This is a genomic window from Enhygromyxa salina, assembly GCF_000737335.2.
In the GTDB taxonomy this organism is placed as follows: Bacteria; Myxococcota_A; Polyangia; order Nannocystales; family Nannocystaceae; genus Plesiocystis; species Plesiocystis salina_C.
Genome location: NZ_JMCC02000015.1, coordinates 1 through 57,671 on the forward strand (window position 1 = coordinate 1; position 57,671 = coordinate 57,671).

Sequence of the window (57,671 nt, forward strand, 5' to 3'; positions counted from 1 at the left end):
CGCAAAGTGGCCCGTCACCGGGACGGTGGCCCGCCACCGGGCCACCCATGATCCTACAGATCCAAGCCGACGCGATCCCCCACTGCAGGCATCAGCACCGGCAGCCGGGTACAGCGGCGCGATCGCGTGGACCCAATCCTCCGCCGCCGACATCCGAGCCTCGCCGGTCGCGGCCGCCAACACCAGCGCAGCGACGCTCCATCCGTTGGGCCGAGTCTTGCGTTGCCATCCAGAGCCCGCACCCTGCCGCAGGCAACTGACTTCGGTCAGACGTTCGGGGAGGTTGGTGGGGTCTACCGCTCGAGCTCGATGGAGCCGTACGCTGCCGTGACTTTCACGGTCTCGGGATCGAAGTTCCGTTGGCTAGCCGTTGCCACGGGCATGCGGTGTAGCTCCACGGACCAGTGCAGCGGCCCCTCGGCGTCAGGTACCGAGAGGCGCAACTCGACGGCCTCGCCGTCACCGGGAGCGGGCACGCGCGAGTCGAGCACGGGACGGAGGCGAAAACCTTCGCCGGTCGACGCGGTCACGGCAGCGAACTCCCGGCCCAACCACCGCTCCACAGGATCCCCCCCGTCGGTCCAGGCGGCCACGCGCAGGCGTCGAAACACGTCTCCCGTGGGGACGCGGTGGCCAACGTCGGCTGCCTCGACGCGCATGGTGACCTCGATTCGCTCCCCCTGCCTGTGTGCCGAAGTCGACACGTCGAGGGCCTGGGCGACCAGCCATTCGTCGGCGGCCCCAGCCACCCGGTGGTTGTGATGGCGACCAGCACCGTCGCCAACCAGCGGCATGTGGCAGTCGACACAGGTCACCCCCATGCGCGCCGCGTCGCTTCGGCGCCACTCGTGGACGGTGTCCTGCAGCGCGTCCGCTGGGTCGTAGATCGTCTCATCGGGCGCATAGTGAAATTGATGGCATCGCCCGCAGCCTTCGACACCTACCTGGCGAGGTGCCGTGTCGTCCGGACGGTGGCAGGAGCTGCAACTCACGCCATCATGCGCGTCGTGTCCGAACAACGCCTCGGCATCCGCGTGGCAGTTTGAGCAAAACCGCGACGGCGCCGGTTCATACTCCGCACGAAAAATCGGGTCGTCGAACGCCAGAGCGTGGAGCGAGCTCCGCCATTCGGCGTAAATCTTCGCGTGACAGCCCGCGCATTCGTGCGCAGGCGCAGCCCGCCACCGCGAACACTCAGCCGCCGAGGATCGCGGAGTGGTTCGCGTGAGGGTGGTCGCCCACACCGCGCACAGGCTCACGGTTAGGAGCGCCGCCGTGCAGATCAGGGCTCGACCCACTCGTCCTTCACCTCCGAGTACAGCAGAGTCTTGGCGCGGAATTCGGCGTCGCAGGGGCTCAGCTCGTCCTCCGCGATGCGTCCTGGGATCGGATGCGGCCACCAGTCGTCGTCGACCTCGCAGTCGTCCGTCGCCACAAACGAGGCTTCCTCCAGCAGCAGGTCGACGCGCCCATCGTGATTGCGATCTTCGAGGGTGAAGCGACCCACGACGACGCCTCCGTCGGACATCAAAAGCTCCGTGTGCCAGCTGGAGAAGCGCAGGTCTTCGTATTGGGCCTCGAGGTTGCGGCGATACCAGCCGATCTGCCGCCCGTACTCGCTATAGAGTCCGCGGCAACGAAACTGAATGTCGGGGTTTACCGCTGTCAGATCCACGGCCAGCTCGAGCTCCTCGTCACCGTCGACGTCGACGAGTTCGAAGACGTTCACACGCTCGAGGGTGCACGGCCCCTCGAGCATGCGAAACGAGAGGATCTCGAGGTCGCCGCGGGTCTGTGGCCCCTCTCCAGCAGCGCCACCGAAGCGTGCCCGCACCAGCCCTCGCAGCGTGCAGGCACGCAGCTCGGCGGCCAGCTCCGCCGTGGCGTAGTCGCCGTGACGGAACTCGTCGGCGCAGGCATCACGCCCGTGCTTCCCACCGCCGGCCTTGGCCACGCACGCCTCCCACTCGCTGAACTCGAACAGCGCGTAGACCTCGAGGCCACCCTCGGGCGTCGCCAACGTGTCCCACTTGGAGAGCTGAACCCGAGGCCCATGGTCGCGCCGCAGCGCACTTCGCAGCCGTCGACTCATCTCTTCGTTCAGCAAGTCGGGCTCCGGCTTTGGGGCTTGGTCTGAGGGTGGCGCCTTCGTTGCGGGAGCGACTCGTGGGGCCGCAGCGTGCTGCTCCTGTTCAACCTTGGCGCTCGCTCGTACCTGCGGCTTCTCGACGACGGGGCCTGTGTCTCCGGGGCTCGCATCCTCGTCACCATGCCCGACGTCTGCAGGCGCATGACGACCGCCGCACCCAGTCGCGGTGGCGCCAAACAACGCCCAGCCCAGCAGCCGCGACTGGAGATTTCGTACCGAGCGGTTTAACAACCCTGTGGGTCTGGACCCCATATCGAGGATCATGCCACGGAACGGATCGAGCCCCATGGTGCACGCGTCGCTCCCCGCATGGGCTCACGCAAACAGCCACAAACCGCCACGAGCTGGGCAGCAGCCCCCACGAGCTCGAACATCGCAGGCGGTGGTTGACGGGTGCATCCCGTGGGCCCACGCAGCGCCGGTCACTCCGCGCTCATGACGCTCGGCAGCGAGAGCTCGTGCCCGAGCTCCGTCAGCTGTTCGACCTCGGACGAGCCGTCGGCGCGGACCCGAAACAACAGCTCCTCCGTCGAGCGCGACGACCGGGAGACAAACACGATCTGTCGCTCGCTGTCGGCGACGCGAAAGTTGGTCGGCACCGGCCACTCCGCGGGCAGGCTCGCCGCGAGATCGTGGACCGTCAGGTTGGGATCATCGAGGTCGACCGCCAGCAGTTGGCGACCGCTGCCCATGTCGGCCGCGAACACGACCCGGTCGGTCACCTGCGGGATCGTGAAGGCGACCAGGAAGTCGGGGATGTCTTCGACGAAGCGCAGCGGCGCGCTTGCGACGGGGCCCGAGAGATCGACAAACGCCAGCCAGCGAGTCTGGTCGCTGCTGTTCGCGGCTTGGTAGACCACCCGACCACCCGCGTAGTGGACGTTCTCGATCTCGGCGCCGTCGGCCAGCGGCTCGGTGACGACCTCGACCGAGCCGGGTTGGCCGTTGACCAGCTCCACGCGCGCGAGCCCCTGGATGCCAACGTTGGCGTCACCAAAGCGGTACAGCACCTGGCCGAGATCGTCGAACTCGAAGTCCTTGGTCCACGCCGGGCGCTCGGCCGAGTCGATGCGCACGGGCGCCGAGGGTGTCGCGCCGACAAAGTTGACCAGGTAGAGCTCGCCCCACGAGCCTTCGCCGGTCCAGTACAGCAGGCTCTGGTTGTCCTCGGACCACTCGGTTCGGATGGACTCGGTGCCCGCGAGGACCGTGTTGACCAGCTGCGGGGGCGCCATGAGGTCGCTCAGATCACGCACCCATAGATCCGCGAGATCATCGAGGTCGTGATCGTAGCGATACGTGAGCTTGGCGCTGTCGAGTTGGGCAGAGAGACTCGTCAGCAGATCGAGCTGGCCGATCTGCGTGAATGGGCCAAGGGCGCCATCAATTGCGGCGTAGTAGAGCTCGAAGGTCTGGTCGTCGTCTTCGTCGACGGCGTAGAACAAGCCGCTGTCGTCCTCGGCCAGGGTCGCGCTGCGGAACGTGGGCGAGGGGCCGTGGTCACCGGTGACCTGCGTTGCCTCGACGGGTTGCTTGTTGGCGTAGGTCACCCAGTAGAGCACACCTGGATCCGCGAGGTCGGTGTGGGCGCTGATCAGAGCTGCGCTCGCGTCGTCGGTCCAGGATGGCGAGGGCGCGTACTCGGGGATCCCGTCGGGGACGATCGGCACGATCTCGAAGGTGCCCTGGGCGTCGACGTTCAACAGCCGCACCACTGGCATGTCTGCCCCGCCGTCGCGCAGCCTCCTCGAGCCGAACGGCGTCCCCCCGAGCGCGCTGCTGACCCCCGAGCCTGCGGCGCCGGTCAGTTGGATCTGCGGTTCACCCGCGACGTCGGGGTCGCTGATGTCGATGGTCAGGACCTCGAGGTGGCCATCGGCGAGGTCGGTGCTGTCGATGATGACCCACAGCGGGTCGCCATCGCCGTCTCCGTCTCCGTCGCCGTCGCCGTCCCCGTCGCCATCGCCGTCCCCGTCGCCCGGATCGCCGTCCCCGTCGCCTGGGTCGCCATCACCATCACCGCTCGTCTCACTTGGCGTCCCCGTGTCCGCCGGATCGTCGGCTGGACAGCCGATCAGGACCGCGCCGCAGCACAGCGCGAGCAAAGTATGGTGCATTCCATGGCGGCCGGCCGCCGTCTCCATCCCAAGTTTGGACATATGCGCGCGAGCCTATAGCGAGGGTGATGATCAGCGCAACTCGAGGTGCCCGTAGCCCAGGCCGTAGCCCAGCACACCAGCCCGACGGGTTGGTGGATTACTTTCACGGCGTGGCTGCAGGCTCGACGGATTCGTCCTGCGGCGGACAAACCTTGGCATGAACACGCTCTCAAATGGCCTTCGCTTGCGCTTGCTGTGTGGTCTCGCGCTGACGCTCCTCGCCTGTGACCTCGACTCCAAGGACCTCAACGGTGGGACGGACACGGACACGGACACGGGCACGGACACCGTCACGGACACCGTCGGGGACACCGACACCGGCGATACGGGGGACGTGCCCGCGGGCTGCGAGGCGATCACCGACAAAGATCTCTGCGATGCAGAGGCCGACGCGTGCGTGTGGCAAACGGGCGTGCGGGCCCGACGCGACGGTGACAGCTGCGACGTCGAGGATACCGGGGTCTGCTTTGACGTGGCGATCCTCGATGGGGATGCGGGCTGCGCGGATCTCGAGGGTTGTACCGGGCTGTTCGCGTCGCCGTTTTTTCGTGTGGAGCCCAACGACGAGGTGACCTTGGTCGACTTTTGTGGCGGGACGCCGCCCGAGAGCTTCACAGCCTGCAATTCGGGTCTGGCGTCCGTCGCCCAGCCACCCGAGTGCGCGTGCGTGTGTGAGCTCGAGTGAGGCGGCCGCGACGGATCGGGTCCGCGGCGGACAAGCATGGTTTCCATGCTTGCACGCGCCGAGCTGAACCGATCGACGGGCGGGTATACTCGCCGTGTGTCCCCCCATCGGCACTTCGAGCGCCTGTATCGGACGCATCACGCGTTCTTATGGCGCTGCGCTCGGGGGATGGGGGTGAGCGAGGTCGCGGTTGACGACGTCGTGCAGGAGACCTTCATCGTGACGCTGCGGCGCCTGGATGACTACGATCCTGCGCGTGCGTCCGAGGCGACCTGGCTGTGCTCGATCCTGCGCAACGTGATCCGAAATGACGCTCGCTCGCGGCGACGACGCGAGCGTCGCCACCAAGAATTCGCCCGCGCGAGCGAACTGAGCCATGAACCTCTGGATGTTCGGACGGCGCTCGGCCGCAAGCTCTTGGCCGAGTTCTTGAGCCAACTCGACGAGCCGCGGCGCGCGGTGTTCGTGCTCGCGGAGCTCGAGGGCATGAGCGCACCCGAGATCGCGCAGGTGCTGGGCTGCAAGCTCAACACCGTCTACTCGCGGCTTCGCGTGGCGCGGATCAAATTCCACGACCGCTTCCACGTCGAGGCCGATTTTTCCGCGGCCACGCGAGAGCAACCGGCGCGGGAGGTCGTGGCACGAAACTGGCTGGCGATCACCTCCGCGACAGGCCTCGAGTTGGGCGCCGCGGCGGCTCCTGGCGCAGGGGGGCTCATGCTGGGTCTGGGCTTGAAGCTCGCTGCGGCCACCGCTGCGGTCGGGCTGGCCGCCGTGGTGCTGGTCGAGCGCGTCAGCGCCAAGGCCGACGACGGGGCGGGCCTCACAGGTGACGCGCGATCCGAGGCCACGCTCGTCGGTGAGCCCCATCATGATGACGATCCGGGCGCGCGGGTGATCGCAACGGCGCCGCCCGAGTCGGAGCTGGAGCTCTCACCGCAGCCCGAGCTCGAGCCGATCCCAGTCACAGCGCGGCAACAGGCTGGCGTCACGCGGCCCCAACCGCGCCCGGAGTTGGAGCAGGCAATCGCGTCCCTGAAGCAAGCGCAGGCGCTCGCGCTCGCGGGGGAGTCGAGCGAGGCGCTGGCCGTGCTCGCCAGCGGGCGTTGGCCCAACGCCGGGCTCGAAGGCCGCGCGCGTGTGCTGGAGGTCGAGCTGCTTTGCGACACGGGGCAGCGTGAGCGAGCCGAAGCGCGGGCCCAACAGTGGCGCGAGCTCCATCCCGAGGGCTTGGCCACGCGGCAGCTCGATCAGGGCTGTCTGTTGGTCGCGGCAGTGGACTAGCCCCGTGATCGCGCTTGTATTTGGGCTTGCCGTCCTGCTCGGCCATGGGGTCCAGCCCGAGTCCGCGAGGCTCGATCTGCTCATCGAGGCGGAGAGCTGCCCGGGGCCCTCCGTCGTGTCTCGCACAATCGCAGCCGAGCTCGCCCTCGCTGGGGTGGCGCCGAGCCGCGTACAGCTGCGTGCTCACATCCATCGCGACGCGCGGGGGCTCGCGCTCGAGCTCGAGCTCGCGCTCGATGGCTACACCGAGCAGCACCACCTCGAGGCCGCGCGCTGCGATGTGCTACTCGAGAATGTTCGCTTGATCCTTGCCCTGGCGCTGGACCCTGGGTTGGGCGCGTGGCCGCGTGACTTTGCCGAGGTCGCGCTAGCTCCGATCTTGGTGCGAGCGAGCGCCGCTTCCACGCCCGATGCCCGGCCGCCCCCACGAGCGCAAGCGCCGATTGTACAGATCCCGCGCATTCGCAAGCGCGCCATCGCCCAGGGCGCTCCACACCCGGCGCCCGACCGCGTCCGACAAACGCCCGCGCCAGAGTCCACGCCCGCCCCCGAGTCCGCACCCAAGCCCCGCGGGGCTCCAGTGCTTGGCCTCGACCTGCATGCGCGCGGCCTGGTGGCGGTCAATCTGTTTCCAACAGCGGGCGGCGGCCCGCAGCTGCACCTCGATTTCGGCACGCAGTATGTCTCGATAGGCGTGGGCGCAACGGGGTGGCTTGGTGGCAACTTCGACGCTGGCGACGCGGGCCCAGGCTCTGGACGAGTCGACGGCTGGACCCTCGACCTGCGCGGCTGCGGGGGGCCAGCGGGACGGCGTTGGACACTGCACGTGTGCGCTGACGTCGGCGCCGGGCAGCTGATCGGGCGGGGCATCGAGGTCCCCGTTCCGCTGTCCCGTACGTCGCCATGGGTCTGGGCAGGCGGGGAGCTCAGCGCTGCGTTCTGGGCTTGGCCGCGCGTGGGCTTCGAGCTCGGGACATTGGTCGCGGCCTCGATCACGCGCCCGAGCTTTCATGCCCTCGACGCCCAGTTCAGCGCCGGCGCCGTGGTGTTTGGCGTGAGCGTGGGTGTGGTGACGAAGCTGTGGAAAGCGAAGAAGTAGGCGCCGCCAGCGACACGAGGCTCACAGGCCCAACCACACCGTCACCGCGATACAAGCCGCGATACCCAGCACGCTCGCCCAACGAACCGCTCGCAGCCTATGCAGCTGCTGCACGGGATCGCCTGCCGCACCGGTGATGCGGAGCTCACCGCGAACTCGTGTCGAACTTCTTCCCGGTGCGTGGCACGAAGCGAGGCAACCGGACGCGGCTTGCGATCCACATGATCGCGGTTCCAAGCCCCAGCGCGACCCAGATCATCCCCGTTTCGCGCTGGACCCAGATCAATGGGAGACCGAGCAGGGTGAACCCGATCGCAACCCAATCTCCACCCGCAGGCTTCGACATGAATCGACGATACTATCAGAGAATATCACCACAATATCGCCGCTGCGCGCGCACACCCCACATGCGCACACACGTCCCCGAGATGGCGCGATCCCGCCCTTCAATATCAATATTCCAAACCGCGCATTTCGAGCTTCCCGGACTTTTGTGGTTCTGGTAGGGAAGCACACGATGCGCACGTCAACGATCACACCCATCATTCTGTTGTCGCTGGCGCTCGCCGGCTGCTCGCTGCTTGGACTCGGAGAAGATGAAGGCGGCAGCTCAACCGAAGAAAACATTGCCCACTACGAGCAAGTCCGCCTGGATCTCGAAGTGAACCGCGAGGCGATCCTCCCGGGTTTTGGCGTCGACGACATCAACGCGGTGAACGACTACCTGACCTGGCTCGACATCACCCAGGGCTGGGAGGCCCAGCTGCACATTCGTCATTACCCAGAGGGCACGGACATCATCGCCTCAGTCACGATTGGCGACGAGATGACCACGCCCTTCTACCGGCTCGACGACAAATTCGCGATGACCGCCCTGACCGGGATGACCGACTCGATCTATAAGATCATTGATCTCCAGACCGGAGATCTCGTCGAGGAGGTCACCCACAAAAAGCCGCAGACCGCCTCCTACGACGCGTATGGCATCCGCGGCGACCAAGCCTATTTGGTCGTCGAGGACGAGGGCAAGATGATCTACGAGTGGGACGTGGGCACTGGTTCACCCATCGCAATCGGGGCGATCGATGACACCAGCGCCAACCTTGGCGCCTGGATCGACTTCACGCTCGTCGAGTTTGGCGGTAGCCGCAAGCTGCTCGCGCTCGGGACCTACGGGACCTACACGATCGACCTCGACACCATGGTCGCAACGCAGGTCCCGCTGCCGATCACCCCGCTCGAGATCGGCATCACCGACGTCGGCATCGCCGCGATTGACGGCTTTGATCTGTGGTTCGTCGGCTGGGGCGACACCGAGGCCCGGGCGATCCACGACGAGCTCAAAGAGTCATCCTACGCGCTCAATTCAACGTTCGAAAAAGCCCACTGGGTGGGCAGCGGGACCGCCAACGTCGACGTGAGCATGGACGGCGAGTTGATCTACTACAACAGCGTCGCTGGCATCTACGCCTATGGGGTCAACAGCGGCACGATCGAGCCGGTGCTGCTCAACCGCGCGGGCTACGACCAGACCGAGGATCCCAAGGTCTACGTCCAGTACACCGGCATCACCCTCGCGCGGGATGTGATGTACGTGGTCGGCCTCGAGAGCCCCGATGGCTCGTCCGGCTCCGACGGCAAGATCTACCGCGTCCTGCAGTGAGCGTCAGGGCCCCGTGAACACCGGCGGGCGCTTGTTCAAGAACAGCTGCATAACGCGCGTTGCGCTGGGCGGCGGGATCGGGCTCAATGGTTCGGTGATCGCTTGGTCTCCCGTCCGTCTCGCATGTCTGGTGTTGGTTGTCCCCGTGTTCGCGTGCGGCGAGGTGGAGTCGCCGCCAGCCGACACCACCCAAACCGAGACGACCGGCGACGGCGACGGCGACGGTGACGGCGACGGCGACGGCGAAGCGCTGCGGCCCAACTGGCACCAAGACGTTGCCCCCTTGGTCCACGGCAGCTGCGTTGGCTGTCACTACGAAGGAGGCATCGCCCCGTTCGCGCTCGAGACCTACGAGCAGTCCGCACCCTGGGCCGCGCTCATGAGCGAGGCCGTCAACGACGGGATCATGCCGCCGTGGGGCGCGATCGAGACCGAGGAGTGCCAGCCGGATCACACCTGGCTCGGCGACGCCCGCCTGTCCGAGACCCAGCGGCAGCTGCTCGCCGACTGGGCCAGCGCTGGAACGCCCGAGGGCAACCCCAGCGACGCGGTCGCGCTCCCCGAGCCGCCCAGCCTCGAGCTCGCCGACACCACGATCGTGCTGCAAAACCCGTCGCCGTTCACGGTTGGCGGCACCGCGGACAGCTTCGTGTGCATGGTCGTCGATCCCGGAAACGAGACGGACGTGTGGGTCACCGGCGTGCAGATCGTCCCCGACAACACCGAGGTCGTGCACCACGTACTGACCTATATCGACAGCGAGGCGGCCTCGGACGCGCTCGTTGACGCGGACGGCAAGTTCAGCTGCCCAGGCGGGTTCGTGTCCCTGAGCGGGACCTCGCAGATCAGCACCTGGGTCCCCGGCGGCGTCCCAACCGAGACCCCGCCCGACGTCGGGTTCCCGATGCCCGTCGGCTCGAAGGTCATCATGGCCTACCACTACCACCCAACTGGCGCTGGCGACGAGGTTGACCAGAGCGCCGTCGCGCTGCGCTGGACCGAGGACAAGCCGGGGCTGACCGGCTACATGGGCGTGTTTGGTGCGATCTTCAACGGCAACGACGTCGACCCCGGGCCCAACGACCCCAACGGCGTCCCCGTGTTCGAGATCCCCCCGAACGTCTCGGACCACGTCGAGACGATCACCTACACAATCCCCGCCCTGCTGCCGCCCGTTGACCTGTTCACAATGGGCACGCACATGCACTACGTCGGCGTCGACATGAAGATCTGGGTCGAGCGAAACGGGCAGGAGCTGTGCTGGCTGCAGACCCCGCGCTGGGACTTCAACTGGCAGCGGCTGTATGACATCGACGCGCCGATCGGCCAGATGCCCAAGGTCCAAGGCGGCGACGTGATCAAGCTGCGCTGCACCTACGACAACACGCTGAACAACCCCGCGCTGGTTCAGGCGCTCGAGCAGCAAGGGTTGTCGGAGCCGATCACGATCGGCGTGGGTGAGTCCAGCCTCGAAGAGATGTGCGCGATGCTGTTTGGGATCGCCACTGATCTGCCGCTGGGTGACTTTTTCTAGGGGCCCGTCACGCGCATCGCTGTGGGCTGATCCCGTCGGGATCGCAACAACTCATGGTCGATTCAAACATGCGAGCAGTGGTGAATGCGATGGTGACGACTCCCGGACTGATGGCGCTGCGGGTGCTCTCGCAAGCGCGCAAGCGCCCCTGCTTTTGCGGTATGTCTCGAGCGATGAAACGTTGGGTTCCAGAAGACAGCATGCAAATGCCCTGTTTCGCCGTGCGAAAGCCAGGGGCAATCTCATCGGCTGCCATGGCGTTGCTGCTCACGGCGAGCATGAGCGCGTGCAAGGGTGACGACATTGCGGACGGCGACGGCGCGAGCGAGACCGGGACCGAGACCGAGACCGAGACCGGGGATGAAGGCGAGGTGCCCGATCCCGAGCAAGACTCGGAGCGAATCACCGGTATCGGCGTCGGTGGGGGCCCTGACGAGCTGACCTACTCGGGGCTCGACTCTCTGGAGGAGGAGGTCTGGGGCCCTGCTGCCTACGTCGTCGATCACCTCGGGCTCAATTGGCTCGCGGACGGGCCCGGCCACAAGATCCTCGTGATCGACGACGACGGCGAGATCGTCGATCGCTACGATCTCGAGGGCCTGGTCCGGGGCATCAGCGACATCGAGGTGACCAAGACCCACGTCTATGTGCTCATGGTTGGGGGCCAGACGCCGATCATCGCGCGGGCGGGCCGAAACGACGTTGACGCGACGGCCTGGGAGACCTTCGACATCCCCGCCGAGATCGACGTCGCCGACATCACCGGCCTGCGCAAGCACGGCGACGGTGGCGTGGCGCTCGAGCTGGCGTTTGGCCGCGAGCACCTGCCGCTGTTTGCCGAGGACGGGACCTCGATCGCCGCGCCGGGTGCCCCGATCTCGACGTACCAGGTCGATGGCCACAGCGTCGCGTTGGTGGCCGCGACCGGCCTGCCGGCGGCCAACCTGTCGGTTGCGTCGTTGCTCGTCGATGACGTCGAGGTCGCGACGATCGAGACCGCGGGCTTGCTCGGCGACTTCGCGCTGATCGGCGTGACGCCCGATGGCGACATGTGGCTGCGGGTCGCCGACGTCGGGATCCTCGAGGGTGCCTTTGTCACGCGCATGCTCGCCTATCGCTACGCCCTCGACGGGACGCTGATGCAGGCGGTCGAGATGCCGATGCGCAACGAGCTGGTCTGGGTCGAGCATCGAATGACGATGGATCCCGAGGGCGAGCTGCGGGTCATGAGCACGGGCGCCGACGAGGCGTCGCTGCGGCGGCCGGTCGACATCGGCGTGGCCACGCCGCTGGTGTTCCCTCCAGGCGTGACGCCCTACCTCCCCGTGTCCAACTCGGGCGCGACCCAGGCCGGCGGCGCGGGCCTCGGGAACTTCGACCCCGGGACCGGGGGTGGCCTCGAGGGCGACGAGGGCCAGTGCATGAGCCGCGAAGAGATCATGCAGCGGGCGTACGCGTACGCGAATTTCGAGGCGGTCTACAACGCCCAGCACATGCAGACCTGCCCTGGCCGGACGCCGGTCGCCTACTTTCAGCAACACCTCGGCCAGACGATCCGGGGCGTCGCCTACAAATACGCGGGGCACATCGAGGTCAGCACCTACGCCAACGCGGTCGCCAACAACTACACGGTCGGCGACCTCAACACCAAGACCGACAAGGCCGTCGACGGGTGCTCCTACGGGGTCGATTGCTCGGGCTTCGTGAGCAAGGCGTGGCTGTCCGGGCACCGCACGACCAGCTCCCTGCACACCGCCAGCTACGGGCTCGATAGCTACGACGCGCTGCTGCCTGGCGACGCCCTCAACAAGCCGGGCTCGCACGTGCGGCTGGTCGCCGAGCACCTCGGGGGCTATGGCGTGAAGGTCATCGAAGCCACGGTCGGCAGCGAGCGCATGCGTGTGATCGTCCGCGACATCTCTTGGGGCAACGCGGGCTACGCCGCCGGCTATGCGCCGGTCCGCTACAACAACGTCTGCCCCGACCTCCCGCCGCCGCCGCCAGAGACCACCACCCACTTGGTCTTCGACGTCAGCGGCTATCTCCCGGACGGCTCGGGCTACGTCCCGGTCGGGCCAGCACGGGTGCTCGACACCCGCATCGATGGCCAGGAGTTTGTTGGCCCGCTCGCGCATGACGAGACCATCTCGGTCACCCTGGCGGGCAAGGCCGGTCTCCCGGCCGCGGCCCAGCTGGGCGCGGTCGTGCTCAACGTCGCGATCGCCGATCCCCAAGGAAAGGGCTTCCTCGCCGCGTACCCCGACGCGCCCTACCCGGGCAACTCGAGCATCAACTTCGCGGCCGGTGAGGCGACCCCGGGTCTCGTGATTGTGGATCCAGGCGCCGACGGCAAGGTCGAGCTTCATCACATTTCGCCCAACGGCGGCTCGCAGGTGGTCGTCGACACATTTGGCTACTTTCCGCCGGCCGCCGACATCCACATGGTCACGCCGGCGCGGGTGTTCGACTCGCGCGACCCGGAGTTCGGGGCCACGGTGGTCGCGGCCGGGACCAAGGAGCTGCAGCTCGCGGGCGTCGGCGGGATCCCGCTCGCGGGGGTCGGCGCGGTCATAGCCAACCTCGCCGCCATCACCCCGGCCGGGCCCGGCTACGCGACGATCTACGAGTCCGGCACGCCGAAGCCGGTGACCTCCAACCTCAACTACCTCGCGGGCGCGGTCCGCTCGAACCTCGTCATCATTCCGGTATCGGCCGACGGCTTCGCCACGCTCTTTACCCTGGAGGACGCCGACTACGTCGTCGACGTGCTCGGGTGGTTTGGCGAGGGTGTCGACTTCCAGTCGATCTCGCCGGTGCGGCTTCGGGATACCCGCGAGGACGACGCCGGACCGATCGGCCACGAAGGATCGATCTTGGTGGATGTCATCGGCGCCGCGACGATCCCCGAAGGCGTCACGGCGGTGTTTGGCAACCTGACCGCGGCCCAGCCGACGTTGCGGGGCTATCTGCAGATCTACCCGGACGCGGTGCCGGGCACCGCGAACGTCAACTTCATCGGGGGGAAGGTCGCCTCCAACGCCGTGCTCACCGAGGTCTCGGCCAACGGCGCCGTCCACATTCGGGTCGTGATCCCGCCGCCCTGAGCGCGCGCTGTGAGGCCGAAAGCCCGGCGGCGGACCGACGACGAGGGGGGCATGGCTGGTAGCGATCGTCCAGCCCTATGCATGCGCCTGTGCGCGTAGCCCTCGTAGTCTGCCGCTGGGCGACTTCCACTAGTCCGTCCGCACTCACAGCGCGGGCGACACAGCGCGCGAGCGTCGATCTCGTGGGCCGGGCTCCGGCTGCTCGATACCGGTTGGTTGGGCAGGCGCGAGCTCGGTGTGCAGGTTTGGCGTCGGCGCCAGCACGGCGTCGCGGCCAAGCACGAAGCTCTGTTCTTGAACGACCAGCCGATAGGCCGCGTCCAGGGCCAGCGCGCGCGCGGGCGAGGGGATCAGCAGCGGCGTGACGTCCTGGGCGAGCGCGTCAATGATCTCGCGTTGCGGCTCGCCACGCTCGTCAAAGAAGCGAGCGAGCAGCTCTTGGTTGGCCCGAAAATCATCGCCCGCGCCGTTGTGGATCAGGTAGGTCGCGTACTCGCCCAAGCCGTCCGCGCGGGTGTGATCGCCGACGCGATACCCATGGTCCGCGGCAGCGTGGATCCAGCCGCGCCCCGGCGCCTGCGCGCCAAGCTTGCGACCAAACGAGTAGATGCCGTCATCCGTGGCCCCAACCCCCGAATGGCAGCCCACGCAGAACATGGTCTCTTCTACGGTCTGCGGTCGGAGCTGGCCGCCCGCGTCTTCGATGAATCCCTGGTAGACCCAGCCGATGCCATTGTCGACGCCGCGCTCGAGCTGGCCAATCACGTCGCGGACGCGATCGGGGAAGTCGATGCGCTGCTTCGCGTCCTCGGCGGCGGCCTCGTCGAGCTCGGAGTAGCTCAGCGCGCTGCGCTTGCGAGCGTAGCGGAGCTCTTTCATGCGGGGCGCCATCACGACCTGTTCGGTCTGCGTCACGTCTAGATAGCGGACGCTGTGCAGCAGCTCGGTGCCCACGGGAAACAGGCCGGCGGCGAGCCCGATCTCGCCCTGGTCCTGGGCAACCCCCGCCGCGCCGACCCAGCGCATGGTCTGACCTCGCAGCGGCGCCCACTGGAAGCGAATTCGCGTCGCGGTGCCCAAGCTGCCGTCGCCGTCGAGGTCGACGCCCAGCGGCCGCTCCGATGTTGGGTCGATCACCACGTCCGCCCGCGTGATCAGGGCTTCGAGAATTGCGAGGTTGAGCTCGTAGACCTCGAGGCTCTCGGTGCCCCGCGCGTTGCGACGAAACACAGGCGGCAGCCGGATCAGCGCGTCTCCAAGCGACCCGCCGTTGGTCGGAAAGAACGCGCCCGGCATCGGCCGAAACGCGTAGGCGCGCCAGCCGGTCGCCGTGCCATCGGGGCTGCGGTCAAACCCGCGCTGGTCAAACTCGAACCACGCGTCGGGGGTGTACCCGCTCCACACGCCGTCGCCGTTCGGATCCCAAGCCGAGGGCGGCGTCGCGAGGCGATCCGCGAGCAGCAACGCGTCACCCTCGCGGTAGTTGGAGTCCCGGACGTAGCGCAGCAGCTCGGCAGTGTCGGTCGCGGCGATCGCGGCGGACCGATCCACCCGCAGATTTGTCCATGGGTTGGTCAGCGCGGGATCAGGAAGATCGTAGGCCAATTGCACCGAGCCATCGGCCACAAAATTGGGCCGCCAGCCGTCGTGATGGCACGCAAAGCAAGGATTGTGGACTCCGCCGTCTGCGTCGATCGTGTCGGCGTAGCATTGCGACGGGATGTAAGCGCTGGCGTTGGCCGCCACACGGGTGGCCGGCACAACCTGGTCTTCGCCAGGCTCGACCTCGGCCGGCGAATGTTCGGAGGCGGCCGCGTTGCAGGCGGTGACCAGGAGCAAGAGCGAGATGGAAAGTCGATGCATTGCGCGAACCCGGCCAGAGCCGTCCATACGATCATGACCGGGCGACCTCGTCGGTGACGAGGCCGCCCGCGTGAAGCGTGGGGTCAGTCCATCGCCGGAAACGGACCCAGGTACCCGTCGTAGGCGGCCGCGTCGGCGGGGTCCATCAGCTTGTCCGAATCGGACTCATCGTAAGGATGCTGAATCACGCTCTTCAGATACGCGAATCCATTGATGTTCGGGTACCAGTACGGCGAGGTCGTCTCGGATCCGTAGGGCGTCGTCTGCACCCGCGTCAGCTTGCCGGTATTCAGCTCGTACGACCAGATCACGTCGTTTTGGTGAGCGCCGGTGTCCTCGCCAATGATCAAGGTGTCGTAGCCCCGAATGTAGGTCACGTTGTCGGGGTTGGCGATGCCATTGACGCTGCAGCTGTTGCCAGCGAAGGGGCTCGCGTCGGGGTAGCTGATCTCTTGGCCGGCCACCAGCGGCCGCCAGTTCCCCGCGACCCAGTCGCTGGCGTAGAGCGTTGACGGCGAGAGATCCAGCGCATACACGGCGCCGCAGCGGTTGCTCTGAACGCGGATGTCGTTCGGACCGCCAAGGTCGTACTTGGTGTTGGGGGTGTTGTTCTTGGCGTTGTCCTCCATGCCGTTCTCGACCGCGGACATCGCAATGAACAACGTGTGATTATCGGGATCCAGGGCGATCCCCTCTTCCTTGCGCAGCTCGACCGTGGCCCCGAGCATCGCGGCGTAGCGACGGGTCTCGAGCCGTGACGCCGCGACCTCCATGCCCGGCTGCAGCGCCAAGCACTCGAGGCCCGCGTCCCCGGCGTTGAGCGAGGTGAAGCCATCGGGGCACTCGCCGGTTGGCTGATCGTTGCCGTCGAGCAGAGGATCTGCGCTGGCAAAGATGTCGCTGAACACGACCCCGGCCTCGATGATCGCGCCGACCTCCGCGTTCGAGGCGTGGCCAAGCGCGATCCAGTCGATGTCCGCGGAGCCAGCCCCAACGGCGCTGGTCTGGTACCACTTCATCGCATACAGCTTGCCCGCGCTCAGATCCCCCGGGTTGTCGGCGATGAACATGTACAGTCCAACGTTGGATCCGTCGTCCGTGATGTAGACCGTGCGTTGATCGGGCATCACGTAGGCCAGCTCGATCGCGCTGCGCCCCATGCTGTAGTGCTTGGTGACCTCGTACGACGCGTCTTCGCTGACCACGACCTCGACCGGGTAGCCATGGTGGTAGGGATCAAAGCCCGCCGCTTTCACCTGGTCCAGGGTCAGATCCAGCAGGTCGTCGTTGTTGTCATCACTATAAATGTCCAGCTTCCAGTAGCGGAGCATGGGAATTGCGTAGCTGCCCAGATCCTCGACGATCTGCGCCGCCTCGAACTCGCGGCCGTCGGGGGGATACTCTTCGCCGCCAAGGTGCGTGTTCCAGGGTGTCACGCTGCCAGCGCACGGGATCCATAGACCGTCGACCTCGGAGAAGTCGATGGGCGTGGTCGAGACGGGGGTCAGCTCACCAGTCGAGCGATCTTGCTCGAGCTCCGACAGGTACATTCCGCCCGGTCGCGACTCGAAGTGGATGACCGAGAAGATCTTGTCGCCGATCGGCAGCAGCGAGCTGAAGTCGGCCGAGGACGAGACAAACTCCGAGGCGTCCTCATTGAGCACGGGGTCGCCGTCTTTGTCGACGATCAGGCCAAATGTTCCGCCGCCCTCAGGCTGATCGCCGCTGCGAAACACGGTGTGGAAACCAATCTCATGGCTGACGTGGTCGACCTGTGCGCGCGGGGACGCGAGCACCGATCGCTTGGCCTCGTCCGTCGCCGGGAATTCGACGGGATCGAAGATCAAGCTGCGGGCGTTCTGGCCGGGCTCGCCGGGATCTCCGGGCTCGCCGGGATCTCCGGGCTCGCCGGGATCTCCGGGCTCGCCGGGGTCCCCCGGATCGCCGGGATCCCCCGGATCCCCAGGCTCGCCGGGGCCACTCGACTTGCCCGTGTCGCCGGTCTCGCCGGTGTCCGCGGTGGTGGTGTCGTCGCCACAGCCCACGGATGCGGTGCTAAGCACGAGCGCGAGGCCGAGCAAGCTGGGGTGGGACAGAGTCGTGAATTCGAGCAGGTTGCGCATGTGTGGCAGGTGGCCGCTTGGGCCTGGCGAACATCACCACACGGGGTTTCAGCTTGGTGACATGTCGCTCACTGCCGGGCTACGAGTGCCGAACATTGGTGAGACGGGCACGCGACACACAGGTGAACCCGCGCGATCGGAGATTCGCCAGTGGTCAGCTTTGATCAGGTTGCCCGCTCTTGGGCGACTACCCCGGAAACCAGTCCCCCAGCGCCCCCAGCAACCGGTTCGCCCAAGCAACCTCATTGTGCGGCGCCCCCGGCTCCCAGCGATAGAACAGATCCTGCTCGTCCACCCACCCCAGCCCGCGCAGCACCTCGGCCAGCTCCACTGTTCCACAGTAGTTGTCCGACCCACCCCCCGGACACCCAGCGCCCTCGCTGCCGCCACTGTCCAGGTAGATCCGCGCCCCAACCGGCGCCCCGTTCAAATACTCGCTGACGATCGTGGGATTCGCCGGCTCGGCACCGATCGACCCCCAGCTGATCGTCCCCGACATGGACCCGATCTGGCCAAACACGTCTGGGTGCCGCAGCCCAACGTACAAGCTCACCAGCCCACCCAGCGAAGACCCCAGCACGCCAACCGAACCCGGATCACTCGCAACCGGGTAGCGATCCTCGATAAACGGCACAATCCCATCCACGACAAAGTCTGCGTATTCGTCGGCCCGACCGCCAAAAGTCATGCCATCAATCACGTCCGTCACCTGCGTGTACTCGTCAAACCGGGCCGCCGTATTGTCAATCCCCACGACGATCACCGGCGACAGCTGCCCCCCGCTGATCGCTTCATCTAGGGTCACGCTGACCTGCCAGCCGCCAAACAGCGCGTCGGGGGCGAACAGGTTCTGCCCGTCGTGCATGTACAACACTGGCAGCGCGGCCGCGTCCAACCCATCGGCGGGGATCCACACCGTCAGATCCCTGGGCTCGAGCGCGCCAACGGCTTGATCAAAGTCGGGCCATCGCTCGTGGTGGCTGCGCCCGCTGATCGCGTTGATCTGCGAGTACTCGCCAAACTGATCCCAGCCAAACCGGCGCGCGAGCGGATCCGCGAAGAAGTCGGTCTGGTCATGCACCAGCTTGTAGAGCCCGGTTGGCGGCGCCGGGAGATCAATGACCGCGTAGTAAAACCCGGGCGCGGCCTCAACGAGGGGGTGCGCGCCCGCCTGCCAGTCGTCAAAGTCACCGGCCACGCTCAGCGGCTGCGCTTGCGCGCCTTGGTGGAGCACACACAGCCGGGTGTCAGCCACGATCGGGAACCCACCCGCGCCGTAGGTCACCTCGCGCACGAACGCATCAGCGAGCTGCTGCTGCGCGTCGGGATCAGGCGTAGAAGCCAGCACCTGGGCGAGCTGCTCGAGCTCGTCGCACCCATCGAGCTCGGGCGGCAGATCAGCAGGCGGCAGATCAGCAGGCCCAGCCTCGGTCTCGTCGCTGGCGCTGGTGTCGGTGTCGGTGCCTGGCTCGTCTCCCGACTCGGTCCCCGATGCCGACCCCATACCAGACGCCGACCCAAGCGGACTTGGCTCCGCGGTCGCGCAACCCAAACCGAGGAGCAGGACAGACCCGACGGCGATCCAGGTGCGCATCAGGGACCACCATATCACCGCGGACTAGCGCGAGGCGAAGTCCTGGAGACGTGGAGAGGGACTACTCGCCGTACATCGCCGCGTAGTCGTCAACCGCGGCGGCGATCACCTTCGCGGCGTGCTCAAACCCATAGCGCCGGGCGATCCGGGCCCGCGAGTCCGCGCCCGGGACCAGCTTGTAGGTTGAAAAATAGTGGGTCAGCCGCTCGACCAAGTTTGTGGGGAGGTCGTCGAGCTCCTCGCACTCGCCCCAGACCAGATCGTTTTGCAGCACGGCGACGAGCTTGTCGTCGGCCTCGTCGTTGTCGATCATCTGCAGCCCGCCAAGCACCTTCGCGTTCAAGATGATGTCCGAGCGCATGATCGGCCGCTCGCTGAGCACACAAATATCCAGGGGGTCCTCGTCGCCCCGCGTGGCCTCGCCGTCGGTCAACGCGGCGGTCCGCTCACCACAAAAGGTGCGCGGCACAAACCCGTAGAGCGCCGGCGGCATCGCGGAGCCGCGCTGCGGTCGGTCGACCCGCAGGTAGCCGGTGGTCTTGTCGAGCTCGTACTTGACCGCGTCGAAGGGCGTGATCTCGATGTAGGCCGTGACCACGCGCGGCGCCCCGGCGCCAAGCTCGAGGCCGTGCCAGGGGTGCGGACGCCAGCGATAAAATGGAGCAGGAAAGCTCATGTGCGGCGCAGCATAGCCCCCGAAGACGTCAGGGGCGCTCGACGAACCCACCGGCCGCCAGCCATGCTTGCCGGCTGCCCCCAGGCGCCGCCCAGGCCGCCCGTAACCCCGCCAGCGACCGCCCGCGGGTCTGCGCCACTCGCTCGAGCGCGCCGATCGCCGCCAGGAACGAGCGATGGGAACAGCAGTGCAACCGCGTGAGCGGCAGGCCGCGGGTCTGGCGGACGCGCCGCGCGAGCGCGCGGTGGCTCCAGACCCGTATTGGCCGCACCGCCGTGAGCGCGCGGCTCACTTCACGATGTCGTGCTCGTACTCCATGTTTCCAAGCTCGTCGTAGAACTCCGTGTGGATCCTGGTGAGCTCGACTTCGACCAGCAGGAACCCGGGCACGGTGTCGTCCTCCCAGTAGACCGGGTTGTTGTCACGGTGGACAAAGCCGGTGTTCTTGCAGCCGGCGCCCGAGACGATGAAGTGGGTGGTCCGCTCGCCGCCGCCGCAGGTCAGCTCGTTCCACGTGCGGTTGTGGTCATGCCCGCTCAGGACCAAGTCGACGTTGTCACAAACCGACTCGTCGACGACCTCTTTGACGGTAGCCCCATTGATCTGCGACACGAACGGAACGCCTTCGTAGTTGCCCGCGTTGCCGTGCTCGCCATTGGAGTAATAGGGGTGGTGCGTGAGCGCGATCTTCCACGGCGCTTCGCTGTTCGCGAGCGCCGCATCGAGCCAGGCTTGCTGGGCGCCCGTCTCGTGGTTCCACATCAGCCGGGTGGTGTCCATCGCAAACAGCTCCATGTTGGGATAGTCCGGGACCGTGTACCACTTGTCCGGCATCGTCCACTTGTCGCTGTAGTTGGTATACTCGACCTCGTAGGCCAGCTTGTCCCACGCAAAGCTGAGCTCGCTATAGTCGTGGTTGCCCATGACCACATAAAAGGGGAAGTCGAGCTGGGCATAGGGCAGCTCGAACTTGGTGTTGAACTGTTCGTCGTCGACCGACGAGACGCCGTCGTTATAGAAGTTGTCACCCAGGTAGACCGCGAAGTCGCAGCCACCGTGGTCCGTGCACACGGTGTGGATCGCGGCGCCCACGTTGTACTGGCCCATGTTGCCCTCGCCCGCGTCGCCAAGCGCGACGAAGCGTACGAAGCCGTTGGGGTCGCCGTCGCCGTCGCCGTCTCCGTCCCCGTCGCCATCCCCGTCTCCGTCTCCGTCTCCGTCGCCATCTCCGGGATCGCCGTCTCCGTCCCCGGTGGTGTCGCCGTCGCCGTCGCCGGTGTCGCCGTCTCCATCGCCGGTGGTGGTTCCGGTTGCGTCACCGTCTTCGGTGGTCGCGTCCGTGTCCCCCGCGGTCCCGGTCCCGGTCCCGGTCCCGGTGGTTCCGCCGTCCACGGATTCAACCGGGCCATCGGCGCAGGCGAGTCCAGCGGTGCACAGAGACAGACAAGTGAGAAGCGTGGGGAGGCAGCGCATGAGGGGTTGATAACAACAAACTCGCGTGCGCGCGCGCAACATCGACGATCCAATGACGATCCCTTTCGTCACGCTGGCGGGGCCGTTCGGGGCGAATACAGCGCGCCGGACCGCCGCTCAGAGTGATAGGCTCGGGTAATGCGCCGCGGTTTTTCCTGCCTCACTGTGTCCACACTTCTATTTGCCGGGCCCACCGCCTGTGGCGATGACGCAGTCTCGACAGAGACCAACGTGGCGGAGACCACCGGCATCCCCACCGGGGACGGCGACGGCGACACCACTGGGGACGGCGATGGCGATCCAACCGGGGACGGCGACGGCGACCCAACCGGAGACGGAGACGGCGACCCGGGCGACGGCGACGGTGACCCGGGCGACGGCGATGGCGATGGCGATGGCGACGGCGACGGTGATGGCGATGGCGATGGCGACGGCGATGGCGATGGCGACACCACCGGGGACGGCGACGGCGATCCACCCGTCGGCATCCCCGAGACCTGTGCCGAGGCAGAGATCACCCCAACCACCGTTGGGTGTCTGTTCTACGGCGTCGACCTCGACACCCACGCCGCAGGCAACGGAGATCAGTACGCGATCGCCGTCTCCAACGTCCAAGACATGGACGTCGCCAGCGTGACCGTCGAGCGCAAGGTCAACGGGAACTGGCAGGTCGTCGCGGGCCCGCAAGACGTCGCGCCGCTCGACCTTCACGTGTTTCCGCTCCCCGATCTGAGCCTCAAGGCCAGCGGCGTGCTCGTGGGCGGGGCCTACCGCGTCACCTCGGATGAGCCGATCATCGCCTACCAGTTCAACCCGCTGTTGCAGGCGTCGTTCACCTCGGACGCCTCGCTGCTGTACCCCGCTCACGCGTGGGATCACTTCAACGAGACCATTCACTGGGGCGATGGGTTTGGCAACGGCTACGTCACGATCGTCGCGCTCAACGACGGCACCAACGTCCAGGTGATCCCAACTACGAACACCGCAGGCGGAAACGGCGTCCCGGCCGGCACCAACGGGGTCCCGTTCATGATCAACGGGCTCAACGAGGGCGACGTGGCCGAGGTCAAGGCCGCGGCGGAAGACGTCGACATGACCGGCACGCGGATCTTGAGCGATGAGGCGCATCCCGTCGCGGTGTTCTCGGGTCACGAGTGCGTCCAGATCCCCAACGGCGTCGTCGCGTGCGACCACCTCGAGGATCAGATCGCCGGCCTCCAGCTGTGGGGCCAGAACTTCGTGGCCAGTCGGGTGCCCAACCGCCAGAACAACCCGGTCGAGACCTCGCTGTGGATGATCTACGCCAGCGAGGACAACACCACGATCAACATTGACGCCGCCCCCGCCGTAACCGGGCTGCCAAACACGCCCGCGGTGATCAACAAGGGCGCCAAGCTGCAGTTCTACGCTGGCGGTGACATTGATGATCCAGGCGACTTCTTCATCAGCGCTGACAAGCCAATCGCGGTCGTGAACTTCATGACCGGCTGGGGCAACCTGGTGGGGCTCAACAGCGGCGACCCGGCCATGGTCCAGCTCAGCCCCGTCGAGCAGTTCCTGCCCCGCTACGTGGTCCTGATCCCCGATCTGTGGGACAACGACTATCTGGTCTTGACCCGCGAGACCGACGCCGAGGTCACCGTTGATGGCGTGGCTGTCAACGATGATCTGTGGGTGCCCGTTACCCCGAACTACGAGGTCGCGCGCGTGCTCGCCAGCGACGGCGTCCACGTCCTCGATGGTGAGCAGCCCTTCTCCGTCGTCGTCGTTGGCTACGACTTCGCGGACAGCTACGCGTACCTGGGCGGGACCGGCACCGGCGTGATCAATCCAGATCCACAGTAGCTTCGCCGTCGCTCGCAACGGGCTCCGTTGGCGCTGCTGACGCTTCGTGCCCTCTCATACGCAGACTCCGACGCTCCAGCCGGTAGGAATTCCGCATGCCGGCGCTTCAGCGGGACAACCATCATCGGACTCACACAGCGGAACGCAGCAACCCTCAACTTGCCCCCGGCCACAGTCTCCACACACGAGCCCGCTGGAGCACGTGTCATCGAGCCGATGACACGTGTCGAGCAACTGGCCGGCGCCCGACGGGACGCATTGCCCAGGGTCATCTGGCCCGGATCCCAGCGCACAGCTCGAGCCCGGGCCGCAATCTTGCGCCAAGAGATCACAGGGCGGGCCGCACAACCTCGTCAGGCCACATACAGCGCCGTCTGCACACGGATGAGCGGCGTCGCACTCCGCCACGCAAGTACCACTCACACACCGGCTCCCGGCTTCACACGAGCGAACCCCCTCAATGACCTCACACATGTCCCCGGGTTCAGCAAGAAGCGCTGTCTCCGGCTCACAGCGGTTCCAGATCGAGCACTGCTGACCAGCCGGGCAGTTCGCGGCCTCGAGTGTGCAAGGCATAGACAACTCGAGGTCTAGCACCTCCCCAAATGGTCCTCGCCCAGTGACGATGTATCGACCGGGCCCAAGCAAGACTTCACGTCCGCTCCAGAAATCATGGCTCCCAACCGGAGGCGGGCTCACGCCAACGGTGTGTTCAGGGCGCGCCAATTTGCAGTCGCAACCTCGCATCCCCAGGTGCGCTCCCGTTGGAAGTTCACCCACCAACTCGAAATAGCCGGCGTTCGATTCGTCGACGATGATGCTCCACTCCACGAGTGCCCGCTGCCCTGGCCCGTGGAAGACGATCGTCGAAAAGTCGTTCTGCACCCTGTTTGACTGACAGTCGAGCGTCTCCCGAAACCGGTACCCATCGCCCTGCTTGTCCCGCTCCGCCTCTGGCGCGACGCAACCGAGTTCCCAAGGTTCGAACGGTGCTGTGACAGGGCGCAGATGCGCGGTGAGGTCGTCTTTCAACGAAGTTCCGAAGAACGCGTTGTAGGTGTCTTGCACTTGCGCGGGAGTGTCCTTGGCGTCAGTGGCCAACATGAACTCGATGAACGGAACCACGCCATGGGTCTCTAGCAGCCAGTGCACGAGTTCCCCGCCCAGATAGTAGGCATGCCTGGGCAAGTCATAGCCACTCGCGGGCTCGAGGTATTCTTCCAGCGAGAAAAACTCGCGGGCCTCGTCATGGCATCCGGGGCGAGAGAGCGCTGTGGCAAGCCCCTCGATGAACAGCGGCTTGCCCTGGTTTACCCCCGTCGGATTGGCGCGTTGGTGCACCGCTTCGTGCACAAAAGAGCTCATCGCTGCGTAGAAGATGTACATTCGACCGCTAGAAAATTTCACGCAGGCCCCCGCCCTTCCGCAGTAGTCGGAAATTTCGTCACCAACGATGCGAACCTCGGAGATGTAGGAGCTATCTTGGATCCCGAGCGCCGCGTCAATTCGCTCGATCTCGTCGTCTATTCTCGAGAGGGTGCCCTCGCACAGCGGACCGTAGTCTGTCTGGATCACGGCGTGTTCGCTGTGGTACTCGGGCCTGGGGTCTGCGGACGACGTACAGCCAACAGTGATGGCCGCCACAATGCTGGCGAGGTGGGTTTTCATCATGAGTACGGTAGTGGGTGTACAAAGATGAGGCAAGCAGTGCGTCAATTCGTCACCAAGCAGGCAAGCCCGCTCGCCTGCCGGTCCGCCGAGCAGATCCGCCCGGCAAGCTGCGGCGACAGGGCCTCGCCGCGCCCGCCGAGCTCGCGCATCTGCTCCAACACGACCTGCTTCAGATCCGGCCCCGGCGGCGTCCCTTTGGCGGCCGGATACTTCGTGACGACCTGCACACGCTTCGCGTCGCTATTTTGCTTGGCGCGCTGCTGCACCTGCTCGCGGTTGAGCATCCAGTAGCCGTCGTTGCCCGCGGCCAAGAACGTGGGCACGACCACGCGATACAGCTGCTTGTCATTCAGCGGAACGAGCTTGCCGTCGGCGCCGATGATCGCGGGGTTGCGGGCGAGGCTGCGGCCCGCCAGGTTGTCGTGGAAGAACGCGATCCCGCTCAGCTGCAGCCAGTGACCGCCGGCCTCCCAGCTCTCGACGCTGCGCTCGATCGCCTTGCGCAGCGCGTAGCCGTTGACCTCGAGCACGGTCAGCTCGGTCGGGTACGCGAACAACTCCTCGACGATCTGCTGGGTGATGAACGCCCCCGCCGAGATCGTTTGGTTCAGACGCAGCCCGCCCGCGTTGACCAGCGCAACCGTTGGCGGCTTGGCGTCGGCGGCGAAGCTGCGCAGCATTTGATCCGCGATCCAGCTGCCAAGGTTGGTCTCGTACATGCGGATCTCGTTCTCTTCCGCGACCAGCGTGGTCCCGGCCTCGACCAGCTTGGCGGTCAGGCAGCCCTGGGGCTGTTCGTTGGTCTGACAAAACCATTGCTCGTGCTTGCTCAGCCACCCCGCGACCCGGTCGGCGAGCTGCGGATCCGCTTCAACGCTGTCGTTGAGCTCGACGGTGCTCACGCTCCAGCGCATGTCCGGGGCCTGGCCGGCGAGCTTGTGGGTGATCGAGACATCGATGACGCGAACCTTCACGGCGTCGGCGTCACCCTTGATCACGGCTGGCTGCGTGCCTTCAATGACCTTCCCGGCGCCGCCGAGCTCGGTGTTGTCCGCGTCGCGGGTCATCGCCGTGTGATCGTGACCGCCAAGCACCAGGTCCGGTCGCTGAAACCCCTCGCGGCCGTCACCCGCGAGAATGGAGGCGTCGGCGCGGGCGTCGAGGTGGGTCAGCGCCAGCACCACCTCTGCGCCCTGGGCCCGCAACATCGCGACAGTCTCGTGCGAGCGCTCGACGTAGCGGGTGTCGATGCACGCGACGTAGTCCGGCGTCTTGGTGTCCGTCATCAGCGAGTACACGCCCACTTTGACGCCGCCGAGCATCAGCAGCTCGTGCGGCAAGATGTTTCCGCGGGCGGGATCGATGATCGGCGACGCTGGCGGGCTTGGGCATGCGCCCTGCGCTGCCGAGCTGGCCGCGGCGGGAGCCGAACACTCGCCCGCGGGCTTCCAGACCACGTTGGTCGCCAACCACGAGAACTGGCTCTGCTCGACCCGATCCGTGAGCGTCGCTGCGTCGTCGCAGCTGTCCTTGTCGAATTCGTGGTTGCCAAAGGTTGCCAGCATCCGCGGATCGACCCGCTCGGCGTCGCCGTCGAGCAGGTTGAGCACGTCGACCATCTGCTCGCCAAGGTACTTGCGCGAGAGCAACGAAGGAAACAGCGCGTCGCCGGCATGAGTCACGAGCACGGCGTCGCAGTCGACCTCGAGCCGGGTCCGCAGGCTGCGGATCCGGGCGACGCCGCCGCGACCGTCGAGCAGGCCCTCGATCCGGTAGACGTCGTTGATGTGGAGGATGCGAAACCGCCAGACCCCGTCCCGTTCGCCGCACACCTGCGCGATCGCGGGCTCGCCCGGGGCGGGTTGCTCGGGTGTGAGCAACGGCCCGCTCGTCGCCGGTTCACAAGCCAGCGCGGCCAGGCTGAGCGCGGCGATCCAGACCAGACGCACGGGTGCAGGTGCCATCGCCCCACCGTAGCCCACACAGCGACGCGAGCGCTCGACGAACGTCGCCGACCCGCTCGACGGCGACGATCATCCTGCGTCGGTCAGTCGGTGTAGCAGCGACATCGCAGTTTGCGTTGTCAAACCACGGCGTTGGCCACGGGTTCGCCAAGCTCGAGCTGCTCTGCCGCGTCGCGGTACTCGCTGGGGCCTCGTTCGGAACTGTCGCACCCGCACAGCGGCGCGAGGGCGAGACCGGCGGCCCCGATAACCTGACGCCCGTCCTGGTGTTGTTTGGGTGCCACCGCGATGCAGCGTGTGCTGCGCGTGCCTTCCCTGGTTCGAGCCAGCCAAATAACACACATCGAACCGTGTTATATAGCGGCTTAGAAACGGCGTATTTGCGATGATTTCAGAGCCTTTCGGTGCCACCCACGCGCGGAGATCATATTAAGTCGTGGATTACCGTAATACTGTCGTGCTTAGCTTCGCGCTCCACGGAGCCCACCATGAAGCTTTGGATCATCACTGGCAGCGCGACCGAGAGCGGCGCACCGATCTACCTCCAGTCCAGCGGCCGCTGGACTCACAAGCTCAGCGCAGGTCACCCGATCAGCAGCGAGGATGAGCGCCAGTCGCTGCTCGAGGCCGCGCGCGGGCAGCAAAAATTGGTCTGCGATCCGTACTGGATCGAGGTCCGCCGGGCCGAGCTCGGCCACCTTGCGCCGGTCAGCCTGCGCGAGAAGATCCGCGCCGAGGGCCCAACGATCTCGCTGCGCCCCGTGCCGCAGCAGCTCGTCGCGACCGCGTCGCGAACGGCGGCCGCCAGCGCCTGACGAGGTCCATCATGTATCGCTACGACCACTACGATCAGGCCCTCGTCGATCAACGCGTCGCGCAGTTTCGCGACCAGATCTCGCGCCGCCTCAGCGGTGAGATCACCGAAGACGAGTTCAAGCCGCTGCGCCTACAAAACGGCGTGTACATGCAGCTGCACGCCTACATGTTGCGTGTGGCGATCCCCTATGGGCTATTGTCGAGCGATCAACTGCGCATGCTCGCCCAGGTCTCGCGCACCTACGACCGCGGCTACGGCCACTTCTCGACCCGGCAGAACATCCAATACAACTGGCCGCGGCTGCAGGACGTCCCGGATCTGCTGGCCGATCTCGCAACCGTGCAGATGCACGCGATCCAGACCAGCGGCAACTGCATTCGCAACACCACCTCGGATCACCTCGCTGGGGTCGCGCGTGACGAGCTCGTGGATCCGCGGGTCTACTGCGAGATCATTCGGCAGTGGTCCACGCTGCACCCCGAGTTCGCGTTCTTGCCACGCAAGTTCAAGATCGCGGTCACCGGCGCGCCAACGGCCGACCGCGCGGCCGTGCGCGTCCACGACATCGGCGTTCGGGCGATCCCCGGTCCCGGGCCCGACGACCCCCACGGGTTCCAGATCCTAGTTGGCGGCGGCCTGGGTCGGACCCCGCGGATCGCCGAGATCTGCCGCGAGTTCCTGCCCCGCGAGCACCTGCTGAGCTACCTCGAGGCGATCCTGCGGGTCTACAACCGCTATGGCCGGCGCGACAACAAGTTCAAGGCCCGCATCAAGATCTTGGTTGGCGCGCTCGGCATCGAAGCGTTCAGCCAGCAGGTCGAGGCCGAGTGGGCGCTGATCCGCGACGGCGCGATGCAGCTGACCCAGGCAGAGTTCGATCGGGTCGCCGCTGACTTCGCCGACCCGGGCTACGCGGCGCTCGAGTCCAGCGATCTGTTCGTGCAGTCGCTCGCGCTCAGCAAGGACCGCGCGCTCGGGCGGTTCGTGGCCAGCAACGTAATCCCGCACAAACAGCCCGGCTACTCGATCGTGATGATCTCGCTCAAGGCCAAGGGCAAGCCTCCGGGCGACGCCACCGCCGAGCAGATGGAGCTGGTCGCCGAGCTCGCCGACCGCTACGGGTTTGGCCGGATCGTCGTCGCGCACGAGCAGAACCTGGTGCTGCCCGACGTCGAGAGCCGCCACCTGCCGGATCTGCACGCGCGGCTCAGCGCGCTGGATCTGGCCGAGCCCAACATCGGCAAGGTCACCGACATCATCGCGTGCCCGGGCCTGGACTACTGCAACCTCGCCAACGCGCGCTCCATCCCAATCGCCACGCGGATCAGCGACAAGATCGAAGACCTCGACTACCTCCACGACCTCGGCGACATCAGCCTCAACATCTCGGGCTGCATCAACGCCTGCGGCCATCACCACGTCGGCAACATCGGGATCCTGGGCATCGACAAGCAGGGCGAAGAATTTTACCAGCTGATGCTCGGCGGCTCGCCCGGCGACGACGCCTCGATCGGCAAGATCCTGGGGCCCGCCCTGCCAAGCGCCGAGATCGTCGACGCCGTCGCCAACGTGCTGCGGACCTACATCGACAACCGCGAGTCGGCTGACGAGCGCTTCCTCGACTACGTGCGCCGGGCCGGCTTCGAGCCATTCAAGGAGCAACTCTATGGTTCCAACGACCATGTCTGAGACCCCCGAACTGCACCCGGGCGCGCGGCGAATCGTCCGCGTGGGCGCAAGCGGCAAGCCAGAGATCGCAATTGATCACTGGCAGCGGCTTGGCGACGACGACCCATTCCCAAGCCTCGACGCGCTGCCGGTGTTGGTCACGCTCGCGCGCGCCGAACGTGACCGCCAAGCGCTCGAGCAGCGAACCGGCGCTTGGGGGGTGTGGGTACCGGGCAACGCCGATCCAGAGCAAATCGCCGAGCGCCTGCGCGATCGCGTACTGGTTGCAATCGAGGTCACCAAATTCACCGACGGTCGGCACTATTCGTTGGCCCGGCTACTGCGTGATCGCTACGGCTTCACGGGCGAATTGCGAGCATTTGGCGATGTGTTGCCCGATCAGCTCTCGTACATGCAGCGCTGTGGCTACAGCTCGTTCGAGCTTGCCCCCGGCAAGTCGCTCGAGACGGGGCTGCGGTGCTTGACTGCATTTTCAGTCAGCTACCAAGGCAACACTACGGATCCGCGACCACTGTATCGACGTCGAGCTTGAGCCCTAAAAGCGCCATTTTTGCCGTCACGTTGCTGTCACTAAAGTGGTGAAGTTGCGACAGATAGCCTGAGAGACGGGTGCGCGACACGGTTTGGCGAGGAGGCGCGGTGTCGCCCGGCGCTCGTCGCTACCGTGGGGCTCGGTCCGTGCGCCTGGACTTTTGTGGACCGGCGCTATAGTCAGGTCGTGGCCTCATACGCAACGATTGGATTGACGAAGTTCGGCGTCGCTACAGTGGTCCTTTCGGCATGTTACGTCCCTAATCCCGACTACATGCTCGACGACGCTGGCGAGACTGACAGCGAAGCGACGAGCGGCTCGGACAACGAGACCAGCGACGGCGCCCCTAACGACGACGCCAACCCCAACGACGATGGCGATGGCGATGGCGGTGGCGATGGCGGTCGCGATGGCGACGGCGATGGCGATGGCGGCATCGACGACGACGAGCCCAGCTGCGGGGACGGCAACGTGGATCCCGGGGAGTTTTGCTTCACGGGCGTCGAGCTGCTCGACTGGGTCGAGATCCAGTCGCTGGCAGTCGGTGACTTCAACGGCGATGGCAAGCTGGACATCGCCGTCGCCGTCAAAGACACCGCGTTCGTGTTGCTTGGTGACGGCACCGGGAGCTTTCCCTTGCAGTCCGAGCTCCTCGTGCCAGATAGCGACTATCGGGGCGTCGCCGCCGGCGACTTGGACGGTGACCTCGTCGATGATCTCGTGTTCGCCCGCGAGTCAAACGACTCCGTGCTCATCTACAGCTCGAACTCCGAAGGCGGCGGTGGGCCGTGGCGGACCTACAGTGTCGGCGACAAGCCCCGCGCGATCGCCCTCGCGTCGCTCGCTGAGGGTCACCCGCTCGATGTCGTCGTGGCCAACCACGGCGACGACTCGATCTCAACCCTGTTTGGACAGGGCATGGGGTTGCTCGGCACAACGGTGGAATACGACGTCGGCGACGAACCCAACGACATCGCGCTGGTCGACTTCGATCACGACACAACCCTCGATCTGGTCGTCAGCAATTACGGCGACGCCTCGCTGTCGGTGCTGCGTGGCGTCGGCGACGGCACCTTCATGCCCGAGGAGACCTACCCACTGCTCGAGAAGCCGACCGCGTTCGTGACCGCCGACCTCGACCAAGATGGCTGGCTCGATGTCGCCGCGGTGCTCGAGGGACTCGACGCGGTTCAGCTTCTGTTTGGTGAAGGTGCCGGCTCACTTCACGACAGCTGGTGCGTGGCCGCCGTCGGCGACAAGCCGATCGACGCGGCCGCGAGCGACCTCAACAAGGACGGCGCCGTCGATCTCATCGTCGCCAACGCCGACAGCCGCGACGTTGGCGTGCTGTTTGGGAGCAGCATTCAGCCCGAGGCCTTCAGCGGCTACCACACGCTGCTGTGGTTGAGCGACTTCAACCAACTCACGACGGTGGAGGTCGCCGATCTCAACGCCGATGGTGTCGATGATGTGCTGGTTGCGGGCGAGGGGCTTCGCTTGCTGATCTCCAACCCCTGAGCGCGGGCGCCTCAGCGCAGGCCGTGGCGAGCGAGCTTGGCCTTGAGCGTGTTGCGGTCGATCTCCAGCGCCCGCGCGGCCTTCGAGAGGTTGCCCGACGACCAGCTCAGCGCGGCCTGCAGCGCGCGCGCCTCGACCACACCAAGCTGCTCGACCAGCGGCCGCGGTGGCTCGTCAACGCCGAGCTCGGGGCCGCTGTCCGGCGGCTCGGGCGACGTCGTTTGGGTCAGCGCCGCGCGGATCTCTGGTGACAGCATGTCGAGTCCGATCGTGTCTTGATCCGCGTAGAACACCCGCCAGCGCACGACCTCGGCCCGCAGCTCGCGGACGTTGCCCGGCCAGCGATACGCCCGCAGAGCCGCCCACGCCTGCGCTGTTGGCCACGCCCGCTCGCCCTCGCCGGTGTGGGTCTCGGCGATGAAGTGGCCGACCAAGAGCTCGAGGTCGCGGCCGCGCTCGCGCAGCGGCGGGAGCTCCAAGGTCGCGCCGCGCAGTCGGTACCAGAGATCCTCGCGGAACTCTTGGCGCGCAACCATGGCCGGCACGTCGCGGTGCGTGGCCGCGATCACCCGCACGTCGACCTGGATCTCGGACTCGCCACCGACCCGACGCAGCCGGCCCTCTTGCAGCACCCGCAGCAGCATCACTTGGACCCGCGGGCTGGTCTCGGCGATCTCGTCGAGGAACAAGGTGCCGCCGTCGGCTTGCTCGAACAGTCCGCGGTGGCGCGTGGCGGCGCCGGAGAAGGCCCCGCGCTCGTGGCCAAACAGCTCGCTGGCGAGCACCCCTTCGGAGAACGAGGCGCAGTTCTCCGCGACCAGGGGACCGCGCGCGCGATCGCTGGCGGCGTGGATCGCCCGCGCGACCAGCTCTTTGCCGGTCCCGGTCTCGCCGTGGATCAACACGGGCACGTCGGCCCGCGCGACGTGGGTGAGCCGGCGCAAGAACCCGCGCATCGGCTCGCTCTCGCCGATCAGCGATCCCGTGCGCGCGTGCGACTCGGCCCGCAGCCGGCCCAGCTCCTCGCGCATCGCTCGGATCTCGGGGAAGCCTTCGATGTCGAGTCGCACCACGCGGATCGGGTGCGGGTGCGGGTTGGGCACAAACACCGCCGGGATCACCTGCAGCATCCGCGCACGCAGCAGCCCGGCCGCGACCAGGATCACCCACAGGGTCTGCATCTGTGGGGTCCCGGCTGACAGGCAGACATCGAGGCTGCCGGCTTCGCTGCTGAACTGCGCGACGGTTGGGCCGAGCACCGTGAACAGCTGGGCGTGATCCGATGGATCATCGAGCTCGAGGATCCGCAGCTCCACCGCTGGCGCGTGGTCGAGCTCGCGAAGCTCACGGACCAACCCCGCCGCGGCCCGGCCCCCGTCTTCGAGGCACAGCACGACGACCCGGTCCCAGCCATCGCCGTGCTCGAGCAGGCGCATCAGCGGTCCGCGATCGCTCCGGGGTCGTTGGCCTTGGTGGTCCGGCGCCGGGCCGTCGCGGCCGCGGTCGGACCAGGTGAGCAGCGTCCGCATGGGTGGTGAGGACGTTACCAGATCACCGGAGTCACCCGTCGGGAGCGAGCGAAGCGAGTGACCCGCGAAGGTCAACACCCTCCGGGGGCGTCTAAACAAGCCCCCTTCGAGGGGGCCACTCATGCCCCCGCCCGCAAACAACCCGTCGGGAGCGAGCGAAGCGAGTGACCTGCGAAGTGCGATATCCTCCGGGGGTCTAAACAAGGAAGTGCGTGGATGACGTCTGAGCAACCGCAGGCGACCGCTCTCGATCCCCGCCTGGCCGCGATCCGAGACTTCAAAGGCAAGTATCCGCACCAGCTGTGGTGGTTGTTTCTGTCCGAGATGTGGGAGCGGTTTTGCTTCTACGGGATGCGCGGCGTGCTGACGGTGTTCATGCCGAGCAGCTCGCGCTGACCAAGGCCGACGCCAGCTTGCAGCACGGGGCGATCCAAGCGTTCGTCTACGCGATGACCTTTGTCGGCGGCTTCTTTGCCGACAAGATCCTGGGCTTTCGCAAGTCGATCACCTGGGGCGGGCTCTTGATGATCGTGGGTAGCTTCACCGTAGCAGCGGCCCCGAGCGAGCTGTTTTATATCGGCACCAGCATCACGATCGTGGGCACTGGCTTCTTCAAGCCGAACATCTCGGGCATCGTGGGTCTGCTCTACCATGACGGCGACAAGCGCCGCGACGCGCGGCTTTGGGCAGTTCTACTCCGGGATCAACATCGGGGCCGCGCTTGGCGGGTGGTCAAGTTTGGGCACGGCTTCTTCTTTGTTACGGGCGGCTTTTACTTGTTTCACAGCCTGATGCGCTACGCCGAATCCGACGGGATATCGTCGCTGGCGCTGTTCAGTCTGGCCTGGCTGGTCATGACGGTCGGCGAGCTTTGCCTGTCGCCGATCGGCGATGACCCGGCTCTCGCCCAAGCGCATATTTGGGATCATCATGGGCCCGTGGTTTCTGGCGAGCGCGTATGGTCAATACTTGGCCGGACTACTGGGCGCGGGGATGGCCAGCGTTGACGACAGCGCGCCAGGCGTGGACCGGCTGCGCGGGTACACGGACGGCTATGAGCAGCTGTCGCTGTATGCGGTGATCTGTGGCGTGGTGCTGATCGCCATCTCGCCGTTCGTCCGCAAGCTGATGCACGACGAAGCGTAGTCAATGGGTCATCGGTGCTTCCGTCTTGGAGCTTCGCCATAATTGCCACGGGTAGGGTCCGCTTGTTTTGCGCATGCTCACGGCCCCAAACGCCATCGCCGACCGGGATCCCTGCTCCTGTCCGCCGGGAGCCCACCGGTCCTCGCAGCCCTGAACCCACGCAGGCCCGCGTCGTCGAGCCGGCCCAAGGGGCGAACTGGCACGTTCGCCAGACTGGGAGGCAGCCCCCCACGGCGCGCGATCACGATTGCCAGCCGAGCCCCCGCGTGCAAACGTGAGCACATGAAGCGGCTGCCCTTGCTGAGCTTGTTCGTGCTTCCACTCGTCTTCGCGTGCAACGACGACGGCAAGAGCGACGACACCACGAGCGGGCCCGGCAGCACCGAGCAAGGCGACGGCGACGGTGACAAGACCGGGGATGGCGATGGCGACAACACCGGCGATAGCGACACCGGAGATGGCGACGGCGATCCGGCCTGCATTCCAGGCGAGCTCAACTGCGAGTGCAACGCAGGCCAGTGCCTTGGCGAGCTCGAGTGTGTCGACAACACATGCGTCGCCAGCTGTATCCCTGGCGAACTGGGCTGTGAGTGCAACGGTGGCCAGTGCCTTGGCGACCTCGAATGTGTCGGTGATGTATGCAGCGATCCCAATTGCATCCCCGGCGAGCTCAACTGTGAGTGCAACGGCGGACAATGCCTCGGAGACCTCGAGTGCATTGGGAATTTGTGTATGGAGGTTAGTGGGGATGGCGATGGCGATGGCGATGGCGATGGCGATCCGCCTTGTCCCAATCCCAACGAGATGATGTGCGATGGTCAGTGCATCGACGTCATGGAGAACAATGACAACTGCGGGTCTTGTGGTACTGTCTGCAACTGGCTCAATAAAGGGGCCCCCGACATCGGCTCCTGCGTCGATGGCGACTGTTTACCCACGTTCTACCCATGCTACAGCCAAGCAGATGGCTTCATCAACTGTGATGAAATGTGTGCCAGCTTTGGTGAGATTTGCGTCAACAACGGGTGCGACCACAACACCCACGTCTACACCGACAGCATGAACATCTGCAACGGTGGACTTGTTGGCGGCCAATCCAGTTTGGGCTGCGGCCAGTCCATCGGGTGGCTCCAAGGCGACTGGGTTGGATGCTGCTGCACGCAGTAGCTCCTATCCGCTACACCACCGCGCCCGCCACGACCACGACCATGACGTCGCCATGAGTCGCGAGGCCCAGGTCATAGTCGCAACTTTCACTCACAGCGACATCGCTGCCGCGCACGCATTCTACTCGAGCACCGCGGCCTGCCGCAGGCGAGATCGACGAGGAGCACGTGCTGCTACTCGACCTTCTACAGGCCCAGCATCGAACCCCTCGCCCGCTGCCTAGAGCATGGCTGACGATGTATTGCCGATGATACTCGTTCATGAAGAGCGTCTCCTACCGTCCATCACCGTCGAAGTCCCCGTCGGCGACCGCACCGAGGCTCAGGCTCCGGGCAGGGGACCGTCCGGCTCCTCGTGACGGCTCAGTCCTCGACGTCGGCGAGGAAGGTCTGCTGCATGAGCTCCTCGAGTCATCACCCAACTCATCTGAGCTGCGCCATCCACGACCTGAGTCAAGAACGATTCGATCGGCTCAGCCGGGTCCCTCCACTCGATCTCCGAACCCGCGGGCCCGTAGGACACCGCACCCAACGCCTCCTCGCCAGAGCCACGTCCCCTCGACATTGTTGTTCGAGAACACCAACGCCCCACCCTCGACTGTGGCTGCGGTACATCGGCGGTGTCGGCGTCCAATGCGTGAGCAAGGTTGACAACCTCTACCGCGGTAGACCCCGCTTTCACGTCGACCGAAGCCAAGCCGACCGGCGCGTCTCGGTGTGGACGTCGAATGCCTCACTTAGACCATGTCGAGGGCCCTCTTCCGTTTTTTTGCGCGCAGAAAACACGCTCTCATTCAACCTGAGGGTCAATTGCCTGCGCCAGTCGCCGCAATCAGGAATTCGCTGAGCAAGCGCGCGACTTGATCGGGCTGGTCTTCTTGCAGGAAGTGCCCGCAATTGGGGATCGCCGTGATCTCGGCCTGGGGCAGCAGGCCGCCGAGCTTGGCCATGGTCTTGGCGACGTCGGGCAGGATCCGATCGTTCTCGCCGTAGATCATGCGAACCGGGATATCGGCGAACGCCGGCATGGTCTGGGTGATGAAGCGAAACCCGCCGGGTCCCAACCCCTGGGCGGTCCGCAGCAGCGCCTTGCCGGCCGCCCACTCGGTGAACGGATCGGTGTAGAGGCGCGCCACCTCATCAGTGATCACCTCGCGGTTGACCACGCCCAAGCGCATCGAAGCCGCTACCCCCGCTGGGCTCGCCAGCCATCGGCGAAGACCTGGCGTGTAGCTGGCGGCCACGAACGCCACGACCGCCCACGAGGGCACGGGGAACACCAAGGTGTTGAGCAGCGCGAGCGCCTCGACCCGCTCGCGATGGCGGCAAGCCCAGTACAGCCCGACCGGCCCGCCAAGATCGTGGACGACCAGGCTCAGGCGATCGACGCCGATCTCGGCGAGGAAACCGTCGATCGCCGACTCGAAGAAGGTAAACCCATAGCGCTGATCCAGCGGCTTTTCCGAGCCGCCGAAGCCGGGCAGATCCAGGGCGATCGCGCGGTGGGTCTGGCCAACGACCGGCAGGATCTTGCGCCACAGCTCGGCGCTGGTTGGCCAGCCGTGGACAAACAACACGACCGGCCCTTCGCCGGCTTCGAGCCAGTGCAGATCGAGGTTCGCCGCACGAATCCGGTGACTGGAGAGCTTGGCCACCGACCGACATTACACGACGCGGGCAGGCCGCTCGCGAGCCGCCGAGAACGTGCGACACTCGGCGCGTGTTCGAGGATCTCGAGACCCAAGGCGCGCGCCGGGCCGTGTGGTTCACCCTCGGCGGGGCCATGCTCATGGTCTCGTGCTACTGGGGCTTTCGCTACTTCGTACACATCGCCGCCTACGCGGTCGACGTCGGCACCCCAACCAGCCGCGACGCGGTGGGCCACGCAGGTGCCCCGCTCGCGCTTGGGCTGACCGCGGGCATGGTGTTGTTCTACATGGGCACGGTGCGTCTGCTCGTCGGCCCCAAGATCGACGCGATCGACATCAGGCGCCTGACCGCGCCCGGGCTGCTCTACGCGCTGGGGTTCGCAGGCTGCGTGGGCCTGGTCGCCTGGCTGGTCGTCGGCTTCTTCAAGATCGACCTGTTCGGCTGACCAAGCTGACCAAGCCAGGCCAGGCCACCCCGGGTTGCCGTCCCGCCCACAAAAAAACAGAAGCAAAGGGGCTCAGAGGATCGTAAGCCGGGTTTTGTCCCTGAGTTCGTTGCCTCGCTCAGGTGGTGATCATTCTTCTACGCGGCACTACCCGGGACGGGGCGGGCCACCCCTTGTCTGTCACCCGAAGGCTCGAGACGTGTCCCTGTTCGGCCTTGCTCCGAGTGGGGTTTACCATGCGACCCTCGTCACCGAGGGACCGGTGCGCTCTTACCGCACCCTTTCACCCTTTCCGACGCGAACGCCGGTGGTTTGCTTTCTGTGGCACTTTCCTGCGGGTCACCCCGACTTGCATTTCGCAAGCACCCTGCCCTGTGGGGCCCGGACTTTCCTCGATCTGCGAGCTGCGTGAGCAGCTCCGACCGCGATCACCTCAGCCTCTGAACCCCTTTGCTTCCGAGGGAGTGTTTAGCACAGGTCGGGGGGCGGTTGTAGAGGGTCTGCGGGCGGCCGGCCCACCGCCGAAGCGGTGGGCGGGCCGTGCGGCGTTCGCTACTCGGAGCTGTCGTCGAGACCGATCGCTTCGTCGGTCATGAACTCCATCGTGCCGGTCGAGACGTCATAGAGCGCCCCAACAATTGCGATTCGCCGATCCTCGACCAGCTTCGCCAGGGTGTCGCTCGAGCTGATGATCCGCTTGGTCACGGCGAGCACGTTGCGCCGCGCGACCTGGTCGATCAGCTCGCTCCGACGCTCGTTCGATAGCTCCTCGAACCCGCTCAAGTCGTCGGTGTCCACGCAGCCCAGGATGTCCTCGATGATCGTGTGAAGGTGCTGGCAGCGAGGCAGGTCCTCGGACGGCGCCGGCGGCGTGACCGTTTGATTGACGGCGGCCGTCACGGCCCCACAGCGGGTGTGCCCGACGACCGCGATCAACCGTGACCCGGCCACCTCACATGCGTACTCCATGCTGCCGAGCACCTTGGGGCTGATCACGTTGCCGGCCACCCGCACGCTGAACACGTCGCCAAGTCCCATGTCGAACAAGAGCTCGGCGGGCGTGCGCGAGTCGATGCAGCTGAGCACCACCGCTAGCGGGTGCTGACCTTCGGCGGTGGCCCCGATCTGCCGGGCGAGATCCCGGTTGAGTCGCTGACCGCTGGCGAAGCGCTGGTTGCCCTGACGCAAGATCTCGAGCACCTGCGCGGGAGTGACCTGATCCTGCAGCTCCCGGGTGGAGTAGTCGACGTACAGGACCTTGTCCTCGAGCTCGTACTCCTCGTTGAAGCCGACCATGGACAGCTCCACGCCGCGGGCCGGCGCCCGCACGTCACGGTATTCGCGGATCAGCGCGAGCACGTCCGGATCGATGTAGGTGCTGGCCTGGGCGTCCAGCAGCACGTGACTGCCCCGGGGAATGTCCTCGAGCACCCGATCGAGCGCGGTCTGATTGAGGAACGAGACCTGCTCGGCGAGCTCGATGTGAAGGACCTCGTTGCCAAGGTGCTTCTCGGCGATGCGCCGGACCGGCCGACGCAGCTGGCGACTGAGGATGAACAACACGGTCACGCCCATGCCAATGCACAGACCAATGAGCAGATCCGTGAACACGATCGCGACGACCGTGGTCGCAAACGGGATGAACTGATCCCAGCCGGCGTCCCACATCTTGCGGGCGACCGCGGGGCTGGCCAGGCGGAACCCGGTGAGGAGCAGGATCGCGGCCAGACACGACAACGGGATCCGGTTGAGCACCCACGGCAGGCCAACGACCATGACCACCAGCAAGATCCCGTGCCAGATCGCCGAGAGCTTGGTCTTGCCGCCGGCCTGAATGTTGACGGAACCGCGGATGATCACCGAGGTGATTGGGAGGCCGCCGAGCAACCCCGCCACCATGTTGCCGGCGCCCTGCGCGAGCAGCTCGCGGTTTGGCGGTGAGCTGCGCTGCTCGGGGTCGAGCCGGTCGACCGCCTCGAGGTTGAGCAGGGTCTCGAGCGAAGCGACCACCGCGATCGTCACGGCGGCCACATAGATGCCTGGGTTGGACCACTGCGAAAAGTCGGGCCAGGTCAGGAGATCCAGGAAGCCCGATACGCCCTCGACGACCGGGACCTGGACCATGTGACTGACCGAGATCGCCCACGGGCCGCCGAGCTGCTCGAACACGACGCTCAGGCCGACGCCAAAGAGCACGACCGCGAGCGGCGCCGGAAAGCGCTTGAGCTTCTCGGACTTACCCCACAGCACCAAGAGCAGAAGCGAGAGCATGCCGATGACGGCGGCGCCCACGTGCAGGTGGTTCACGATCTCGAACAGCTCGGAGAAGGTGTTCTCGCGGTCGGGTTGCTCGAAGGCCATCTCGCCTTCGGGATCACTGTCGTGCCCGAACACGTGGGGGATCTGCTTGAGCACCAGGATCACCCCGATCGCGGCGAGCAGACCCTTGATCACGCTGGTTGGCACAAACGACGCGAGCGCGCCCGTGCGGGCCAGACCCAAGCCGAGCTGCATCACCCCCGCGATCAGGACGGCGAGCAAGAACGCCTCAAAGCTGCCGAGCGCGGCGATCTGCGCGAGCACGACCGCGACGAGGCCAGCGGCTGGGCCGCTGACGCTGGTATGCGAGCCGCTGAGCGAGCCAACGACAATGCCGCCAACGATGCCGCTGATCAGCCCAGAGATGAGCGGGGCACCCGAGGCCAGGGCGATGCCCAGACACAGCGGCAGCGCGACCAAGAACACCACCGCGCCGCTGAGGAGATCGCTGCCAAGCGTGGCGCGCAGCCCTTGAGGCTTATTTGAAGGAGAAGAAGAGGGAGAATTGAGGTTTTTTTCCATGCGAACAGAGCCAAATAGATCGACGAGACAACGACAGCGCGAACGCGCTGCACCCTGCCAGCGACCTCGTCAACGAGGCCGCCAGGACGGACCCAGTTCAGGACTGGGGGTCTTCTTCGTCGTCTGGTGGCAATGATCGCCGGAGCCAGCGTGAGCGAGGGATCGTCTGCACCTGCGGCGCGATCACGCGGGGCACGCGAAGCTCATCGAGGGAACGTCCGCGGGCCCCGCCGCTCGTGTGCAGGCGACGCGACGCGTCCACCTGCACGGCACCGAGTTCGATCGACTCGGTGTCGTGGCAGGGCTCCGTGACCAGGTGCGGGGCGAACTCCCCGCGCTCGCCTTCCCGCTCGCCTTCCCGCTCACCCTTGATGGACGAGGCACCAGCGGTGCTCAACATCACGGCCGAGATCACCAGCGAGAACGCCAGGCGCAGCAGCCATGCGACGGTCTGGTCGACCGTCGACCTGCCCGCGAGGAGCCGGCGCTGGCGAGAGACCTGGGGCATCGGCGGTGGACTCTAACACGCGAAATCCCGCTGGCTACGTCGAACCCGAAGACAGCAGGAGCCCGAGTTCGTGAGCGACCTCGACTCGCCGGGTTGCGAAGGGTTCGCGCCAGCGCATACTCCAATCGCGGCGAACACCGTTAGCGTCCCAGGTCGGCACGGGGATCAGATCCCGGCGGGCGAGCTCCCGGTGCAGCGCGATCTCGGCTGGCGGTTCGCGCGAAAACTCGAAGGGGTTGCGGGCTTGGTCGTCGGGCAAGCTGGGGTACTTGCTGTCATCCTCGCGAATCAGCTCGAGCAGCTCGAGCCCGCGCGCGTGCATGTACACCAAGAACCGCGGCGAGAACGGGCCGGGCACCTCCGCGTGAAGCGAGGGCTCGCGCGCAACCCACTTGGCCCAGTCAAACCCGTACACGAAGTCGTGCACGTACGAGAAGTTGATCGCCGTCGCGCGGCCGTAGAGGTGTTGGAGCGCGGCCATGCGCTGGAATTGATCCTGGACATGGCTGATCGCGGCAGCCGTCTCGAGCGCGCGCGCCTGGCTCACGATCGCCGCGGCGATCAAGTCCAGATCCCAAAACAGATTGCCGGGAAACGCTTCGACCTGGGCCAGCGCGAGCGCGCACAGGCCCTCGGCCACCGGCGCGGCGAGGGCCTGCGCCAGCTCGCCAGAGTTGACGGCACCGTCGAGCTCCGCAAGCGCGCGGCGGTGGACGCCGCGCAGCGGGGTGGCCAGCTCGCGGGCGGGATCCAACGTGCGCAGCGGGCCCACCCGGCCCTCGAGCGCTTCGGTCGTGGCGCGCAGCTGCGCGTCGATGTCGGGCGCGGACCGCTTGGCCGCGAGCGCCATCAACCGCGCCATCCCCCGCATGAGCCGATCATCGTCAGCGCGATCAGGGCGACGGAGATCAGCGCAGCGCTGCGCCATTGAGCCTGGTGGAGAAAGTGCTTGTAGCGCCGCTGTGCGACGAACGCGTTGGTCTTGGCCTCGGGGCTGACCGCTCGCAGCCGCCGCCAATTGACCAGGATCACGATGACCGCGAGCGCGCCGATCGGGGCCGGCACCGCGCCGCTGATGCGCATGCTCACCGCCCAGATCAGGCACGCCGCCAGCACCAAGCGCTCGACCAGCGCGCGGGCGGCACGGTTGCCGTACTCGCTCGCGTAGGTTCGCTTGCCGCCCCGGCGATCGCTCTGCTCGTCGGCGAGGCCGCTGGCGACCGCGCTGGCGATCGCCAGCAGGAAGAACCCCGGCACCAGCCACAGCTCGCGCACCCACACCGAGGCGCCGCTCTGCAAGAACAGGTGAAAGCAGGGCAGCGCCAGCCCCACCCCGAGGCCCTCGAGCCACTCGCCGCCGCCGCGATAGTTGAGCCGCAGGGGCGCGAAGCTGTAGGCCAAGAACAGCGTCTGCAGCCCGAGGGCGGCCCAGCCCAGGCCGGGCCGGGCCAGCAAGTGCTCGGCCACGAACGCCGCGCCCACCACCGCGAGGCCAGCGATCACGCCTGCAGTCAGCACCGCCGAAGCCGGCAAGATCTCGTCGGGGATCGTCTTGGGCGAGCAGTCATCCGGAAACATCTGCCGCTTGATCCGATCGACGCGGCGGTCGCCCCAGTCGTTGAGGAACACCACGAACAACAGCTCGCAGAGCGTGATCGCGAGTCCAAGTCCGAACGCGAGCGGGTTCAGCTGCCCCGCCGCCGCCACGCCCAACGCCTGACCGAACAGCATGGGCACGAGCAACTTTGGCCAGCTGTCGAGCTTGGCTGCGTAGGTCCAGCGGCCGATCAGGCTGCGTGAGGCTGGGTGCACGCCGGGACGGTAGCAGAGCCGCCCTGCACACGGGAAATGTGCCTAAAGTCCCCTCACAGAGGCCACTCCTGGCATCGCGCACAAATTACCCGTTGGGGGTCCAAAGGAACCCAGCTCAGTTCTTTTGGCACACGCTGATGCGCGTGTAGGTGCCCGAGGTGATGTTGTTCCAGTAGGTGCAGTCTGGGGCGCCCTGACAGCCAAGGCACGGACCCGTGTAGTAGTTGGTGTTGCCGTCGACGAAGTGCCAGGCGTTGTCGCCACCGCCGCAGCTGTTCTGGTCCACGCAGCAGCTTGGCGCGTTGCCGCAGGCGGTCGCGTAGGCGTACTCGTCGCGGTACTTGGCGATCACCTCTTCGCAGTAGCCCTGGTTGAGCCACTCATCATAGGTGACCTCGTTCCAGCCCATGCAGCTGTCGCAGAAGGTGGGCCCGGCGTCGGCGGAGCGGCACGAGAACCGCACGCAGCGACCGGCGTCGGTCAGGCAGCCAAACTCGCCCCAGCAGTCGTTGCCGCACTCGGCGATGCACATGGCGTCGCAGCCGTCGTCGCTGACGTTGTTGCCGTCGTCGCAGGTCTCGAAGCCCTCGTGCACGAAGCCGTCGCCACAAAACGCGTCCTGACAGCTACCCGGGCACACGTCCGAGTCTTCGAAGTTGCCGTCGTCGCAGCCCTCGACGCCCTCTTGCAGGTGCCCATCACCACAGATCGCGTTGGTGCAGGTGACCGAGATGCACGCGTCGGTGTCGAGCATGTTCCCGTCGTCGCACTCCTCGACGCCGGCCCGAAGGTAGCCATCGCCGCAAAACGCCAGCTGACACGCGGGACAGTCGTCGGTCGTGTCGCTGTTGCCGTCGTCGCACTGCTCGCCCTCTTGCACGACCCCGTCGCCGCAGGTGCCTGGCAGACACATCGAGTTGCAGCCGTCGGCCTCGTTGTCGTTGCCGTCATCGCACTCTTCCACGCCCGCTTGCACGAAGCCGTCGCCACAGCTGGCGACCACGCAGCCCTGCACGCACGCGTCGGTGTTGTCGGTGTTGCCGTCGTCGCAGGCTTCGAGACCCTCGTAGACGAAGCCGTCCCCACACGCGGCGATCGTGCAGTTGGGAGTGCAGTTGGCCGACTCGGCGTTGCCCGGCCCAAGGTCACACTCCTCACCGGGGTCGACGACGCCATCGCCACAGCTGCCGGGGCCGGTTTCGGTGCCCGTGCCGCTGGTCTCCGCCGTATCGCCGTCGCCGTCGCCGTCGCCGTCGCCGTCGCCGGTCGTTTCGGCGGGCAGGGTCGCGAAGGTGTTGAACCCCGCGTCGCCAGAGTCGTCGGAAGGACACCCCGTCAAGAGCAGCGGAAACCATGCGGCGACAACGAGCGAGCGAATGCGTCCCATGGCGCGGATTTTATCATGGGCGCTGTCGGGCGATCCCACGATTTGTAGCGGCTCAACCGAGCGAGCGCTCGGTCATGAGCACGTCTTTGGCGCGCGCGAACTCAACCTCGATCTGCTCGAGCAACGCGGTCGCTTCGCGCAGTTGACCGCGCGCCCGCGCAGGCCTCGAGCGCGCGACACGGCCCGGCCAATCGCCGCCCCCCGAGCGCGCCCCCACGACACCCGAACACCGAGCTATTCGCGCAGTTGCTGCACGTCGAGCACCGTCTTTGCGACCCACCCACCAAACGCCACGCGAAAAAAGATCGCAACGATGATGAAGGCGGGGAGCCGGTTGCAACCCGGGATGTGGGGCCCGTGTCGGGTTGATCCGTCGCCACGCGCCCAAGGGGCCTCACTATCATCGATCGTGTGTTGCGGTGGCCGGGCCTCGCAGCGTAGCTTCCCCGCCATGCGATCGAAGATGGCCCTGTGGCCGCTGATGCCAGCGCTCGCGCTGGCGATCTCGCTTGGCTGCGACAAGCCAACGAGCACCACGACGCCCCCCGATGGCGCCAGCGACGGCGCGGACGAGCAAGTCCCCGCCAACGCCGAAGATCCCGATCCGCAGGGCCGCGCCACGCTGTTGCGCGCCGGCAAGGTCATGAGCGCGACCGGGGTCAGCTACTCGCCCGGCGCCGTGTTGTTCGTGGGCGACGAGCTGGTCGCCGTGGGTGCCCCCGGCGACGTCGAGGCCCCCAAAGACGCAACGGTGATCGAGCTCGGGGCCGACGCCGTGATCACGCCGGGCATCATCGACACCCACTCGCACATGGGCGTGTACCCCTCGCCGGGGCTCTCGGGCCTCAGCGACGGCAACGAGATGAGCGGCCCGATCACGCCCTACGCCCGGGCCGAAGACGGGTTCTGGCCACAGGACCCGCAGCTCGCCCACGCGCTGGCGGGCGGCATCACCACCGCGCAGATCCTGCCCGGCTCCGCCAACCTGATCGGCGGGCGCAGCTTCACGATCAAGCTGCGACCGGGCGCGCGCTCGGCCGAAGACATGCGGTTTGCCGGGGCGCCGGCCGGGCTCAAGATGGCCTGCGGCGAGAACCCCAAGCGGGTCTACGGACAAAAGGGCGGCCCCGTCACCCGCATGGGCAACGTCGCCGGCTACCGCAAGGCCTTCGAAGAGGCCGTCGAGTACCAGCGCAAGTGGGACACCTACCGGCGCAAGCTCGCGCTGTGGGAGGTCGGCGAGACCGACTCGCGCCGGGCCAACGCAGCACCCCAAAATTCCAAGCGCGGCAAGCCGCAGCCACCACCCAAGCGCGACGAGAAGCAGCGCCCCGAGCCACCGTCGCGCGACTTTGGGCTCGAGACCCTCGTGGGCGTGCTCGACGGCGACATCCTCGTGCACATGCACTGCTACCGCGCCGACGAGATGTCCTTGATGCTCGAGTTCGCGGCCAGCTACGGGTTCGAGATCCGCAGCTTTCACCACGCGGTCGAGGCCTACAAGATCGCGGATCGGCTCGCCGCCAACGACACCGCGGCCTCGATCTGGGCCGACTGGTGGGGGTTCAAGGTCGAGGCCTACGACGGCGTGCGCGAGAACGCGGCGATGGTGACCCAGGCCGGGGCCCGGGCGATCATTCACTCGGACTCGGCAACGGGGATCCAGCGGCTCAACCAAGAGGCCGGCAAGGCGTTGTTCGCCGGGCGCAAGGCTGGAGTAGAGATCAGCGACGAGCAGGCGCTGAAGTGGCTGACGATCAACCCGGCGTGGGCGCTGGGCGTCGACGACCAAACCGGCTCGCTCGAGCCCGGCAAGGCCGCCGACCTCGTGGTCTGGAACGGCAGCCCGTTCAGCGTGTACAGCCAGGCCCAGCTGGTGTTCATCGACGGCGAGCTGGTCTACGAGCGCGGCCCCAACAGCCGGCCGCGATCCGACTTCGACCTGGGCCTGCGCGACGAGCTGCGAGGTGCGCCATGAAACGGATGAACCGCATGACCCACAAGATCCTCCCGGCGCTGGTGCTGCTGCTCTCGCCCCTGTTGGTCCCCGCCGCGCTCGAGGCCGCGCCGCCCAGCCGTGGCGCGCAGGCCGAGCCGCTGCCCGCCGCGGTGTTCGACAAGCTGATCTTGTCCAACGCCAAGATCGAGGTTGGCGACGGCACCGTGATCGAGGGCGGCTCGATCCTGATCGAGGACGGCAAGATCGTCCGGGTCGAAGCCACGACGATCACCAACGTCGCCAAGTCGGTCACCCTGGATCTGCAGGGCAAGCTGATCACCCCAGGGCTGATCGCCGCGGACACCACGATCGGCGTGGTCGAGATCGGCGCCGAAGACAGCACCCACGACGACGCCCGCCACGATCCCAACCCGATCAAGGCCGGCTACGACCCGGCGCCCGCCGTCAACGCCGACTCGACCCTGATCTCCATCCAGGCGATCGAGGGCGTGACGACGGCCGCGGTCGCGCCCCAAGGTGGGTTGATCTCGGGCGAGGTCGCGTGGATCGATCTGCTCCCAGGTGATCACGCCAACATCGTCGCGGCCTCGGGGGTGTCGGTCGCTGCCAACTTTGGGCGCGCCTACGCGGGCTCGCGGGCGGCCTCGCTCGCGCAGCTTCGCCAGGCGTTCGAGGACGCCAAGTGGTACCGCGACAACCAGCGCAACTACGAGCGCAACCAATCCCGCGAGCTGGTCGCCCATCCTCTGGATCTGCGCGCGCTGTGGCCGGTGCTCGACCGCAAGATCCCGCTGGTCGTGCGCGCGGACCGGGCCAGTGACTTGCTCGCGCTGATCGAGCTGGGTGAGTCGCTGTCGATCTCAATCACGATCCTTGGCGCCAGCGAAGGCTGGAAGGTCGCCAGCGAGCTGGCCGCGGCCAAGGTGATCGTGGTGATCCAGCCAACCGAGAACTTGCCTGGCAGCTTCGACACCCTGGGCGCGCGGCTCGACAACGCCAAGCTGCTCGACGACGCTGGCGTCACTGTCGCGATCGCGCACTTCGACAGCCACAACGCCCGCAACGTCACCCAAGAGGCCGGGATCGCCGTCGCCAACGGGCTGTCGCACGCCGCGGGACTGCGAGCGATCACGCTCAACGTCGCGAAGGCCTACGGCATGGACAGCGAGTACGGCACGATCGCCCCCGGGAAGGTCGCCAGCCTGGTAGTCTGGGATGGGCCTGATCCCTTCGAGCTCTCGACCTGGGCCGAGCGGGTCTGGGTGCGTGGGCACGAGCTGGACATGACATCCCGTCAGACACAGCTGCGAGATCGCTACATGGATCTCGAAGCCTTCGCGCCCTGAGTCAGCGACAGCCCGACCGTCCAAGGTCGTGCTTGATCGACAGTCGTGACCGGGTGATGCTTGACGCGCGCGCAGGTCTGTCGCGTTTCGGAGCCGCGCATGCCCCCCGAGTCACCATCGCCCTCCGGGGACACACCAGCGCGGGGCCAGCTACCCACGCTGGCATACGAGCTCGAGAGCGGCACGGGCACCCTGCCCGCGGACGTCCGCGTCCACCGGTTTCGCATGACCGAGGCGGTGTCCGAGCCCTACACGATCGTCGTCGACATCGTGACCGCCGAGGTCGACTACGCGTTCGAACATCTGCTTGGCCACGACGCGCAGATCAACCTGGTCCGCGAAGAGTTCGTCCGCTCGGTCTACGGCATCATCACCGCGATCGACTGGCTTGGGCTCTCGGGTGATCACCTGATGCTGCGGCTGACCATGCGCCCCGCGTTTGCGCTGCTGGATCAGCAGGTTCACACGCGCATGTTCCAAGACCTGAGCGTGCTCGACATCGTCGAGCAGGTGCTGAGCACCGAGCTGGGCGTCTACAATCGCAGCTATGACCCAGGTTCGGTCCAGCGCGGGAGCACGCCGCGGGAGTACTGCGCCCAGTACCGCGAGTCCAACCTCGCGTTCGTCGTGCGCCTGCTCGAGGAAGAGGGCATCTCGTACGTGTTCGCCCACGACGACGAGCTCGACGCCGAGCAGCTGCGCCTGATCGACACCGGCACCCAGCTGATCTCGGCCACCAACCTCGACACCAGCGACGTGTTTCCAATGATCGTCCACAACCCGGGCGAGGCCGACATCGAGTCGGTCCAGGCGATCGAGTGGCGGCGCCGGGTGACCAGCACGGGCGTGATGCGGCGCGACTACGACTGGCGCACGCCGACCACGCTGCTCGACAGCGAGACCGACGCGCCCGACGAGCTGCAGCGAACCCGGCGGGTCTACCTGCACGGGGGCCGCCGCTACTTCAACGACGATCTAGCCGAGCGCGCCGCGGATCAGCAAGCTGCGCTCGCGCGACCCGGTCGGCGCGGGTTCGGTCGCGGCAACGCGATCGGGTTTCGGGCCGGGCTCAAGTTCATGCCCGACGGCCACGTGCTCGAGCAGCTCGACGAAGAGCTGCTGCTGCTCCGCGTCGAGCACGAGGGCCACGATCCCTCGGCCCTGCCCTCGCTCGAGGCCCAGTCCGGCCCGCACGGTGGCTACAGCAACATGTTCGAGTGCGTGCCAGCCAGCGTGGTCCTGCGCCCCGCCGCGCTCACGCCCAAGCCCCACGTGCGTGGCCCGCAGACCGCGATCGTGACCGGCCCCAGCGGCGAAGAGATCCACGTCGACGAGTCCGGCCGCGTGTGCGTGCAATTTTATTGGGACGAGGACCCGCCCTACGACGACACCTCGTCATGCTGGATCCGCGTCGCGCAGCGCTGGGCGGGGCCGGCCTGGGGTGCGCAGTTCATCCCCCGCGTGGGCATGGAGGTCGTCGTCGAGTTCCTCGAGGGCAACCCCGACCGCCCACTGATCACCGGCTGCGTCTACAACGGCGCCAACGCTTCGCCCTACTCGCTGCCCGACAACAAGACCCAGAGCGGGATCAAGACCAACTCGTCACCGGGCGGCGACGGCAGCAACGAGCTGCGCTTCGAGGACGCCGCCGGCAGCGAAGAGGTCTACATCCACGCCCAGAAGGACTGGACGATCGCGGTCGAGAACGACAAGCGCCAGACCGTGGGCCACGACGAGTCGCTCGAGGTTGGCAATGATCGCACCAAGCACGTCAAGCACGACGAGAAGATCAACGTCGACAACGACGAGACCATCACGATCGGCCACGACCACACAGAGACGATCAACAACGACATGAGCGTGACGGTGGTCAGCAACCAGACCATCACGGTTGGCAAGGATCACACAGAGACGATCGGCAGCAATCGGACCGAGACCATCGCAACCAACGCGAGCGAGAGCGTGGGCTCCAACAAGACGATCAGCGTTGGCGCGATCATGCAGGTCAGCGTGGGCGGGGCGCTCAACGCCAGCGTCGGCGGGGCCGCGGGGATCGAAGTTGGCGGGGCGATCGCCATGGCCGTGGGTGGCGCGGCAAGTGAGACCGTTGGCGAGAACAAGAGCATCGAGGTCGGCAAAGAGCTGATCATCAAGGCCGCCGAGGCCGGTCAGATCACCACCGGCAAGGCGCTGGGGATCACCAGCGAAGACGCGCTGACGATCAGCTCGACCAAAGACATGTCGATCAGCGGCAAGGCCAAGGCCCTGCTCGAGGCCGCGGACGAGATCACGATCAAGTGCGGGAGCGCGAAGATCGTGCTCAAGAAGAGCGGTGACATTGCGATCTCGGGCGCGAAGATCGACATCAAGGGCTCGGGCCCGGTCAACGTCAAGGGCTCGAAGGTCAATAATAATTAGGGCGCCGCCGCCAACCCCGTTGGGAGAGCTGGCGGCCGCCGTTGACGGACTAGCGGCGTCGTGGCGCCCGCTGGAACCACGCCAGACCAAACAGCGCGAACATGGCCAGCATCGCCTCGGGTCGCATCCGCGAGATCGAGCAATTCCACGGCGAAGGTCCAACCAGCTGATCGTGGTTCGAAGCGTCGATCAGCTCGTCGATCTCCTCGAGGTTGTCGGTCTCGACCTGCGCCGGCCCGACCGTGGGCACCCGCTCGATCCGCTGGGCGCTGGGCATGTCGGCAAAAGGTGGGTACGCGCCGGCCTCGAGCGCGACCTTGCGACCGTCGCTGAGCTCGATCCAATCGGGGCTCTCGTCACACGAGAACACCCGCGTCGCCGTAATGTTGTTGTCAACGGTCCCGAGCGAGCTGGTCTCGTGGAACAGCGGATCCTCGATCATCTCGTGGGGCGAGATCAGCGTGAACATGCGGGTCAGGTAGGTCGCGTCGACCAGCATGTCGAGCGCGTGCTCACCCGGAACGAAGATCCGCTCGTCGAGCTCCGCGGCCAGGCCCGGCTGGGTGTCCCACGCGACCGGATCAATCAGGTCAATATTGGTGAACAGGTCCGACCAAAACGCCTCTTCGTTCATGCCGTCCGGGGCCGGCAAGTAGCGCTGCAGAACCGGGCGCACCTGCGGGTGATAGAAGTCGCAATTCTCGTTGCTGCACAGCATCAGGTCCTGATCCGTGAGCACCGAGACGACCTCTACTGGCGGCAGCCCAACAAAGGACGCGCCGTCCCAGCTGGCGCCCGCGATGCCGGTGGTCGTCACGACCGCGTCGGTGCCAGCGTACTCGGTCACGAACGCCCGCCCGCCGGCCTCGTCGATCGCCAGCGCGACCAGCTCGAGGTAGTTGGTCGCGACCGATCCAAGCCAGTCGAGCTTGGCCAGGTTGAGCTCGACGTGCGGCCAGTTCTGCGGGGCCGCGCGATCGCTCCCCAAGAAGAACGCCCGGATCGCCATGTTCTCGGTCGCGGCGATCCGCGTCAGCCGGATCGGGATGCAAGGCTCGACGCCCGGGTAGCGGATCGCCAGCGGGTGAATCTCGTCGACCCCAACCCCACCGCGCAGCTTGAAGGCCACGAACACGAAGTCATCGTCGAGGTACTCTTGCAGGATCGGCGGCGCGTCGGGGTCTTGCGCGTAGCCTGCCGCGTCTAGCCAGTCCACGATCACGTCGACGCTGTCGCCCGTCAGGACCACATATTCGAACGCTCCCGCGAACCCGCGATCGAGGATCTCGGGCCCCTCGTCGCCGCCTTCTTCACTTCCAAACGTGCCAAAGCCGCTGTCACTGGCGCCATTGATGAAGTCTTCGGAGAAGCTAACACCGCAGCCAAGCCCAACGCCACCAAACCCGCAGTCGCCATTAAACCGGCTGTTGACCGAGATCGTTGGCACCGTGCCCGCGAGCATGTTGGAGAACAGCGCCTGCGAGCCAACCAAGATCTCCGGCACCTGGGAGACCGGGACCAACCACGCGAACCGGTCTGGGTCGCCCTCGTATTGGATCTGAATGTGGGCCTCCGTGTGGGGGCCGTCGTCGCCGTTGTCGATCCAAAACAGGATGTTCTCGCCGGACTGGTCGACCGGCATCACCTGCGGGCCGGCGTCACAGAAGGTCCCACCGCAGGCATCGGCGACGAGCGGGACCAGGGCGAGCCCGGCAACACAGGCCGCGGCGAGGGTCAGAACGAGGGGCTTGGGCCAAGCAGAGTATGTAGAATTCATGAGGTGTCTCGCGAGGTTGGTGGGTCTCGCGATATTCATTCTTGCAGGTGGCGGGCCGACTCGCCAGGCAATAGATTACGCAGCGATTTCGCCCGAGAACCGCGATATCAGCCGCGCAGGTGGCCTGGCGAGGGCCGGCATGACCCAGGAGCGACGTTGGCGTCGCTGATCCGGCCACCCGTCACGACATCGCTGTCACGCGAGCCCAACCGCCTCGCCGCTGCCCATTCGCCGCAGCCACCGATAGTGCGAGCGCAGGGCCGCGCGGAGCTTCTCGGTGGCGCGGTAGCGAACGCCAAATTCCGCGGCCGTCTGCTCGACGATCTTGGCCAGCGCCGGGTAGTGCAGGTGACTGACCCGGGGGAACAGGTGGTGGACGGCCTGGAAATTGAGCCCGCCAACGTACCAGCTCAGCAGCTTGTTGCCCCGGGCAAAGTCGACCGTGGTCGCGAGCTGGTGCGCCGCGAAGTCCCGAGTCTGTGCTTGGGCCTCGCTCGTCGAGGCAAACTCGGCCTCCTCCACACAGTGCGCCAGCTGAAACACGACCGACAGGGTCACCCCACACGCGACCGACAGCGCCGCATAGAACACCAGCCCCTTGCCCAGGCCCAGCACGAGGATCGGGATCAGCAGCGCCCAGGCGAAGTGCACGATCTTGCCGCCAACGAGGATGCCCAGGTCCAGGCCCCGCGGCCTACGGATCCGGTGGGTGCCGATCCGGCCGCGCGCGAGGTTGCTGAAGTCGTCGAACAGAAACCACTTGGCGGTCAAGAACCCGTACAGCGGCCACATGTAGAGGTGTTGGAAGCGGTGGGCCCGGTGGTGCTTCTGACTGGGGGCCATGCGCGCGAACGGGGCCGCGTCCAGGTCATCGTCGACGCCCTCGATGTTTGTATAAGTGTGATGAATGACGCCGTGCTTGACTCGCCATACATACGAGCTCGCACCAAGCAGATCGAGGACCGAGGCGGCGGCCTTGTTGATCCCGCGCCGCTCGGAGTAGGCGAGGTGACCGCCGTCGTGCTGGACCGCCATCCCGAGCCCGGCGGTGGCCAAGCCGCAGCTGAGCCCAAACGCGATCACGGCGATCCATGACCCGGACCCGCCCAGGAAACCCCCCAGCGCCAGCGCGCCGGCGTAGCCCGCGAACAGCCAGGCGAAGATGACCGCCGTCTTGAGCATCATGCGTGCGCCGCCGCCCCGCGAGCGCCCCGTGGCTTGAAAGTAGGCGTCCACGCGGTGCTTGAGCGCGAGCGAGAACGCTGTGCGTGAGTCGAACCGAATCCGAGGATCTTCCACTGCGGGACAGAGGAGCACCGATGCGGCTCGCGAAGTAGGCCGCGCCGCAGGGTACGACACAACGATGACAGCCGGAGACCCCGCACAGACCGGCGCAGACAAACCGGCACGCAGTGCTCAGCGCGACCAGGACATGTCCACGCGAACATCGACCAAGCCCATCTCGCCGCGCCGACCTTGGGGGATCAGCCGACTGGTGAGCTTGGGTTGCTTGCCGCCTGCGTTGCTGATCAGCACGCCTGCGTGACCGTCCAAGCACGCGACCAGCCACGCGCCGAGCGGCTGTGGCACCTCGTGGTAGGCGGCCTTGGACAAGCCCCGCGCGGTCTCGACGATCTCCGCGCGACCAAAGTCGAAGCGCTCGAGCGCCGCGAGTTGCAGCTTCTCGGCGACCTTCTCGGGCGAAGAGGCCATCATGCGCACGCGTCCGAGCACGCCGCCCTCGCGGCGCGCGAGGTCCTGCGCGCGCGCCCGCAGCGACTGCTCCCAGCTGCGCTGCTCGAGCTTGGCGATGATCTCGGTCAGCGGCCGGATCGTCAGCGCGTCGTACCAGCCATCCGCCGTGAAGCGCTGCTCGACGAAGCTGCGGTGCGGACCCGCGGGCATCGCCTCGCACACCGCCTCCATGCCGCCCGGCAGCGTGGCTTTGACGTGCTCGCGGATCCCCAGGTAGGTCGACCCGCGCACGTGAAAGGGGCTCTCACCAGGGGCGTACACCCGCCTACCCTGCCATGAACGCGCAGGATCCCCGAAAAATCGGCGTGCAGCGCCGCGGCGTGCTCGCCGAAGGGCGAATGCGGGCCCGCGCGCTCGATCTGGAGATTGTTGCTGACAGCGACGCCAACCCAGCGCTACTCACCGATCACCAATGAAAGTCTCGACCCATCGCCAGCACCACGTCCAGATCGTCGAGTCCTTCGATCTCGCGGAATTCGAGCCGGGCTCGACGACCAAGCTGCGCGTGTCAATGGTCGGGAATGGGATCGGCGGCCTGATCAGCCTTCCGGTCGTGATCCTGCGCGGGGTCGAGCCTGGCCCGGTCATGGGCTTGACCGCGGCGATCCACGGCAACGAGCTCAACGGCATGCGCGTGATCCAAAAGGTGATCGCGCACGTCAAGCCCTCGCGGATCCGGGGCACGGTGATCTGCGTGCCGGTCGTCAACGTGCCGGGCTATCTCAACAACACCCGCCACTTCAACGACGGCTATGATCTCAACCGGGTGATGCCAGGCAAGCGCGGCGGGACCAACTCGCAGGTCTACGCGCACAGGTTCATGGAGCGCATCGTCTCGCACTTCGACTACATGATCGATCTGCACACCGCCAGCTTCGGGCGGATCAACACGCTCTACGTGCGCGCGGACATGACCAACCCCGACACCGCGTGGATGGCCCTGTGCCAGCAACCGCAGATTGTATTGCACAACAAGGGCGCCGACGGGACCTTGCGCGGCGCGGCCATGGATCGCGGCGTGAAGTCGATCACCGTCGAAGTTGGCAACCCCAACGCATTTCAGTCTGACATGGTCGACGACGGCGCGACCGGGGTCCTCAACGTGCTCTCACGCCTGAAGATGATCGAAGACAGCGAGCATCAGCACCCCGGCGAGCCCGTGGTCTGCGTCAGCTCCTACTGGATGTACACCGAGGTCGGCGGCGTGCTCGAGGTCTACCCGCAGCTCGCAGCCCGGATCCGCAAGGGCGAGGTGGTTGCCTGCGTGCGCGACATCTACGGTGATCTGATCGAGGAGTACCGCGCACCCGAAGACGGGATCATCATCGGCCGCTCGACCCACCCGGTCAACCAAACCGGGTCGCGGGTGATCCACTTGGGGATCGAGGGCACGATCGATCAACATAATCACGCGTACGCGCCCGATGGCAGCACAGATCCCGATCTACCCAACGGGACCGATTGAGCTCGCCCAGTACTCACCCCGGCGCAAACCAGCTAAGATCCGCGGCCATGGGGCTGCACATCGTCACCGGCGGCACGGGATTCGTCGGCTCTGCGGTGATCCTCGAGTTGCTGCGCTCGACCGACGCCCATGTGGTTGGTCTCACCCGCCCCGGCAAGCTCGGCGCCTGGCCGCGACTGCAGCAGACGCTGGAGCACGCCGCCCGCTTGTACGGCTACGGATCGAGCCTGGATGGAGACATCGCGTCGCGCTGCGAGGCCGTGGCGGCCGATGTCTGCGAGCCCAGCTGCGGCATCGCGCCCAGCCCGGAGTGGGCTGGGGCCGAGCTGTGGCACTGCGCCGCTTCGTTGCAGTTCCTCGATCGCTTCGAACAACAGATCTTTCGTACCAACGTCAACGGCAGCCGCCACGTCGCCCAGCTCGCCGTCGCTGCCAAGGTTGAGACCCTCAACATGGTCAGCACCGCCTACGTCGCCGGTACGCGCGCGGGCGTGATCGAGGAGCGCGCTGTCGATTCAGACCTCGCGCAGACCAACAATCACTACGAGCGCAGCAAGATCGCGGCTGAAGCTGTGATCACCCAGGCCAAGCTTCCGCGGGTGCGCGTGCTCAGGCCTGGCATCGTCATCGGTCACTCGCAGACCCACGCCGCGCTCAACTACAACGGGCTCTACGGGTTCCTGCGCGGAATCCACAAGTTCCGGCGGCTGATGGAGCGGACCCAGCGGGAGCTCGGCGATCGCATCGAGGTGCGGATGATCGTCGACCCCAAGGGCACGCTGAATTTGATCCCCGTCGATCACGTCGCGCTCGACGCTGTCGCGCTCGCGCGGGCCAACGCCGGGCCGGGCTACTACCACCTCACGGCAACCCACGCGCCGGCGTCGATCCCCGCCCTCGAGGTCATCTTCGGCTCGGTCGGCATGCGGCCGCCGATCATCGTCGACAGCCGCGAATCGTTCACGTGGCTCGACGAAAAATTCAACAGTCGCGTGGACTTCTATAGCGCCTACCTCGTCGGGCCCAAGCAGTTCTCGCGCGAGCAGATCAATCGTCACCTGCCCGCGTCGCCAAGCCTGGAGTTCGAGATTGACCCCGCCAAGCTGGCTGAGTTCTGTCGTTGGTATGTCGACGGCGTGCTGACCCATCGCAAGCCGATGCCGGTGACGCGGTGAGCAGCGGCGAGCCGCGGCCCGTGATCGTGGTCGGGACCGGGCGCTGCGGCTCAACCCTGTTGTCACACATGTTTCGGGCCCACCCCGAGCTGCTGAGTGTGTCCGAGCTGTTCTCGTTCGCGACCGATCTCGGCGGCCGGATCCCCCAGGCATTCCCCGCGCAGCCGATCACCGGCGCCGAGTTCTGGCAGGTCGTCGGGGGTCGGCACCCGCGACAAAATTTGCTGCTGCGCCACGGCCTGCGCATGCCAGAGGTGCTGTTTCCGCCAACTGGCAGCGACGACATGCTCGCGCGAGGCGTGCCGGCGCTGTTGCTGACGACCCTGCCGCACCTCGATGATCAGCCCGAGCCGTTGTTCGACGCGCTCGAGGTCGCGCTCTCGCCACGGCCCCCCGCGCTGATCGGTGATCACTACCGAGCCCTGTTTCGCAGCCTGCAAGATCAATTTGGGCGGCGGACGTGGGTCGAGCGCTCGGGTGGGACCTTGCGCATCGTTGCGCGCTTGGTCGAGACCTTTCCCGAGGCCCGCTTCATCCACGTGGTACGTGACGGTCGCAACACGGCGATCTCCATGAGCCAACACGTGGGGTTTCGGATGGCGTTGATCTGCTTCTCGCTGCTCGAGCTGCTTGGCGTCGATCCCTTCGAGGATCCCGATCGCAGCGAGATCGACGACCTGCCCGACGATCTCGCCGCCTTGCTACCCGAGCACTTCACCCGTGAGGCGTTCTGGAGCTACGATCTGGCCCCTTCACTGTGCGGCCACTATTGGTCCGGTGAGATCCGTGACGGCGTCGCCCAGCTCCCCCGCGACCGAACCTTGACCGTGCGCTACGAAGATCTCCTCGACTCGCCGGCCGCAGCGATCACCCGGCTCGAGGCATTTGTGGGCCTCGGCGCGCCCAACCCAGCCTGGGTCGATCGGGCCGCGGGCATGGTCGGGCAGGGGCGCTCAGACTGGCGCTCGCTGCCCCCCGCCCAACGTGATGAACTGCAGCGCGCATGCGCGACGGGCTTCGAGGCCCTCGCGGCCCACGGCGTCGACTACGAGCGCTGACATGCTGCAGGACCTCGCCATCAAGCTGCTCGTGGTAGCGATGATGATCGCGGTCGGTCTCGAGCTCCCGCTCGCCGAGCTCCGCGCGGGCCTGCGCAAGCGCGGGTTCTTGGCGGTCGGGCTCGCCCTCAACCTGCTCGTGACCCCGCTCGTGGTGTCTGGCCTGACGGGGCTGCTGGGGCTCGGGGCCGGCGCCAGCGTTGGGTTGTTGATCTGCGCCGTCGCGCCAGGCGGGCCGACGGGGCCGCTGTTCACCCGCATCGCCCGCGCTGACTTGGGGTTCGCAACTTCGCTGCAGGTGTGTCTGTGCTTCGTCGCGCTGTTGACCGCCCCGCTGAGCCTCGAGCTCTTCGCTGACGCGTCGCAGCAAGCTGGCAGCGCGCTGGTGTGGCCAATGATGCGCACCCTCGCGCTGTACCAGCTGCTGCCGCTGTGCGCGGGCATGGTGGTTCGCGCGAGGAGCGAAGCCCTGGCGAAGCGCCTGTCAAAGCCGGTCGGCATGCTCGCCAACCTGCTGCTGTTCGCGGTGATCATCGGGATGCTCGTGACCCGCGGGCACATCTTGCTCGAGCAGCCGCCAAGCGTGCACGCTCTGACCTGCGCCCTGGTGTTGGCCCCGATCGCCGCCGCGTTCGCGTGGCCGGGGCTGCGACCCACGAATTTGGCGGTTGGGTTCGTGACGACCGTTCGAAACCTGTCGGTTGCGCTGTTGCTCTCGGCCAGCTTCTTCGCCGACGACCCAACCGTGGACGCGGTGATCTTGGTGTGGGCGTTCTACATGATGCTGCTCC

The 57,671-nt window shown here is 66.5% G+C and carries 43 protein-coding genes, 1 other RNA gene and 1 pseudogene (1 of these 45 running past the window's edge); 22 read left to right on the forward strand and 23 right to left on the reverse strand.

Annotation, left to right across the window (positions count from 1 at the left end; translation table 11 throughout):
- Nucleotides 1-293: 293 nt before the first annotated feature.
- The 3 genes from DB30_RS07550 to DB30_RS07560 form a co-directional block, all read right to left on the reverse strand.
- Nucleotides 294-1,400 (reverse strand): cytochrome c3 family protein, encoded by a 1,107-nt coding sequence (locus DB30_RS07550; protein WP_338082186.1) that lies wholly within the window; start codon nucleotides 1,398-1,400, stop codon nucleotides 294-296.
- Entirely contained in the window at nucleotides 1,283-2,107 is an 825-nt protein-coding gene (locus tag DB30_RS07555) for a hypothetical protein (protein ID WP_052547313.1), read from the reverse strand. The genes DB30_RS07550 and DB30_RS07555 overlap by 118 nt, the downstream gene beginning before the upstream one ends.
- Before the next feature lie 464 nt (nucleotides 2,108-2,571).
- Nucleotides 2,572-4,308: a hypothetical protein gene (locus DB30_RS07560; RefSeq protein WP_146658241.1), complete on the reverse strand. Its 1,737-nt coding sequence runs from the start codon at nucleotides 4,306-4,308 to the stop codon at nucleotides 2,572-2,574.
- Between the two features lie 157 nt (nucleotides 4,309-4,465).
- On the opposite strand from DB30_RS07560, the gene DB30_RS07565 reads away from it, so the two are divergent.
- The 3 genes from DB30_RS07565 (at nucleotide 4,466) to DB30_RS07575 (ending at nucleotide 7,376) form a co-directional block, all read left to right on the forward strand.
- The gene (locus DB30_RS07565) at nucleotides 4,466-4,993 is read left to right on the forward strand and encodes a hypothetical protein (protein WP_052547316.1); all 528 of its coding nucleotides are present in this window, start codon (nucleotides 4,466-4,468) and stop codon (nucleotides 4,991-4,993) included.
- A gap of 96 nt (nucleotides 4,994-5,089) precedes the next feature.
- Nucleotides 5,090-6,277 (forward strand): RNA polymerase sigma factor, encoded by a 1,188-nt coding sequence (locus DB30_RS07570; RefSeq protein WP_165703664.1) that lies wholly within the window; start codon nucleotides 5,090-5,092, stop codon nucleotides 6,275-6,277.
- 4 nt (nucleotides 6,278-6,281) lie between these two features.
- Nucleotides 6,282-7,376, forward strand: a complete 1,095-nt coding sequence (locus DB30_RS07575) for a hypothetical protein (protein ID WP_052547318.1) — start codon at nucleotides 6,282-6,284, stop codon at nucleotides 7,374-7,376.
- Nucleotides 7,377-7,521: 145 nt separating this feature from the next.
- Here the strand turns inward: DB30_RS07575 and DB30_RS07580 are convergent, their stop codons facing one another.
- Nucleotides 7,522-7,722 carry a hypothetical protein gene (locus DB30_RS07580; RefSeq protein ID WP_052547320.1) on the reverse strand — a complete coding sequence of 67 codons (201 nt, stop codon included), beginning with the start codon at nucleotides 7,720-7,722 and terminating at the stop codon, nucleotides 7,522-7,524.
- A 171-nt stretch (nucleotides 7,723-7,893) separates the two neighbouring features.
- Between DB30_RS07580 and DB30_RS07585 the strand changes: the two genes are divergently transcribed.
- The 3 genes from DB30_RS07585 to DB30_RS07595 all read left to right on the forward strand — a co-directional run bounded on the left by DB30_RS07585 (nucleotide 7,894) and on the right by DB30_RS07595 (nucleotide 13,677).
- Complete coding sequence (locus DB30_RS07585) at nucleotides 7,894-9,039, forward strand: hypothetical protein (RefSeq protein ID WP_146658243.1); 1,146 nt, start codon at nucleotides 7,894-7,896, stop codon at nucleotides 9,037-9,039.
- 130 nt (nucleotides 9,040-9,169) lie between these two features.
- Nucleotides 9,170-10,573, forward strand: a complete 1,404-nt coding sequence (locus DB30_RS07590; RefSeq protein ID WP_165703665.1) for a monooxygenase — start codon at nucleotides 9,170-9,172, stop codon at nucleotides 10,571-10,573.
- A gap of 254 nt (nucleotides 10,574-10,827) precedes the next feature.
- Nucleotides 10,828-13,677, forward strand: a complete 2,850-nt coding sequence (locus DB30_RS07595) for a hypothetical protein (protein WP_052547324.1) — start codon at nucleotides 10,828-10,830, stop codon at nucleotides 13,675-13,677.
- A 144-nt stretch (nucleotides 13,678-13,821) separates the two neighbouring features.
- Here the strand turns inward: DB30_RS07595 and DB30_RS07600 are convergent, their stop codons facing one another.
- From DB30_RS07600 to DB30_RS07620, 5 genes are all read right to left on the reverse strand, one after another.
- The gene (locus DB30_RS07600) at nucleotides 13,822-15,540 is read right to left on the reverse strand and encodes a hypothetical protein (RefSeq protein ID WP_205632931.1); all 1,719 of its coding nucleotides are present in this window, start codon (nucleotides 15,538-15,540) and stop codon (nucleotides 13,822-13,824) included.
- A gap of 83 nt (nucleotides 15,541-15,623) precedes the next feature.
- Complete coding sequence (locus tag DB30_RS41280; protein ID WP_146658245.1) at nucleotides 15,624-17,663, reverse strand: PhoX family protein; 2,040 nt, start codon at nucleotides 17,661-17,663, stop codon at nucleotides 15,624-15,626.
- Nucleotides 17,664-17,850: 187 nt separating this feature from the next.
- A complete protein-coding gene (locus tag DB30_RS07610) occupies nucleotides 17,851-19,257 on the reverse strand; it encodes an alpha/beta hydrolase (RefSeq protein ID WP_052547329.1) in 1,407 nt (468 codons plus the stop codon).
- 61 nt (nucleotides 19,258-19,318) lie between these two features.
- Complete coding sequence (locus DB30_RS07615; RefSeq protein WP_052547331.1) at nucleotides 19,319-19,933, reverse strand: inorganic pyrophosphatase; 615 nt, start codon at nucleotides 19,931-19,933, stop codon at nucleotides 19,319-19,321.
- 288 nt (nucleotides 19,934-20,221) lie between these two features.
- The gene (locus tag DB30_RS07620) at nucleotides 20,222-21,325 is read right to left on the reverse strand and encodes a metallophosphoesterase (RefSeq protein WP_052547334.1); all 1,104 of its coding nucleotides are present in this window, start codon (nucleotides 21,323-21,325) and stop codon (nucleotides 20,222-20,224) included.
- Nucleotides 21,326-21,571: 246 nt separating this feature from the next.
- On the opposite strand from DB30_RS07620, the gene DB30_RS41285 reads away from it, so the two are divergent.
- Entirely contained in the window at nucleotides 21,572-23,251 is a 1,680-nt protein-coding gene (locus DB30_RS41285) for an IgGFc-binding protein (protein ID WP_205632932.1), read from the forward strand.
- 54 nt (nucleotides 23,252-23,305) lie between these two features.
- Here DB30_RS41285 and DB30_RS07630 read toward each other — a convergent pair whose 3' ends face one another.
- Both DB30_RS07630 and DB30_RS07635 read right to left on the reverse strand, forming a co-directional pair.
- Nucleotides 23,306-24,919, reverse strand: a complete 1,614-nt coding sequence (locus DB30_RS07630; protein ID WP_146658247.1) for a hypothetical protein — start codon at nucleotides 24,917-24,919, stop codon at nucleotides 23,306-23,308.
- 44 nt (nucleotides 24,920-24,963) lie between these two features.
- The gene (locus DB30_RS07635; protein ID WP_146658248.1) at nucleotides 24,964-26,886 is read right to left on the reverse strand and encodes a bifunctional metallophosphatase/5'-nucleotidase; all 1,923 of its coding nucleotides are present in this window, start codon (nucleotides 26,884-26,886) and stop codon (nucleotides 24,964-24,966) included.
- Between the two features lie 488 nt (nucleotides 26,887-27,374).
- Here DB30_RS07635 and DB30_RS07640 point away from each other — a divergent pair, with 488 nt between their 5' ends.
- The 4 genes from DB30_RS07640 to DB30_RS07655 all read left to right on the forward strand — a co-directional run bounded on the left by DB30_RS07640 (nucleotide 27,375) and on the right by DB30_RS07655 (nucleotide 31,442).
- A complete protein-coding gene (locus tag DB30_RS07640) occupies nucleotides 27,375-27,701 on the forward strand; it encodes a DUF2849 domain-containing protein (RefSeq protein WP_052547341.1) in 327 nt (108 codons plus the stop codon).
- 11 nt (nucleotides 27,702-27,712) lie between these two features.
- Nucleotides 27,713-29,392: a nitrite/sulfite reductase gene (locus DB30_RS07645; protein ID WP_052547343.1), complete on the forward strand. Its 1,680-nt coding sequence runs from the start codon at nucleotides 27,713-27,715 to the stop codon at nucleotides 29,390-29,392.
- Nucleotides 29,385-29,924: a DUF934 domain-containing protein gene (locus DB30_RS07650; RefSeq protein ID WP_146658249.1), complete on the forward strand. Its 540-nt coding sequence runs from the start codon at nucleotides 29,385-29,387 to the stop codon at nucleotides 29,922-29,924. The genes DB30_RS07645 and DB30_RS07650 overlap by 8 nt, the downstream gene beginning before the upstream one ends.
- A gap of 273 nt (nucleotides 29,925-30,197) precedes the next feature.
- Nucleotides 30,198-31,442: an FG-GAP repeat domain-containing protein gene (locus DB30_RS07655; RefSeq protein ID WP_052547345.1), complete on the forward strand. Its 1,245-nt coding sequence runs from the start codon at nucleotides 30,198-30,200 to the stop codon at nucleotides 31,440-31,442.
- An 11-nt stretch (nucleotides 31,443-31,453) separates the two neighbouring features.
- Here the strand turns inward: DB30_RS07655 and DB30_RS07660 are convergent, their stop codons facing one another.
- Nucleotides 31,454-32,971 (reverse strand): sigma-54 interaction domain-containing protein, encoded by a 1,518-nt coding sequence (locus tag DB30_RS07660; RefSeq protein WP_052547347.1) that lies wholly within the window; start codon nucleotides 32,969-32,971, stop codon nucleotides 31,454-31,456.
- A gap of 216 nt (nucleotides 32,972-33,187) precedes the next feature.
- Here DB30_RS07660 and DB30_RS43040 point away from each other — a divergent pair.
- Nucleotides 33,188-34,117: pseudogene (locus tag DB30_RS43040) on the forward strand (oligopeptide:H+ symporter).
- A gap of 282 nt (nucleotides 34,118-34,399) precedes the next feature.
- On the forward strand, nucleotides 34,400-35,284 hold the full coding sequence (locus DB30_RS07670; RefSeq protein ID WP_052547352.1) for a hypothetical protein: 885 nt from the start codon (nucleotides 34,400-34,402) through the stop codon (nucleotides 35,282-35,284).
- A gap of 805 nt (nucleotides 35,285-36,089) precedes the next feature.
- On the opposite strand, the gene DB30_RS07675 is transcribed toward DB30_RS07670, so the two are convergent.
- Nucleotides 36,090-36,938, reverse strand: a complete 849-nt coding sequence (locus DB30_RS07675; protein ID WP_052547353.1) for an alpha/beta fold hydrolase — start codon at nucleotides 36,936-36,938, stop codon at nucleotides 36,090-36,092.
- Nucleotides 36,939-37,003: 65 nt separating this feature from the next.
- Here DB30_RS07675 and DB30_RS07680 point away from each other — a divergent pair, with 65 nt between their 5' ends.
- Nucleotides 37,004-37,378, forward strand: a complete 375-nt coding sequence (locus DB30_RS07680) for a hypothetical protein (protein WP_052547355.1) — start codon at nucleotides 37,004-37,006, stop codon at nucleotides 37,376-37,378.
- A gap of 67 nt (nucleotides 37,379-37,445) precedes the next feature.
- On the opposite strand, the gene rnpB is transcribed toward DB30_RS07680, so the two are convergent.
- The 7 genes from rnpB to DB30_RS07715 all read right to left on the reverse strand — a co-directional run bounded on the left by rnpB (nucleotide 37,446) and on the right by DB30_RS07715 (nucleotide 44,379).
- An RNA gene (gene rnpB, locus DB30_RS07685) (RNase P RNA component class A) lies at nucleotides 37,446-37,823 on the reverse strand.
- A gap of 107 nt (nucleotides 37,824-37,930) precedes the next feature.
- Nucleotides 37,931-40,219 carry a SulP family inorganic anion transporter gene (locus DB30_RS07690; RefSeq protein ID WP_052547356.1) on the reverse strand — a complete coding sequence of 763 codons (2,289 nt, stop codon included), beginning with the start codon at nucleotides 40,217-40,219 and terminating at the stop codon, nucleotides 37,931-37,933.
- Nucleotides 40,220-40,316: 97 nt separating this feature from the next.
- Nucleotides 40,317-40,727, reverse strand: a complete 411-nt coding sequence (locus DB30_RS07695; protein ID WP_052547358.1) for a hypothetical protein — start codon at nucleotides 40,725-40,727, stop codon at nucleotides 40,317-40,319.
- A gap of 34 nt (nucleotides 40,728-40,761) precedes the next feature.
- Entirely contained in the window at nucleotides 40,762-41,598 is an 837-nt protein-coding gene (locus DB30_RS07700; RefSeq protein WP_146658250.1) for a ferrochelatase, read from the reverse strand.
- Nucleotides 41,577-42,539: a prenyltransferase gene (locus DB30_RS07705; protein WP_052547361.1), complete on the reverse strand. Its 963-nt coding sequence runs from the start codon at nucleotides 42,537-42,539 to the stop codon at nucleotides 41,577-41,579. Before DB30_RS07705 ends, DB30_RS07700 begins: the two co-directional genes overlap by 22 nt.
- A 115-nt stretch (nucleotides 42,540-42,654) precedes the next feature.
- Nucleotides 42,655-43,926 (reverse strand): DUF4215 domain-containing protein, encoded by a 1,272-nt coding sequence (locus DB30_RS07710; protein ID WP_052547363.1) that lies wholly within the window; start codon nucleotides 43,924-43,926, stop codon nucleotides 42,655-42,657.
- Between the two features lie 234 nt (nucleotides 43,927-44,160).
- Nucleotides 44,161-44,379: a hypothetical protein gene (locus tag DB30_RS07715; RefSeq protein WP_052547364.1), complete on the reverse strand. Its 219-nt coding sequence runs from the start codon at nucleotides 44,377-44,379 to the stop codon at nucleotides 44,161-44,163.
- Between DB30_RS07715 and DB30_RS07720 the strand changes: the two genes are divergently transcribed.
- The 3 genes from DB30_RS07720 to DB30_RS07730 all read left to right on the forward strand — a co-directional run bounded on the left by DB30_RS07720 (nucleotide 44,378) and on the right by DB30_RS07730 (nucleotide 49,650).
- Entirely contained in the window at nucleotides 44,378-45,904 is a 1,527-nt protein-coding gene (locus tag DB30_RS07720; RefSeq protein WP_240480186.1) for an amidohydrolase, read from the forward strand. The two genes, DB30_RS07715 and DB30_RS07720, sit on opposite strands and share 2 nt — an antisense overlap.
- Nucleotides 45,901-47,232, forward strand: coding sequence for an amidohydrolase family protein (locus DB30_RS07725; protein WP_146658251.1), 1,332 nt, complete (start codon nucleotides 45,901-45,903; stop codon nucleotides 47,230-47,232). Before DB30_RS07720 ends, DB30_RS07725 begins: the two co-directional genes overlap by 4 nt.
- A 99-nt stretch (nucleotides 47,233-47,331) precedes the next feature.
- The gene (locus DB30_RS07730; protein ID WP_052547368.1) at nucleotides 47,332-49,650 is read left to right on the forward strand and encodes a type VI secretion system Vgr family protein; all 2,319 of its coding nucleotides are present in this window, start codon (nucleotides 47,332-47,334) and stop codon (nucleotides 49,648-49,650) included.
- A 49-nt stretch (nucleotides 49,651-49,699) separates the two neighbouring features.
- On the opposite strand, the gene DB30_RS07735 is transcribed toward DB30_RS07730, so the two are convergent.
- From DB30_RS07735 to DB30_RS07745, 3 genes are all read right to left on the reverse strand, one after another.
- Complete coding sequence (locus tag DB30_RS07735; RefSeq protein WP_052547371.1) at nucleotides 49,700-51,427, reverse strand: DUF2330 domain-containing protein; 1,728 nt, start codon at nucleotides 51,425-51,427, stop codon at nucleotides 49,700-49,702.
- A gap of 195 nt (nucleotides 51,428-51,622) precedes the next feature.
- A complete protein-coding gene (locus DB30_RS07740; protein WP_052547373.1) occupies nucleotides 51,623-52,726 on the reverse strand; it encodes a fatty acid desaturase family protein in 1,104 nt (367 codons plus the stop codon).
- A gap of 117 nt (nucleotides 52,727-52,843) precedes the next feature.
- Nucleotides 52,844-53,443: a hypothetical protein gene (locus tag DB30_RS07745; protein ID WP_052547376.1), complete on the reverse strand. Its 600-nt coding sequence runs from the start codon at nucleotides 53,441-53,443 to the stop codon at nucleotides 52,844-52,846.
- A gap of 14 nt (nucleotides 53,444-53,457) precedes the next feature.
- Here DB30_RS07745 and DB30_RS07750 point away from each other — a divergent pair, with 14 nt between their 5' ends.
- The 5 genes in view from DB30_RS07750 to DB30_RS07770 are tightly spaced (at most 1 nt apart) and all read left to right on the forward strand, a layout consistent with a single transcriptional unit that may run on beyond the window.
- Entirely contained in the window at nucleotides 53,458-53,598 is a 141-nt protein-coding gene (locus DB30_RS07750) for a hypothetical protein (protein WP_153258253.1), read from the forward strand.
- On the forward strand, nucleotides 53,595-54,647 hold the full coding sequence (locus DB30_RS07755) for a succinylglutamate desuccinylase/aspartoacylase family protein (RefSeq protein WP_146658252.1): 1,053 nt from the start codon (nucleotides 53,595-53,597) through the stop codon (nucleotides 54,645-54,647). Before DB30_RS07750 ends, DB30_RS07755 begins: the two co-directional genes overlap by 4 nt.
- Nucleotides 54,644-55,822: an SDR family oxidoreductase gene (locus DB30_RS07760; RefSeq protein ID WP_146658253.1), complete on the forward strand. Its 1,179-nt coding sequence runs from the start codon at nucleotides 54,644-54,646 to the stop codon at nucleotides 55,820-55,822. Before DB30_RS07755 ends, DB30_RS07760 begins: the two co-directional genes overlap by 4 nt.
- Nucleotides 55,819-56,880 carry a sulfotransferase family protein gene (locus DB30_RS07765; RefSeq protein ID WP_052547379.1) on the forward strand — a complete coding sequence of 354 codons (1,062 nt, stop codon included), beginning with the start codon at nucleotides 55,819-55,821 and terminating at the stop codon, nucleotides 56,878-56,880. Before DB30_RS07760 ends, DB30_RS07765 begins: the two co-directional genes overlap by 4 nt.
- Nucleotide 56,881: 1 nt before the next feature.
- A protein-coding gene (locus tag DB30_RS07770) for a bile acid:sodium symporter family protein (RefSeq protein WP_052547381.1) crosses the window boundary here: on the forward strand, nucleotides 56,882-57,671 show its 5' portion. It continues 59 nt past the right edge of the window; only the first 790 of its 849 coding nucleotides appear in the window; the start codon lies at nucleotides 56,882-56,884; its stop codon lies beyond the right edge, outside the window.

What these genes read in the sequence shown, in the direction of transcription:
- DB30_RS07700 (WP_146658250.1), bottom strand. Translation starts at nt 41,598, where the DNA reads ATGCGGGGGATGGCGCGGTTGATGGCGCTCGCGGCCAAGCGGTCCGCG.
- DB30_RS07750 (WP_153258253.1), top strand. Translation starts at nt 53,458, where the DNA reads ATGAACGCGCAGGATCCCCGAAAAATCGGCGTGCAGCGCCGCGGCGTG.
- DB30_RS07635 (WP_146658248.1), bottom strand. Translation starts at nt 26,886, where the DNA reads ATGGCACCTGCACCCGTGCGTCTGGTCTGGATCGCCGCGCTCAGCCTG.
- DB30_RS07565 (WP_052547316.1), top strand. Translation starts at nt 4,466, where the DNA reads ATGAACACGCTCTCAAATGGCCTTCGCTTGCGCTTGCTGTGTGGTCTC.
- DB30_RS07670 (WP_052547352.1), top strand. Translation starts at nt 34,400, where the DNA reads ATGAAGCGGCTGCCCTTGCTGAGCTTGTTCGTGCTTCCACTCGTCTTC.
- DB30_RS41280 (WP_146658245.1), bottom strand. Translation starts at nt 17,663, where the DNA reads ATGCGCAACCTGCTCGAATTCACGACTCTGTCCCACCCCAGCTTGCTC.
- DB30_RS07585 (WP_146658243.1), top strand. Translation starts at nt 7,894, where the DNA reads ATGCGCACGTCAACGATCACACCCATCATTCTGTTGTCGCTGGCGCTC.
- DB30_RS07725 (WP_146658251.1), top strand. Translation starts at nt 45,901, where the DNA reads ATGAAACGGATGAACCGCATGACCCACAAGATCCTCCCGGCGCTGGTG.
- DB30_RS07690 (WP_052547356.1), bottom strand. Translation starts at nt 40,219, where the DNA reads ATGGAAAAAAACCTCAATTCTCCCTCTTCTTCTCCTTCAAATAAGCCT.
- DB30_RS07660 (WP_052547347.1), bottom strand. Translation starts at nt 32,971, where the DNA reads ATGCGGACGCTGCTCACCTGGTCCGACCGCGGCCGCGACGGCCCGGCG.
- DB30_RS07595 (WP_052547324.1), top strand. Translation starts at nt 10,828, where the DNA reads ATGGCGTTGCTGCTCACGGCGAGCATGAGCGCGTGCAAGGGTGACGAC.
- DB30_RS07580 (WP_052547320.1), bottom strand. Translation starts at nt 7,722, where the DNA reads ATGTCGAAGCCTGCGGGTGGAGATTGGGTTGCGATCGGGTTCACCCTG.
- DB30_RS07730 (WP_052547368.1), top strand. Translation starts at nt 47,332, where the DNA reads ATGCCCCCCGAGTCACCATCGCCCTCCGGGGACACACCAGCGCGGGGC.
- DB30_RS07755 (WP_146658252.1), top strand. Translation starts at nt 53,595, where the DNA reads ATGAAAGTCTCGACCCATCGCCAGCACCACGTCCAGATCGTCGAGTCC.
- DB30_RS07735 (WP_052547371.1), bottom strand. Translation starts at nt 51,427, where the DNA reads ATGAATTCTACATACTCTGCTTGGCCCAAGCCCCTCGTTCTGACCCTC.
- DB30_RS07645 (WP_052547343.1), top strand. Translation starts at nt 27,713, where the DNA reads ATGTATCGCTACGACCACTACGATCAGGCCCTCGTCGATCAACGCGTC.
- DB30_RS07640 (WP_052547341.1), top strand. Translation starts at nt 27,375, where the DNA reads ATGAAGCTTTGGATCATCACTGGCAGCGCGACCGAGAGCGGCGCACCG.
- DB30_RS07615 (WP_052547331.1), bottom strand. Translation starts at nt 19,933, where the DNA reads ATGAGCTTTCCTGCTCCATTTTATCGCTGGCGTCCGCACCCCTGGCAC.
- DB30_RS07630 (WP_146658247.1), bottom strand. Translation starts at nt 24,919, where the DNA reads ATGAAAACCCACCTCGCCAGCATTGTGGCGGCCATCACTGTTGGCTGT.
- DB30_RS07600 (WP_205632931.1), bottom strand. Translation starts at nt 15,540, where the DNA reads ATGCATCGACTTTCCATCTCGCTCTTGCTCCTGGTCACCGCCTGCAAC.
- DB30_RS07695 (WP_052547358.1), bottom strand. Translation starts at nt 40,727, where the DNA reads ATGCCCCAGGTCTCTCGCCAGCGCCGGCTCCTCGCGGGCAGGTCGACG.
- DB30_RS07720 (WP_240480186.1), top strand. Translation starts at nt 44,378, where the DNA reads ATGCGATCGAAGATGGCCCTGTGGCCGCTGATGCCAGCGCTCGCGCTG.
- DB30_RS07655 (WP_052547345.1), top strand. Translation starts at nt 30,198, where the DNA reads ATGCTCGACGACGCTGGCGAGACTGACAGCGAAGCGACGAGCGGCTCG.
- DB30_RS07650 (WP_146658249.1), top strand. Translation starts at nt 29,385, where the DNA reads ATGTCTGAGACCCCCGAACTGCACCCGGGCGCGCGGCGAATCGTCCGC.
- DB30_RS07560 (WP_146658241.1), bottom strand. Translation starts at nt 4,308, where the DNA reads ATGTCCAAACTTGGGATGGAGACGGCGGCCGGCCGCCATGGAATGCAC.
- DB30_RS07610 (WP_052547329.1), bottom strand. Translation starts at nt 19,257, where the DNA reads ATGCGCACCTGGATCGCCGTCGGGTCTGTCCTGCTCCTCGGTTTGGGT.
- DB30_RS07710 (WP_052547363.1), bottom strand. Translation starts at nt 43,926, where the DNA reads ATGGGACGCATTCGCTCGCTCGTTGTCGCCGCATGGTTTCCGCTGCTC.
- DB30_RS07715 (WP_052547364.1), bottom strand. Translation starts at nt 44,379, where the DNA reads ATGGCGGGGAAGCTACGCTGCGAGGCCCGGCCACCGCAACACACGATC.